Here is a 56,713-nt window from a genome sequence, read left to right as displayed (position 1 = left end):
CGACACCGAGCGGCGTCACCACGCGTTTGATTTTCGGCATCAGCGCTTTGATGGTGGCGTAATCGAGATGATCATAGTGATCGTGGGAGATAATCAGCAGATCGATCTCCGGCATGTTCTCCGCCCGCCAGGGATAGTCACCGGGGAAGGCTTTATTGAGGAAAGAGAACGGTGCGGCATAGTTGCTAAAGACCGGGTCGATCAGGACTCGTTTGCCGGCCAGTTGCAAATACCAGGAAGAGTGGCCGAGCCACACCATCGCATCCTGCCCTACCGGCAGGCTGGCAAGATCGGTTTTCACCAGCGGCAGCGGCTGTGCCGGGCGCGCATTTTCACGCTTAACGACCAGAAACTCCCACCAGGCGGCCAGCATATTTTTCTGTCCGGTAAAGCCTGGCGTGGGCAGCTGATTATGGAACTGGCCGTCACGATAGTTCGGCGACTGTTCCACCAGGCTAAGCTGAGCGCCCTGCGGCGCACGACCAAACCCGGCATTTAACACAAACGGCAAAGCGGTTGCTGAGGCTAATAACATGATGGCGACCACGCTTAGAGTGACACGGTTCATAACCTGACCAGATGAAACCCTCTATCCTGAGGGTTGGGTGATAACACTTGATTATGAGTGAGTAAGCACTCATTATTAGGAAAGCAGCGAAAGTCGTCAAGACGATTTTCAATTTTTGACATACACCGTTGCAGTGGCATGTCCAGACATGCTTAGATCGGGGTTTCATCACATGTGAGGTAAATTGTAGTGGCTCGTCCTAAGAGTGAAGATAAAAAGCAAGCGTTACTGGAGGCCGCAACCGCCGCCTTTGCCCAGTCGGGCATCGCCGCCTCAACCTCCGCCATTGCCCGCAGCGCCGGGGTGGCCGAGGGAACGCTGTTCCGCTATTTCGCCACCAAGGATGAGTTACTCAACGAACTGTACCTCGCGATTAAAAGCGGCTTAGTCCAGTCGATGGTGAGCGGGCTGACGCCAAATGAAAAACGGCCGAAAGAGAACGCCCGCAACATCTGGAACAGCTATATCGACTGGAGTATTCGCCACCCGATGGAGCACAAAGCGATCCGCCGGATGTCGCTGAGCGAGCGCATCACCGACGAAACCCGGGCCCGGGTCAAAGAGATGTTTCCCGAACTCAACGAGATGTGCCAGACCTCCGTTAAACCGGTCTTTCAGAGTGAAACCTTCGGTGCCTTTGGCGATGCGCTGTTCCTTTCTCTGGCGGAAACCACCATCGAATTTGCCAGCCATGACGTGAAACGGGCGCCTGAAATCATTGCCCTCGGGTTTGAAACCATGTGGCTGGCCCTCCACGTGAAAGATGAATAATGGATAATATCTCGCTGCACGCCAGCGCCCATCGTCTGGCCCTGGCCTACCCGTTTACCGAGCACTGCTGGCCGTTTGGCCCGGAGTACGACGTCTTTAAAGTGGGCGGGCGCATTTTTATGATCACCATGACCCTGCGCGGTCGTGCGCTGGTCAATCTGAAAGCCGAACCGCAAAAATCCCTGCTCAATCAACAGATTTACCGCAGCATTGAGCCGGGTTACCACATGAATAAAAAGCACTGGATCACGGTCGTGCCCGGCGAGGATATCAGCGAGGATCTGCTGGCTGAACTGGTTGATGATTCCTGGCATCAGGTGGTAAACAAGCTGGCAAAACGCGATCAGAAACGGCTGCGCCCGGAGCGATTTTCAGGCTAACACGATAAGTGTTATCGCATTTTTGTCTCTTATCATTCCCTCGCCTTCGCTGTACTCTTCTGTCACTAACCGCTCCGTCCGGGAGCACTCAAATTACCTTGAGCATAAGCAGTGAGGAAGAGTTATGGATATTATCTCCGTCGCCTTAAAGCGCCACTCCACGAAAGCCTTTGATGCCTCGAAAAAACTGACTGAGGCGGAAGCCAACGGCCTGAAAACCCTGCTGCAATTCAGCCCGTCGAGCACCAACTCTCAGCCGTGGCACTTTATTGTCGCCAGCACCGACGAAGGGAAAGCGCGGGTCGCGAAAGCCGCCAGCGGCACCTACGTCTTCAACGAACGCAAAATCCTCGATGCCTCTCACGTGGTGGTGTTCTGTGCGAAAACCGCAATGGACGATGCCTGGCTGACCCGCGTGGTTGACCAGGAAGAGGCCGACGGCCGTTTCGCCAGCCCGGAAGCCAAAGCCGCGAACCATAAAGGCCGCGTGTTCTTTGCTGATATGCACCGCAAAGAGCTGCAGGACGACAATCACTGGATGGCGAAACAGGTTTACCTTAACGTCGGTAACTTCCTGCTCGGCGTGGCGGCCCTGGGGCTTGACGCGGTGCCGGTAGAAGGCTTCGATGCCGCAATCCTTGATGCCGAATTTGGCTTAACCGAACAAGGTTTCACCAGCGTGGTCATCGTCCCGGTGGGCCACCACAGCGTCGAAGATTTCAACGCCGCACTGCCGAAATCACGCCTGCCACAGGCGACGACCATCACCGAGATTTAACCCTCCCGCGCACGCCGCTCGCCGGCGTGCCAGATTTTCTCGGCATACCGCCCCAGGATCGCCAGCGATACCGCCAGGATCAGGAAGAACACCACCTTGTGCATACTCTCCCAGAAATATTCGAAAAAACGGGTGTAGAGGTTAATGCCGAGGAACGTCAGGCCAAACCCGCGCAGCATCCCGTCCTCGGTTTTCAGACTGATGTAGATACAGATCCCCGCCGCAATACCAAATAACAGCGCCCACGGCAGCCGCTGCGCCTGAGAAATGCTGTACCAATGGTCGGGGTCGTGATAGCCGAATATCGACAGGATCCACAGGGCGATAAACAGCCAGGTCAACCCCATCGCTTTACTGACGGTCAGCAGGCGACGCTGCTGCAGCCAGTGGCGTAACAGCCAGCACAGCGCCAGCATCACCCCGGAAAACAGCACAAAGCGCAGCGGGTAGCTCATGCCTAACCAGTAAGCTCCCCACCCCGACACATAGCCGGTTTCCGCGCCAAACCAGTTGCCCAACGCCAGCAGGAAAAACAGCCACACCAGCCCGGAGCGGGCGGCGATACCAATGGCGCCATAGATAGCGCAGCCCACCAGAAACAGCGGTGCGATGTGGCCGCTGCCGTTATCCAGCCGCTCGCCGAGTTGCCAAATGGCCACCGCGGTAAAGACCACCCCGACAAACAGAATCGCTTCGGTGCTGTAGTGCCAGTGCAGCTCTCGCCGCTGGCGGCGAAAGCCCCACAGGTAGCAACCGAGCGCAATTGCCGCCGGCAGTACGATCCGCGCCAGCGCCGAATCACGGAACAAAACGGCCAGCCAGGCCAGCAGATCGCTGTCGGCAAACAGACTGCCCAACGCGATCAACAGGCAGGCCAGCGCCGTCCAGAAGGCGTAGCGGCTCAGGCGCTGCCAGTCAAAAGGCGTCACCTCCAGCGTGCCCGCCAGCCGCTGGCGTTCTGCCTCGCTCAACGCCCCTGCGGACTGCCACTCATCCAGCGCCCGGGCAATCACCCGATGTTGTTTCCTGGTTACGTTCATCTGCGTTCCCTGTGGTTATCAGTAGAGTGCATCCTGCTTATCCAGCCATGCCAGCGCCTGTTCGCCAGACTCGTCCATCGGCAGATAAACCAGCAGCCGCGCGCCATTACGCGGGGCGGAATACCAGTACATCTGTTGCAGACTGAAACGCCCGAGCTGCGGATGGTTGAAGTGTTTGACCTGATTCTCCACGCCGCGGACTTCATAACGTTGGTGCCACAGCGTTTCAAACTCGGCGGAGGCGGCAAAGAAGCGCGCCAGTTTATTCTCCCACAGCGGATCGCCCCGATGTTCGGCCATCGCCGCGCGGAAATAGGAGACAAAGGTCGGCAGTACATCACGGTTTTCGATGCGGCTGCGCCAGATGTCGTTGGTCAGATAGAGATAAATACAGTTGCGGTCTTCTTCGGCGAGCTGGGCGAAATCAATCCCCATCAGGCGGCAAAAGCTGTCGTTCCACGCGACAATATCGAAGTTGGGTTTCTGAATGCTCGCCGGCTGCGGCATCAGGCTGTCAATCAGCCGCCGGGTTCCCGGGCTGATGGCATCGCAGACTGCAGCCGACGGCGCCTCCGGTGGCGTCAGGCCGGCCAGCACGAACAGGTGGCGGGTTTCCAGCGGGCTGCACTGCAGGGCGTTCGCCACCCCCACCAGCACCGCTTCCGACGGGTTCACCTCGCGCCCCTGCTCCAGCCAGGTGTACCAGGTGACGCCGACATCCGCCAGCATTGCGACTTCCTCACGGCGTAGACCCGGCGTGCGCCGCCGTCCGACCCGCGGCAGACCAAGCCGTTGCGGATCCAGACTCTCGCGGCGGGCGCGCAGAAATGCCCCCAGTTGCTTACGGCTGTCATCGGGTGCGATTGACAGTGCTTCCCGTTGCGGCATTCCCGTCATATATCCTCCAGCATGGTAGTACCAATACCAGTATAGACAGGAACTGGTACCCGTTTAATTTATCGGTAATGCTACGACCATCCGCTGAATGACGCAATGGAGCGATCCGATGAATTCGTCTGCTGTTTCACCCGGCCGTGCCGGTTTACTGCTGCTGTTGACCGGCCAGATGCTGCCGCTGATCGACACCTCAATTACTAACGTCGCACTGGATTCGATTACCCACTCCCTCGATGCCAGCGCCACCCAACTGGAGCTGATTGTGGCGCTGTACGGCGTCTCGTTTGCGGTGTGCCTGGCGATGGGCAGCAAGCTGGGCGATAACTACGGCCGCCGTCGGCTGTTTATGTGGGGCGTGGTGCTTTTTGGCCTCGCTTCTCTCCTGTGCGGCATGGCGGGTTCCATCGGCGAATTGCTGGCGGCCCGCACGCTGCAGGGCGCAGGGGCGGCGCTGATCGTGCCGCAGGTTCTCGCCACCCTGCACGTCACCCTGAAAGGGACCGCCCATGCCCGCGCCATTAGCCTGTACGGCGGGATCGGCGGGATTGCGTTTATTGTCGGGCAGATGGGCGGCGGCTGGCTGGTATCGGCCGATATCGCCGGGCTGGGCTGGCGTAACGCGTTCTTTATTAATGTCCCGATCTGTCTGCTGGTACTGGCGTTTAGTCAGCGCTTTGTGCCGGAAACCCGGCGTGAGGCCCACGCCGCCATTGACTGGCAGGGTACCTTCAGCCTGGCGCTGATCCTCTGCTGCCTGCTGTTTCCAATGGCGCTGGGCCCGGAGCTGCACTGGCCCTGGACGTTACAGCTGATGCTGCTGGCGGTGCTGCCGCTGCTGGTCTGGATGCGGATAAGCGCGCTGCGTAAACAGCACCGCGGCGAGCAGCCACTGCTGCCCCCACGCTTGTTGAAGCTCACCAGCATCCGTTTCGGTATGGCGATCGCCCTGCTGTTCTTTAGCGCCTGGTCCGGCTTTATGTTCTGCATGGCGCTGACGATGCAGTCCGGACTGGGGATGTCCCCGTGGCAGTCGGGCAACAGCTTTATCGCCCTTGGGATCGCCTATTTTGTCTCTGCGTTATATACACCGAAGCTGATTGCGCGCTACAGCATGGGACGCATTCTGCTGACCGGTCTGGGGATACAGATAGCCGGCCTGCTCCTGCTGATAGCCACCTTTCAACACTTCGGCCAGCACACCGCCGCGCTGGCGATGGTGCCGTCGACCGCGCTTATCGGCTACGGCCAGGCGCTGATCGTTAATAGCTTCTATCGTATCGGAATGCGCGATATTAGCGCCTGCGATGCCGGTGCCGGCAGCGCGATTCTGAGCACCCTGCAGCAGGCAACGCTGGGATTAGGCCCGGCGATCCTCGGTTCGCTGTTTTTAACCCTCGCCCAGTGCAGCGGCGGTAACTATCCCCAGGCGCTGATCGACTTCCTGGCTGTAGAGGTGGTGATGATGCTGCTATTAGGCGCCATTGCCCTGCGAATGCGCCATCATCTGAGCGTTCACCCGGTGGCGGCCGCCTCGTAAACCCGGCGCATCACGTCTGATTTGCATAATATACATCCAGCGGTCATCATAACCGCTGGATGTACAGGAGACGTTATGCAGGAATTAATATCGCAAATTGCCGCATTAGGCATCAAAATCACCGCAACTACTTCACTCGTCATTATCTTCGGCATTATTTTACTGACGGCGATCGTCGTTCATTTCATACTGCACAAAGTGGTGTTGCGCGCCTTCGAAAAACGCGCGCGGGCCAGTAGCCATTTGTGGCTGCAAATCATCACTCAGAATAAACTGTTTCACCGTCTGGCCTTTACCCTGCAAGGGATTATCGTCAATGTTCAGGCGGTCCTGTGGCTACAAAAAGGCAGTGAAGCTGCCGATATCGTCACCACCGCCGCCCAGTTGTGGGTGATGATCTATGCCCTGCTCTCTTTCTTTTCGCTGCTCGATGTGGTGTTCAATTTATCGCAGAAGTTCGCCACCGCCTCGCAGCTTCCGCTCAAAGGGATCTTCCAGGGGATTAAGCTGGTCAGCGCCATTATCATCGGCATTCTGGTGATTTCGCTGCTGATTGGTCAGTCGCCGGCCATTCTGATCAGCGGCCTGGGCGCCATGGCCGCGGTATTGATGCTGGTCTTTAAAGACCCAATCCTCGGCCTGGTAGCCGGGATTCAGCTCTCCGCCAACGACATGCTGAAACTCGGCGACTGGCTGGAGATGCCGAAATACGGCGCCGACGGCGCGGTGATTGATATTGGCCTGACCACCGTGAAGGTGCGTAACTGGGATAACACCATTACCACCATCCCCACCTGGTCGATGGTTTCAGACTCCTTTAAAAACTGGAGCGGCATGTCCGCCTCGGGCGGTCGGCGCATTAAGCGCAGCCTGAATATCGATACCACCAGCATCCATTTCCTTGATGAACAGGAGCAGCAGCGCCTAATTCAGGCAAAACTGCTTAAGCCCTACATGGATTCACGCCATCAGGAAATCAGCGAGTGGAATCAGCAGCACGCCGCCGACAGTTCGATACTAAACCTGAGAAAGATGACCAATATCGGTACTTTTCGTGCCTATTTGCAGGAATATCTCCGCAATCACCCGCGGCTGCGCAAAGATATGACGATGATGGTTCGCCAGCTAGCGCCGGACGCCGACGGCCTGCCGATCGAAATTTACTGCTTCACCAGCACGGTAGTGTGGGCTGAGTATGAGGAAATTCAGGCCGATATTTTCGACCACATCTTCGCCGTGGTTGACGAATTTGGCCTGCGGATCCATCAGTCGCCGACCGGCAACGATATCCGCTCGTTAGCGGCGGTGGGCAGGAGCTAACAATCAGGTACTGGCGCGGTCAATGACGCGCCAGTCCATCATCACCCGCTCGGCAGCGGCATCAGGATTATCGATTTTCTTCAGCAGCAGCGTCACCGCCTCGCGGCCAATCTCGCGGGACGGCTGTTCAACGGTGGTCAGCTGCGGCGAGACCATCTCCGCCAGTTCGGTGCCATCAAAGCCCATTACGGCAATATCTTCCGGCACCCGCAGCCCGGCCAGGGCAATCGCGCGCAACGCTCCCGCCGCCAGCGAATCTGCCACCGCAAACACCGCATCCGGCGGCTCTTTGCCGGCCAGCAGCGTCTCCATGGCGGCTTTACCCGCGGCGGCGCTGAGATCGCTGGCATAGGCCACCTGTTGATAGCCCATTCCCCGGACATGCAGGACGTTTTTATACCCACGTTCGCGCAGGCGAGCATAGCGATAGCTCAGGTCGTGGTTGATCAGGGCGATGCGCTGACGCCCGCGCTCCGCCAGGCGTGAGACCGCCCCTTGCGCCGCGTCAATGTCGTTGATGCCGACGCAGGAAATTGTGCCGCTATCGGCGTATTCGGCACACTGCACCCATGGCGCCTCACCGATCATCATCGTCAGCTCCGGCAGGCTGGCGAGGGCGTTCATAGTAATAATACCGTCAACCACTTTGCCCGACAGCAGCCGCAACCCCGAAGTGGATCGCGCCAGATCGGAACCCGAGTTACACAGCAGGATGCGGTAGCCGTGCTTTTCCGCTTCTTCTTCAATTCCCTTCACCACTTCCGCGCAGAAGGGGTTGGCGATATTCGACACCATCACCAGAATCATGTAGCTCCGCGCCGTGCGCAGTTGACGCGCCAGCAGGTTCGGCTGATAGTTGCTCTCTTTTATCGCCTGCAGCACGCGTTCACGGTTCTTCGGTTTCACGGTATCACTGTTATTCAGCACCCGTGAGACGGTGGCCACCGATACCCCCGCCAGGCGAGCAATCTTCTGAATTGACATAACGGCTGCATTTCCTGCGATAAAAGTAATTGTGCGCAGGCTATCATAAATACGCCGTCGATGGTGGCGTGGCGGGAGAAATCGCGATGTTCACTGCGGCTTGTCGCCAGCCGTGATGGGAAAAACAACAAATAATCGGGGCTATTTTCCGGGCGCGGTCAGCGCGATGATAGCGTCGTAAACCTGAGCGCCGGGACGGTGCTGTTTTTCCGCCTGGCCTGACATAATAAATACGTTAAGGATGATGCCACCATGAAGATTAAAATCACGCTTCTCGCTATCGGCTGTTCACTCATTGCGCTCACCGGCTGTACCTCGTCTAAATCCTCACCGGAGCGTCACGCTTACTATTTCATTGCCCACCGTTCCGATTTTGTCGGCGGCAATTACGCCGTGAACCGCCAGGAGAACTACCGCCTCAATCTCCCGACCTTCACCGAAGCGTATCAGCGCGGACAGAAGGATCGGAGCAGCGGCGTCAGCGAAAGCGCGGCCCGCAGCAACGCCGAGGCGATCAAGCAGCAGATCGCCAAAGGGAGCCAGACGCAGCACGCCTTTACCGGCAACAGCAGCGATAAATGGGAGCATCAGATGGAGAATAAAGACGCCGTGCTGTTCGGTAACGAACTTTCCGGCGCCTATCTGGATGGTTATCTCGGGGTGAAATAACGCCCACTGCGCCACCCCGGTGGCGCAGCGTTTTCCTGCTATCGCGCGACGCGAACCCAGCGCTGCTGCTCGTGACTTTGCAGAATGGCGTCAATGATATACATCACATCCGCCCCTTCATAGAACGAGGCGAAATGCCGCTGCTGTGCCTCCGGCATCTTCCCGGCACGCACGGCCTGATAAAAGCTCAGCATCATATTTTTAAAGGCATCCGGCCAGCCCTCAATATGCCCGCCCGGAAAATGGGCGCTGGCGGCGACATCGTGCTGCATCAGCCCGGGATCGTCGCTGAGCAGCTGGTTTGGCTGCGCGCGCTGACCAATCCACAAACGCTGCGGCACCTCCTGATCCCACGCCAGCGAACACTGGCTGCCGTTTAATTCCACCGCCAGGCGGTTCTTTCTCCCTGCGCTAACCTGCGACACGGTAAAGCAGCCTTTACTGCCGTCTTCAAAGCGAAACAGCACCGACCCCATATCTTCGGTATCCACCTGCCGCGCTTCATACTGCCGATCGTCTCCCGGCTGGCTGAAGGTGGCCTCGCCCGCCACCGCCGCCTGGCGCGTCGGCCAGACGATGGAGAGATCCGCCATCACCTCGGTGATGCGTTTCCCGGTCATAAACTGCACCGTGTCGCACCAGTGGGAGCCGATATCCGCCACCGCCCGCGAGGCTCCGCCCAGCGCCGATTCCACCCGCCAGTTGTAGTCGGTTTGCCACAGCATCCAGTCCTGTAAATAGCTGCCGTGTGCTGAAAACAGCCGTCCGACCTGCCCTTCGCGCACCATGCTGGCGGCCTGCTGAACCATGGCAAACTGGCGGTAGACAAAGCTCACGCCGTGCACCACGCCAGCGCTTTCCGCCAGCGACACCAGCTCACGCGCCTCCTCCGGCAGCATGCACAGCGGCTTTTCTGAGAACAGATTCAGCCCGGCGCGCAGCACCTGACGGTTAATCTCCGCGTGCAGATGATTCGGCGTACAGTTATGCACCACCTGCAATCCCGGATGTGCCAGCAGCGCCTCAACCTGCCCGTAGGCGTGAGCGACATTCAGCTGCTGCGCTTTGCGCTGTGCCTGGGCCAGGTCGCTGTCGCACAGCGCCACGACCTCAATATCCCCCACCCGGCGCAACGCCTCGATATGCGCCGGGCCGATAAACCCGGTGCCAATAATGCCGACCTGAATCATCCTTGCGCCTCCTTGCCGTTGGCAAAATCATCAAATGCCCGCCCGGAGACCGGAATGATGTGGCGGCGAATAAACTCACTGCCTTCACGCGCCCCGGCTTCAGCCTCCTTCAGACAACACTCCCACTCCAGTACCGCCCAACCGTCAAAGTCATACTCGGTGAGCTTGCTGAAAATACCTTTGAAATCAATCTGCCCGTCGCCCGGCGAGCGGAAGCGCCCGGCCCGCTGCAGCCAGTTCTGGTAGCCGCCATAAACCCCACTGCGCCCGTCACGGCGGAACTCGGCATCTTTGACATGAAAGGCTTTGATCCGCTCATGATAGATGTCGATGTAGGCCAGATAGTCCATCTGCTGCAGGTGTAAATGGCTGGGATCGTAGAGCATATTGCAGCGCGGATGGTTATCCACCCGCTGTAGGAAGCGCTCAAAGGTCACGCCGTCATGCAGGTCCTCACCGGGATGGATCTCGTAGCACAGATCGACCCCCTGCTCATCGAAGCTATCGAGCAGCGGCCGCCAGCGGCGCGCCAGTTCATCAAAGGCCTCATCAATGAGCGTCGGGTTGTGCGGTGGCCAGGGATAAAACAGCGGCCACGCCAGCGCGCCGGAGAAGGTCGCGTGGGCCTGCAGGCCTAAGCGCCCCGAAGCGATAGCCGCCTGGCGCACCTTCTCCGCCGCCCACTGTTGCCGCGCCTGCGGCTGACCGCGCAGCGCCGCCGGTGCAAAAGCGTCAAACGCTGCATCATAGGCCGGATGAACCGCCACCAGCTGCCCTTCCAGATGTGTGGACAGTTCGCTGATGGTCAGGCCATGCTCCGCCAGCCGCCCGCGAATATCATCGCAATAGGTCTGGCTCGCCGCCGCTTGCTCAACATCAAAAATCGCCGGATGATTACACGGGATCTGCAGCGCCTGATAACCTAACCCGGCGGCCCAGGCCGCGATCCCGTCCAGGGTGTTAAACGGCGCCTGCGGCCCGATAAACTGCGCCAGGAAAATCCCCGGTCCCTTGATCGTTTTCATACCCCCTCCTTAAAATCAGTGCTGCTCTTTCTCGTTGTACTGGAAAGAGAAAAGGAAAATCAGTGCAATAACCGCAGCCGCCACCGCCGGGATCCACCAGAAGGTGACCCACGCCTGCGGCACGGTCTGCCCGGCCACCAGTTGGTTATACAGCGCGCCGGAAATCTGTGAGCCCAGCAGCATGCCGATACCGTAGGTAAACATAACGATCATGCTTTGCGCCTGGCCTTTGACCTTGTCCCCCGCCACGCGGTCGGTATAGATAAAGCCGACGACAAAAAAGAAGTCATAGCACACGCCGTGCAGCAGGATGCCGAGATAGAGCAGGAAGCGCCCCTCTTCACTCACCCCGAGGGCAAAGAAGGCGTAACGGACAAACCACGCCACCATCCCGACCAGCAGCATGTATTTCACCCCCAGACGACGGAACAGCAGTGGGATCACCAGCATAAAGGCGATTTCCGACATCTGACCAAACGACATCGCGGTGCTGACATCCGCCACGCCCGCATCCGCCAGATACGAAGCGGTATAGGCGTAGTAGGTCCCCAGCGGAATGGAAATCAGCGTGGCGCAGAGCGAAAAAATAAAGAAGTGGCGCGTCTTCAGCAGCGCGAAAGCGTCGGCGCACAGCAGATCGCGAAATTTCACCGGGATGCCTTTGGCCGGTGCAGGCGTATGCGGCAGCGTCAGGCTATAGACCGCCAGCACCACCGAGCACAGCGCCGCCAGATTAAAGATAGTGGTGGTGTCAGAAATCCCGGTAACCCCGATACAGATCCCGGCAATAATCCAGCCGATGGTGCCGAAGACGCGCACCACCGGGAAGGTCTTATCGACGTTGCTGAGGCTGTGGAAGGCGATATTGTTGGTCAGCGCCAGCGTCGGCATATAGCACAGCGTATAGCCAAACAGCAGGCCGATCAGCAGCGCGCCATTCTGCGCCACCAGCGCCTGCGGGACGAACCACAGGATCACCGCACCCGCCAGATGCATCACCGCCATCACCTTCTGCGAGGCAAAGAAGCGGTCGACCAGCATCCCCAGCACAAACGGCGACAGGATCGAGGCAATCGGCCCGGCAGAAAAAGCATCGCCAATCAGCAACGCCATGTCGTAGCGGGTCATTACCAGCCCCAGGGTCACCGACCAGCTTCCCCAGATAAAGAACTGCATAAACATCATTAGCGACAAACGCGGCACCAGAAACCGGTGCTGCACGCAGGCATTTTCACGACCTTCACTTGTGGATACCATGTTTACACCCTCAAAAAGTAATCGATTACAAAACATCCCGACATAGAAAGTAATCGATTACAAAAAGAAGATCCTTAGCGAAATACCTTAAGCGCGAAGACGATCACAATAAAAAGCAGAGTGCCCCGACGGATGCCGGGGCAAGAGATATTACGCCGGACGGCGCAGCAGTTTGAAGACCACAAACAGGAACAGGATCCAGACCGGCAGCAGAATGGCCGACAGGCGCATGCCGTCGATGGTACACATCAGCACCAGGATCAATGCCAGGAAAGCAATGCACAGATAGTTGCCCCCCGGCGCCAGCAGCGCTTTGAACTTCGACTCGCGGCCTTTACGTCGCTGCGCGGCGCGGAATTTCAGGTGCGCCATGCAGATCATGATCCAGTTCAGCAGCAGCGTCGCTACCACCAGCGCCATCAGCAGACCCAGCGCTTTTTGCGGCAGCAGATAGTTCAGCAGGACCACCAGCGAGGTGATCACCCCGGAGAGGATCAGCGAATTCACCGGCACACCGCGCTTGCTGACGCGGGCGAGAAACGTCGGCGCGTTGCCCTGCACCGACAGGCCGAACAGCATCCGGCTGTTGGAGTAGACGCCGCTGTTATACACCGACAGCGATGCCACCAGAATGACAAAGTTCAGCGCAGAAGCCACCACGTTACTGTCAAGATTGTGGAATATCATCACAAACGGGCTGCTGTCAGAAGTGATCTCCACCCACGGGTACAGCGCCAGCAGGACCACCAGCGAACCGATATAAAACAGCAGAATACGGTACACCACCTGGTTTACGGCCTTTGGAATGCTCTTTTCCGGGTTCTGCGCTTCCGCCGCGGTAATACCGATCAGCTCCAGACCGCCGAAGGAGAACATAATCACCGCCAGCGACATCACCAGGCCATGCCAGCCGGTGGCAAAGAAACCGCCGTGGCGCCACAGGTTATCGAAGCCGGCTTTGCTGCCACCGTGGCCACCAAACAGCATCCACAGGCCAAACCCGATCATACCGATAATCGCCAGCACTTTGATCAACGCAAACCAAAACTCCGCCTCGCCGTACAGGCGGACGTTCACGAGGTTAACGGCGTTGATAATCACGAAGAAGGCCGCGGCCCAGACCCAGGTGGGGACATCGGGAAGCCAGTACTGCATATAGATGCCGGCAGCGGTCAGCTCAGCCATGCCCACCAGCACAAACATCACCCAGTAGTTCCAGCCAGAGAGGAAACCGGCAAACGGGCCCCAGTATTTATAGGCAAAGTGGGCGAAGGATCCGGATACTGGCTCTTCCACGACCATTTCACCGAGCTGGCGCATGATCAAAAACGCCACGATCCCGGCGATCGCATAGCCAATTAACACCGCCGGACCGGCCATTTGGATCGCCGGACCAATTCCGAGAAACAGACCGGTACCAATGGCGCCGCCCAGAGCAATTAACTGAATATGTCGGTTCTGTAAACCGCGATGAAGCGCCGGACCGCTTTCTGCTGCGGTATCTGGCTGCGTTGACGCATCTTTCACGTCGATCACCTGTTAGTTTTTATGAAGGGGCACCTTTTTACACTTCTGCTGGCCCTACTTCAAGTTACAGATGCGCTGGCCAGCGTGGTGAAGACGGGAGATCGGCGGGAGAAAACAGCGACAGGCGGGACGAGCCAGCTGCAGCCCGCCCCGGCATGAAGGGTTAGAAATCGTAGCTCATCGAGACCTTAACGGTACGAGGTTCGCCCTGGAACAGATAGGTACCGGTATCATCAATGCCCGACCAGTAGTTCTCGTTGGTGACGTTATCCACCCCGGCACGCAGGACCATCTGGTTTTGGTTCTGATTTAGCGCCAGGCGGTAGCGAACGCCCAGGTCAAGAGTGGTATAGCTGTCGAGTTTTTTGCTGTTCGCTGCATCGGCGTACTGGGAACCGGTATGGTTGACCCGCGCGGTCGCCGTCAGGCCCTCAACCGGCTTGATGTCATACTCTGCCCCCAGAACGGCGTAGAAGCGGGACACCCCCACAGCATCTTTACCGTCATTGGTGCCCTTCGCCGTTTTGGTCTGCTCCGGATCCAGCCACTGCATGCTGCCGTTGAGGCGCAGGCCCAGCGTCGGTTCACCAAAGACGTTCAGCTCTACCCCACGGTTACGCTGTTCGCCATCCAGACCGTAGTAGCCGTTAGCGTCCGAAATTGCGTTTGGCTTTTTAATCTCAAACAGCGCCAGCGAGCCGCCAAGGGTGCCGTAGTCAATCTTCACCCCAACTTCATCCTGCTTCGAGTGGGCGATCCCGGTGCTCTGCCCGGCGTTAGCCGCGGTGCTCGGTGCTACGCTCCCAGGTTGTAATGCTTCGGTGTGGTTGGCGTACAGCGACAACGAGTCCCACGGTTTGTAGACCAGCCCCACCGTCGGCGTCCAGCGGCTCTGGGTATAGCGCGAGGAGGTGTCCTCCAGACCGGTTTTATTGCTGTAGTTGCGCACTACCACTTTCTGATGACGCGCGGCGGCGGTGAGCAGCACCTTGTTATCCAGGAAGCCCAGCGTATCGCTTAACAACCAGCCCTGGGTGCGGCTGCGGGACGTGGTCAGCGGGTCGAAATAGTTACCGCCAAAGTAGGCGTTATCCGGCATCGCCACATCGTGGTTATCGTAGATATTGGTGGTCGGGTTTTTAGCGGACATTCGCCATGCGGTAGCATCGGTTCTGACCTGAGCGGCATAGCCCACATTAACCTGATGCGAGATGGCGCCGGTGGCAAAATCACCGCGCAGGCCGCCCATACCGCTGATGGAGTCAATAATACGGTTGGTATCCAGGCGTCCGACGGTGGCATCGCCCTGCGCGTTCAGCAGTTTCGGGGCGCTGTAGGTGCCCGTTTCATGCGAGTGCTGACCGCCGAGCGCGCCGTACAGCGTCCAGCTATCACTCATGTCATATTCGGCTTTGGCCATGCCGAACTCGCTCTCGATATCGCTGTAGCCCCACTTCTGGCTGTAGTTTTTACTGTTATCCGGCAGCGCAGGGACAAAATCGACGCCGCTGATATTGACCCCCATGGTCCCGCCGTGGAAGGTCTTTTTCTGATAGCCGAAATCGAGCGAGGAGCGGAAGCGGTCGCTGCGGTAGTCCAGTCCCAGAGAGGCCAGGGTCGTGCGCTGTTTGTCATTATCGACCGCCCCTTCCCCTTCACGGTGCACCAGGTTTACCCGAGCGCCAAACTGGTTGTCATCACCAAAACGACGGCCAAGATCAAGGCTGCCACCGACCTGAGAGTCAGAGGTATAGTCCACGCCCACCCGGGCGGTTGGCACATCTTCTGCCCGTTTGGGTTCGAGGTTAATCATCCCGCCGACGCCGCTGCTGGCGACGCCATTGAGCAGACCGTTAGCCCCTTTGAAGACTTCCACCCGCTCCAGCATCTGGGTATCCATCACCTGACGCGGAACCACGCCTGCCAGGCCGCCCATGGTCATGTCGTCGCCATCGAGCTTAAAGCCGCGAATGCGATAAGTCTGAGCAAAGTTACCGTAGCCCTGTACCACCTGGACACCCGCGTCGTTGTTGACCACGTCAGCGATAGTGTGCGCCTGCTGGTCCTGAATCAGTTTCGCGGTATAGCCGATGACGTTGAACGGCACATCCATCGCTTTTTGTTCGCCGAGCATGCCAAGACGGCCGCCGTGGGCAATCTGTCCGTCGAGGAAGGCCGGCACCACCAGATCGCCGCCGGCTTTAAAATCGTCGCCTTCGCTGGCCTGAACGACCATAACCTCTTCGTTTTTCTGGTTGGCAGCGGTGCCATCAGCCGCCATTGCGCCGTGGGTAATGGCGCCGATCGTGAGTGCCAGCAGCGTCTTGCGCAGCGGCAGTGTGGTAAGGGTGGTGTGCATAATGATCCCATCGCATAAAGAAATAAAACAAATGGCCCGCAAGCGGGCCAGAAATCGTTATTTTGCCTGCAGGTCGATGCGGACAACGCTGTCCGGACCTTTGGTCGAATGATCTTTGTTAAACGGCTGTTTGACGGTGACAAACAGCGTCTGGCCGTCGGCGGAGAGCAGCAGGCTGTTCGGGTTCGCCGGGATCTCCCACGTGTGCTTCAACGCATAGCTGGTGCCATCGAGACTGATAACCTTGCCGGATTCGCGCTGGGAGATATAAATCTCATTGCGTGCCGGGTTGAACTGCACCGCCAGCGAGTCGCCCACGTCCAGCTGCTTAATCACCTTACCGCTATGAATGTCCAGCACCAGGGTGGTTTTGGCCTGCGAGTTGTCGGTGACGAACAGGCGACCAGTTTTGCTATCTTCAGCAAGGTTCAGCAGCAACGCTGGCTTGTCGCCGAGCGGTTTCCAACGCTGTTCAATCCGGTTGTTACGCGGGTTGATCACCAGAATTTCCCCGCTGCCGTTGGCGGCATACAGACGCCCGGTTGATGCGGAATAGTGCAGGCCCGTCATCCATTTTCCGGTGTTTTTAATCCGCGTTTTCAGCTTCAGCGTGGTGGCATCCACCACCCAGATTTGCGCAGGATCGGCAACGGCGCCGACATAAAGGGTGTTATCCAGCAGCAGGATCTGGCGCGCGCCGTACGGCATATCTTTGTCATTGCGCTCGCTAAACAGCAGGCGTTTTTTCACTTTACCGGTAGCGGTGTCGATGGCGCTGATGCCGCCATCCAGCGAGTTCGTGACGAACAGCGTGCTGCCGTCTGGCGTTATCTGGACCGCAAAGTTTTTCAGGTCGGTGTGGCTCAGGCCGATCGTCTTAAGGGTTTTCGGGTCGAGCTTATACACCGCCCCGCCCTGCACATCTTTAAACCCTTCCGCGCTGGCAACATACAGAGCATCGCCCTTCGGGCTGAGCGCCATTTCATACAGCCCCTCCGCCAGCTCGCGTTTGAGCGGCTGTGCGGTGGCGGTGGTGGTTTTCTCTACCGCAGGCGGGTTGACAGGGGCAGCGCGGTTGGCAGCGCAGCCGCTTAAGACAGCAGAAATCGCCAGAGCTAATACCGGTATGGTGTATTTCATTGTGGAGATCCTTAACAAAATCAATGAACCGGTGGTAGCTCCGCGCCGATATTATGGTTTTCCGGCCTGACGAGAGTGAGCCCCACCCTGTGCCTTCGCTGTTTCCGTGTGAGCAAGTCACTGGCGCAGGTCAGTCCATGCTTAGCCTGCAAACAAAAAGAAGAATGAGAACTATACGCATTATCTTGTAGCGCACAAGCCGAATTATGCCGCCGGAAGGTAAAAGCGATAATCTGCTGATAACCGGACCTTTAGTACGAGGCTGCCGCTAAGTCAGAGGGGTCGCCAGAACAGCGAAGAGGAAAAGAAACAGGCCGCACCAGCGACATGTGCGGCCTGAAGATCATCGGAGTAACGTCAGGGATAACTTAATAGCGCACCATCACCGATTTCAATTCAGTGTAATCATCGATAAACGCGCTACCGAATTCACGCCCCGTTCCCGATCCTTTCATGCCGCCAAACGGTACCGCCGGGTCGAGAAAAGTGTGCATGTTCACCCAGACGATCCCGGCGTTAATCGCCTCGGAGTAGCGCAGCGCCTTGCGGATGTTATCCGACCAGACGCTGGCGGCGAGGCCAAACGGCGAGGCGTTGATGCGGGACAGCGCATCCGCTTCGCTCTGGTAGCCAATAAAGCTACACACCGGGCCGAATGTCTCCTCCTGCATCAGGGTGCTGTTTTCACTACGCACCTTCACCGCCGTCGGCAGGACGAAATAGCCGTCACCGGGCAGCGCTTCGCCGCCGCAGACGATGGTGTCGCCCTCTTCCCGCGCGATCTCAATCAGCTGCAGGACTTTCTCAAACTGCTGCCGGTTGGCCAGCGGCCCCATTGGCGTCTGCTCGTCGAGCGGTGAGCCGGGACGCAGCGCAGCGAGCCGTTGCTTCAGCAGCTCAAGCACCGCATCCAGCTTGCCTTGCGGCAAGTAAAATCGCTCGGCGGCAGCACAGATTTGCCCCTGATTGAGATAGCCCGCTTCGATAATGCCGTCGGCCATCGCTTCGGGAGTCAGATCGTCGAGGAACAAGGCGGCGTTTTTGCCCCCCAGTTCCAGAGTGACGCGTTTCCCGGCCCCGGTCGCCGACTGCTGAACTTTACCGCCGGTGACCACCGAACCGGTAAAACTGACCTTCGCACAGGCAGGGTCGGTAATCAGCCGCTGGGCGATGTCACCGCCGGCGCCGTTCACCACATTAATCACGCCGTCGGGGATCCCCGCCGCTTTAGCCAGCTCCGCCACCCGCAGCAGGGTCAACGGCGTATATTCGCTCGGTTTAAGCACGATGGTGCAGCCGCACACCAGCGCCGCCGCCAGCTTCCAGATAGCGATCATAATCGAAAAATTCCACGGCACGATCCCCACCACCACGCCCAGCGGCTGGCGACGGGTAAACGCCGTGTACTTCTCGCCGGCCATCGACGGAAGCGACACATCCAGGGTTTCCCCCGTGACTTTCCCGGCCCAGCCGGCAAAGTAGCGCAGGAACGCCACCGATTGATCCAGCTCGAGCATCCGTGCCAGAGAGATGGTTTTCCCGGAGCACAGGCTCTCCAGCTGCGCCAGCTCCTCGCGATGCGTTGCCAGCCGATCCGCCAGATTCAGCAGCAGCGTACCGCGCTGCAGCGCAGGCATTTCACGCCAGGATACAAACGCCTGGCTGGCGCTGGCCATCGCCTGGGCCGCCTGATCCGCGTCCGCGGATGTGACGTTCGCTATCGCTTTACCGGTGGCGGGATTGACGACCGTCAGCGTCGGTCCGTTGCCCGGCAAGGCTTCCCCGGCAATAAACTGGCCGTGGGGTTGGCGTAAAAACGCGGTTACTTCAGCAAGCAAGGTTACGTCGCTCATCGGTGGCACCCGTGGTTTCAGAAAATGTTCCCCATCCCACCACATCCGGTTCGCGCAGCCTATCGTTCTAAAGAACGTCATTCTTTCGGACGATATTCAGCCCCCCGCCGCCATGCTGTGATGGGTGCCTTAGCCAGGCGAGACAGGGTAACGCTATGAATATCAAAATCGATGCGCTGAACTACTATGGCGCCACCAAAAAATACCAGCTGCATTTTCCGGCGCTGCAGGACGATATCGAAGCCGACGTGGTGATCATTGGCGGCGGCTTTTCCGGGATCAACACCGCGCTGGAGCTGGCGGAACAGGGCATTACCAACGTGGTGGTGCTGGAAGCCCGTCATTTAGGCTACGGCGGCACCGGGCGCAACGGCGGTCAGGTGATGGCCGGTATTGGTCACGACATTGAAGCGGTGAAAAAACACGTGGGGAAAGAGGGGCTGGAGACGCTGTTTAAAATCTCTAACCTTGGCGCGGGGATCATTCGCGAGCGCATTAAAAAATACAATATCGATGCCGATTTCGTCCCCGGCTACGGCTATCTGGCCTACAACCAACGTCAGTTGAAGACGCTGCGCCAGTGGGAGAAAGAGTTCAAGGCCGCCACCCCGGACGAAGATATCGCCCTCTATACCGGCAGCGAAGTACAGCAGGTGGTCGGCTCTGACGTGTACTGCGGCGCGCTCAAGCACATGGGCGGCGGGCAGATCCACTCGCTGAATATGCTGCTGGGGTCGGCGCAGGCGGCACACTCGCTGGGGGTGAAGATTTTCGAATCCTCGCCGGTGGTTGAGGTGGATTACGGTAAAACGGTCCGCGTCCGCACGGCGATGGGCAGTGTGAAGGCAGCCAAACTACTGTGGGCCTGCGACAGCTTCCTCAACAATATGGAACCGGAAATCTACAACAAGACCCTGGTGACTTACTCTTATCAGGTGTCGACAGAGCCGCTGTCCGATGCGCTGATCGAACGCATCAGCCCGCTGCGCGGTGCCTTCAGCGATATTCGCCCGGTGATCAACTACTACCGCATTACCCGGGAAAACCGCCTGCTGTTTGGCAGCGCCACCCGTTATCTTGAGTATACCCCCAACGATTTCGCCGCCTGGAACCGCACCCTGCTGGCGGAGGTCTTCCCCTATCTGAAGGATGTCAAAATCGACTTCGCCTGGGGCGGCCCGATGGCCTGCAGCGCTAACCTGTTCCCGCAGATCGGCACCCTGCGCGAGCACAATAACGTCTTCTACGTTCAGGGTTACTCCGGCTTCGGCGTTACCCCCTCGCACATCGTGTGCAAAATTCTCGCCGAAGGAATTAATGGCGGCTCCGATCGTTACCGCCTGATGAGCAGCATTCCCCACGCGACAATCCACGGTCGTGACAGCCTGCGCATGCTGCTGGTCACCGCCGGAAAACTCATGCATCAAACCGCCGGCTACTGGAAAGGCCGGAGTTAACCAGGAGAACATCATGCACGCATTTAAACTCGATCAACCGGTTCCCGAACTACAGCCTATCGGCAGCGTCAGCCTGCTGGGCGCGACGCCAACCGCCGGCGATCCGCAGGTAGCGGGTGCCATGATTTACGGTGAACCGCAGGACGCCTTTACCTGCGGTCTGTTTTCCTCCACCCAGGGGAGCTTTACCATGACCTATCCGTTTACCGAACATGCCACCGTACTGGAAGGCGAAGTGGAGCTGACCGTCGCCGGTGGCCAGCCGCAGCGCTTTGTTGCGGGCGACAGCTGGTTTGTTAAACAGGGTACCGAAGTGGAGTGGAAAATCCTGACGCCGCGTTTCGTTAAGCACTACCTGGCCAACGTCGAAAGCCGCTAATCTCCCCAGCCACTCCCCGGCGCACGGCGGCGGGGAGTGTCATCTGCTCTGCGTCACAGAATCAACCGCCGTTCTCCACCTTCAGGACGATATTCATTGAGCCGGATGCCAACCTAAATTATGACTATCCGGAATGGCGCTTCGCTTGGTGCCACTCCCTGCCCTTCCCTATTTTGTGCAGAGGTTGACTATGTTCAGTAAAAGACTCGCCAGCCATCTCGAACGCGGCGTCGTCGGCTTTCCCACTACCCTCGCCAGCTCCGTCGGGCTGATTATGGCCAGCCCGGTGATCCTCACCGTGACCAGCGGTTTTGGCATGGGCGGCGACACCTTCGCACTGGCGGTGCTGCTGGCGTTTATCATGATGCAGGCACAGGTCACCACCTTTGCCGAAGCAGCTACCCTGATCCCCACCACCGGTTCGGTCTATGACTATATCGCCTGTGGAATGGGACGTTTTTTCGCAATCACCGGCGCGCTGTGCGCCTATCTGATCGTCCATATTTTCGCCGGGACCGCAGAAACCATTCTTGCCGGGGTCATGGCACTGGTGAACTTCGAATCCATCAGCAGCCAGATGGCGATGCACCAGAACACCTGGATGGTGGGGGTCGGGATGGTAGTAGTGTTCGGCCTGCTGAACGCCATTGGCGTGGAGATCTTCGGCAAGGTTGAAGTGGTGCTGACCTTCGGGATGTGGAGCACCCTGACCATCTTCGGCCTGTGCGGTATTTTGATGGCGCCGGTGACCCACCTTTCTGGTTGGTTCGGGACGCCGCTGAACGTCAGCGACCTCTCCGGCCTGTTCGGCTATATCGGCATGGCGATGTTTATGTTCGTCGGCTGCGAGCTGGTCACGCCGATGGCCCCGGAAATAAAACAGGCCCACCGCACCATTCCGCGCGCTATGGCGCTCGGTCTGTTCGGCGTCGCCAGCTGCATGTTTATCTACGGCGCGGCGATTAACCGCCAGGTCGAAAACGTGGTGCTGGATGCGGCGACCAACGTCCATCTGCTGGATACGCCGATGGCGATCCCGGCCTTTGCCGAGCGGGTGATGGGCCATGCGGGTCAGTACTGGCTCGGCGTCGGGTTGCTGCTGGCGGGCTGCGCCACCATCAATACCCTGATGGCCGCCGTGCCGCGCATTATCTACGGAATGGCGCTGGACGGCGCTCTGCCGCGTTTCCTCACCTGGCTGCACCCGCGCTTTAAGACGCCGGTTATCGCCATTGCCATCGGCGTGGCAATCCCCTGCCTGCACGCCTGGTATCTGAACGGTGACATCGACCGTATCGTGCCGCTGATCCTCGCCGCCGTTTGCGCCTGGGGCGTGGCCTATCTGCTGGTAACCCTGTCGGTAGTGCTGCTGCGAATCCGTCGCCCGGATCTGCCGCGGGCCTACCGCTCACCGTGGTTTCCGCTGCCGCAGATTATCTCCAGCGTCGGGATTATTATCGCCATCATCAACATCACCCCGCCGGGTATGGACAGCCGCGACGTGCTGGTACCGTTCGGCATCATGCTCGGGCTGACCGCCGCCTACGCGCTGTTCTGGACGGTGTGCATACAGCGGGTCAATCCGTTCAGCCCGGTCCCCGTCGAAGAGGTGGTGGAACGCGCTATTGGCAACTATGAGAAACAAAACCATGGGGAGATGACGCCTGATGTCCTCCGTCCCCTCATTTAGCACACCGTTGATGAATGCAGTACAGCGCGATCTCGCCGGCTGGCCCGGCGAAAAGCTCAACGAGCGCAGCGCGGTACTGCACCTTAACGCCAGCACCGATGTCACCGTCAGCGTTCGCCAGAAACGGCTGTTTATGGCGAGCATTCACAGCTGCGAATTTGTCGTAGAGGGGCCGGTTTCCCGGCCCGCTGAGGGCAAGATTCGCGCCCATCAATCCGGCTGGCTGAAACGCCAGCCGGTCACCTTTCGCGGCAGCAAAACCGCCGCTGAACTCGCCCGCTATCTCAACGGCTTTCCTCGTTTGCAGCAGACGCTCAGCGAACTGGACTATCGTCGCTTCACGTTTACCCTCGACGACCAGCGCTGGCGCTGCTGCATTGAGCCGTGGGCCGCCAGTGAAGTGGTGTGCAAAATGCCGCCGCTGCGCCGCTATCTGCGCCTCGAAAAGCAGCAGCGCATGCTGCTATTGAGCGTCATGAACATGATGCATCAGGCGGTCAATCAGTGGATGCAGCAGACGGTAACAACAGAAGAGTAGTTCACAAGAGAACGCTTCTCCGCGCTGATGGCGGAGAAGCGTGGGGCGTTAGTTCAGGCCAAACTGACGCGCCAGGGTATCAAGCGCCTGGCGCTGGAAAGTACGAAATGCTTCACGCGGTTGCTGCTGTTGAATAAATTCCAGCAACGGATCCTCCACCGCCGTTCTCACGCCGCTTAACGCTTCCATCACCGCCAGCCCGCAGAACGGCACGTAGGATTCGGCATAGCCACCTTCGTGAACCATCACCAGCTTACCACCGCACAGACGATCCGCCGCCGCCTGCACCTGTTCGGTCATCGCGCGGAAGCTGTCGCTGTGCAGCTGCATCCGCGCCAGCGGGTCCATGGCGTTCGCATCGTAGCCGCAGGCCACGATAATCAGCTCGGGTTCAAAGCGGGTCAGCGCCGGGATCACGATGGTCTCCAGCGCATAGCGCCAGCTGTCGTCTCCCGCCCCGGCCATCAGCGGAACATTGATGTTATAGCCTTCGCCCGCGCCGCTACCGCGATCCTCTTCCCCGGCGTAACCCGGCGGGAAGCAGCCGTCCTGGTGCAGCGAAATGGTCAGGACATCGTCACGTTGCAGATAGATATGCTGCGTCCCGTTGCCGTGGTGCACATCCCAGTCGAGGATCGCCACCTTGCCCAGACCGTGCAACGCCTTCGCCCGCTCAACGGCAATGGGGATATTGGCCAGGAAACAGAAGCCCATCGACTGGTCAGGCAGGCAGTGGTGTCCCGGCGGTCGTGATAGCGCGTAGGCATTATCCAGTTCACCGCGCAATACCGCCTCTACCGCGGCGCTGGCCAGCCCGGCAGACAGCGATGCTATCTCGTAGCTGCCCGGCCCCAATGGCGCCTCTTTACCCAACATGCCGCCGCCGTTATCGCTGATCGCCTTAAAGCGCTCAAGATAATGGGCCGGATGGATGCGCCGCAGGTCTTCCTCACTCGCGGCAGCCGCGCTGTACAGCTTCAGCTGCGCGGTCAGCCCCGAAACATCCATCAGATTTTTCATTCGCCGTTTAGTCTCAGGCGATTCGGCATGACCACCCCCTGCCGGCGGCTGTACCCAGCCCCCGACCGGTAAAGTCACCGCATGCAGGCCGGTGCTGTGCCAGAAACAACGCTCATCAAAGAAGAAACCGGTATTTCTTTTCACTCTATCCTCCTGTTAGATCATCCTTTCCAGCGGGCGATGCCGCCAGAATCAATCCTGCCGAGAGCAAGGCGCAGCCGCCTGCTGCACCCAGCAGCGCGTCGGCGCTGGAAAAATGTTGCAGCAGCGTCCCGGCCAGCGCCGGACCGGCGGCCATACCGCCGCCGATCACCAAATTGATGCTGTTCATCAGACGGCCGCTGTTATCCAGCCCGGCGACGCGGGCGAGAATAAACGGCAGGACAAAGGTCCAGGTGAATTTGAACAGCACCGCCGCCAGCGCGAAGCGCAGCAGCAGCGGGTGGCTGATGAGCAGAGCAATACTGAGGATCAGCAGTCCGTAACCCAGCCACACCGCCATACGGTCCGGGCGTTGCGTACCGCGTAAGGCCGCACCACCGGCGCCAAGAATGCCAAACACCGTCGCCACCGCCAGCACCAGGCCAATCTGCGACGCCGTCAGCCCTGCCGCGCTACCGATAGTGCCGATAAAGGTCCATACCGCGCTGAGGCTGATATAAAAAGTCAGGACCGCCAGCACCGCGAGGAGCTTACGCAGCGGCGCGACGGCAGGCTGCCGGCGGGTTGCCGACATCGGCTGAAAGCGTGATGGAAATGCCGATACCAGCGGCAGGCAGCAGAGCATGATGGCGGCGAGGATCAGATACACCACCTTCAGGCCGAAACTGGCAAACAGACCGGGGAGGATCAACAGCCCTACCATCCCCAGTAGCAACTGGCCCAGCACCCAGAAGGCATAAACCCGCGAAGGATTAGCGGTGCCCGCCGCGCAGCTGATGCACAGGATCATCAGCGTGCCGCCGGCCAGCGACGCGATAAAGCGGGCCAACAGCAGCGTTTCATAGTGGCTCGCCGCCGCCGAAGCCAGGTTCGCCAGCAGAAACACCACCCCGGCCCCCAGCGCCACGCGGCGCCAGTTGAGACGGCTCATCCACCACCATGCCGGCAGCGTCGCCAGGCTCATCGCCCCCAGTTCAGCGGAGAACAGATAGCCAATCTGCCCGGGAGCCAGCCGCCACTCGCTGGCTAGCTGAGCGGCAACCGCCGGGGCGGTCATCAAGATCCCCGGCGCGATCGCGGCAAAAATCACGATGGCGCACAGCAGACGTGCGGTAAACACCAGGCCGGTAGGCCGGGATAAGCTGTTTTCAGTAACGGGTGTACTCGACATCGTAATGCGTGCTCCAGTCAAAAAAACTGCCCCCCGGACAAAAGCCCAGGGAGTGATACCTTCTGGTATCAGGAAAACGCCGCCGTCGGCGGCGCGCGGGATGTGATGAGTCAGATTACAGATGCAGCGTGCGCTGAGCGGATGGCATCCAGGTTCGGGAAACGAGCTCGGTACGATTGACCACGTCGGTCTTGGCGAAAATATTGCGTAAGTGGGTTTTCACGGTGGAGAGCGAAATATCCATCTGGCGGGCGATCAGCTTATTACTGGCCCCTTCGCGCACCATGCCGACCACTTCCCGCTCTTTGGCGGTCAGCATCATTGGCAGGTCATCCTCCTGCTCGAGACAGTCATGAATAGCCAGCTCCACCAGCGGCAGTACCGCCTGGGCGCGCAGGCGTTCTTCACTGGAGAACGGCGCATCGCGCATTAAGGAGATGCCGGCAATAATGCGCCGGTCGCGACGGATAAAGACTTCCGTCATATCGCGGACGTTATTCGGCAGCATAAACTCGTGATAATAATGACGGTGACGATCGCATACCCCCGGCGTCATCGCCGCCATGGTAATCGTCTGGTGGCTAAAACGGGACGGCAACAGCGGATCCAGCGGCTGAAAACATTCCAGATATTGTTGATGCGTATTGGCCGAAATATTATGCAAAATATAGTCTTCGGGTTTTAAACGCTGATTAACTCGATAAAAAACCGCCGATGACAGTGGAATTAACTGTGAAATAGTCTGTAAACAACGGGCAATTATCGCATCATTACGACTGGCTTTTAATAAAGCAGACATGATTCCCCTCCCGTCGAGGTGAAAGTGCGTTAAACGCGGATGAAGACCGATAGATGAAGCATACATTTCACATTTAAGTAACACAATCATTAACATATTAACAATGTGATATGGGTTACAAAAAATTATTCAATACACTGTTAAATAAAGAATTAATAATCAATATACCCAGCCGTTATCGCCATAACATTAAAACATAAACAAAAGTTATTAACCTCATGGCCGGTCACCGCGTCAGGGTTTTGCTCCCGCCGTTTTTTATCGGTTACTCGTCCTTTAGAACGAGTGATTTTTTTAAGCGCTACTCTATACCTAATAAATATTGTGCAGGACTTGCTTATCAGGCGCTTAACCATTCCCGGAAGCGCAGCTTTTGTGCTGCCTAAATAATAGCGTTCGCCGGGAAAATAAATACGGAGCCATCGATGCTGAATATCGCCGCGCTACGCCAGCAGCAAATTCCGCTGGTGATTGAACCCCGGGCAACAGTGCCCTTTCATATTCTGATCAAACCTATTGGCCCGGCCTGCAATCTCGCCTGTCGCTACTGTTACTACCCACAGGGCGATACCCCGGTGCAGAAAATGGATGACACGATGCTGGCATCGTTCATTCGCCGCTATATTGCCGCTCAGCCCCCCGGCGTGCGGGAGATCAATTTTGTCTGGCAGGGCGGCGAACCGCTGCTGGCCGGGCTGAGCTTTTATAAAAAAGCGCTGGCGTTACAGCAGCAGTATGCCCCACCGGGAGTGACGATCAGTAACAGCCTGCAAACCAACGCGACGCTTATCAATGATGCGTGGTGCCGTCTGTTTCATGAGCATCGCTTTACGATTGGCGTCAGCCTCGAGGGCAGCGAAACGCTGCAAAACCAGCACCGCCCGGATAAACGCGGCCAGGCCAGCTATCCGGCGGCGCTGCGCGGCATCGCCCTGCTGCATCAACATCAGGTGGAATTCAATTTACTGGTGGTGGTGCATGACGCGATGACCCGCCATGCGGCCGCCATTTACGACCACGTTGTCAGCCTTGGCGCCCGCTATCTGCAATTTCAGCCGCTGATGAGCGAAGGCGATGCCCTGCAGCAGGGCTATCAGCTGAGCGCCGACAACTGGGGACGGTTTATGGTGGCTATCTGGCATCAGTGGCGCAAACGCTGCGATATGAGGCGGGTGTTCGTGATGAATATCGAGCACGCATGGGGGCAATATTTTACCCATACCAGCGCCACCTGCGTCCACGCGGCCCGCTGCGGCAGCAACCTGGTGATGGAGTCAGACGGTCAGCTGTACGCCTGCGATCATCTGATTAACGACCGTCATCACCTCGGCGCGCTCGCGGAACAGACGCTGGCCCAGGCGGTCGATAGCGCCACGCACCTGCCCTTCGGCCGCGAAAAAAGCCGCCGCCGGGAGTGCCAGCACTGCCCGGTAAATATGGTCTGCCAGGGCGGCTGTCCCGCCCATCTTAACGACGCCGGTTACAACCGGTTGTGTGCCGGCTACTTCCGCTTTTTTAACGCAATCCTCGCCCCGCTGCGCCCGTATTCCCGGGACATGAACGGCCTGCGCGCCTGGCGATCCGCCTTTGTCGACAGCCAACAGTTTGCTGGTTAGCCGATACCACTCCCGTGTCGCGCCGTCTGCTTTGCGGGCGCGCCACCTTCCGAGCCAGTACAGGAGAATACGCAGTGAATAAAACAGCCGTGGCCGCCACCCTGGGGATGATCCTCTCCGGGGCTGCGCACAGTGCGCAGACCGATCGCCCGAACGTGATCGTCATTATCGCCGACGATATGGGCTATTCCGATATCAGCCCCTTTGGCGGCGAAATCCCGACGCCCAATCTGCAGGCGATGGCCGAACAGGGCGTGCGCATGAGCCAGTACTACACCTCGCCGATGTCCGCCCCGGCGCGTTCGATGTTGTTAACCGGCAATACCAATCAGCAGGCGGGAATGGGCGGTATGTGGTGGTACGACAGCACCATCGGTAAAGAGGGCTACGAGCTACGCCTCACCGACCGCGTCACCACCATGGCAGAACGCTTTAAAGATGCCGGCTATAACACCCTGATGGCCGGGAAATGGCACCTCGGTTTCGTGCCAGGCGCCACGCCGAAAGACCGCGGGTTTAGCCACTCGTTCGCCTTTATGGGCGGCGGCACCAGCCATTTTAACGATGCGGTACCGCTGGGTACGGTCGAAGCGTTCCACACCTACTACACCCGCGATGGCCAGCGCGTTTCGCTCCCCGACAACTTTTACTCCAGCGAAGCCTACGCCAGCCAGATGAATGCGTGGATCAAACAGACGCCGTCGGAACAACCGGTGTTCGCCTGGCTGGCCTTTACCGCGCCCCATGACCCGCTGCAGGCGCCGGATGAGTGGATCGCGCGCTTTAAAGGTCAGTATGAGCAAGGCTATGCCGAGGTCTATCGCCAGCGCATTGCCCGCCTGAAGGCGCTGGGGATCCTCCATGACGACACGCCGCTTCCTGGCCTCGATCTCGACAAAGAGTGGGAAGCGTTAACGCCGGAACAGCAAAAATACACCGCCAAAGTGATGCAGGTGTACGCGGCGATGATCGCCAATATGGACGCGCAGATAGGCTCGGTAATGGCGACGCTGAAGCAGACCGGGCGTGATAAAAACACCGTGCTGCTCTTTTTAACCGATAACGGCGCCAACCCGGCGGAAGGCTTTTACTACGAATCGGAACCGTCGTTCTGGAAACAGTTCGACAACAGCTACCAGAACATCGGGCGCAAAGGTTCGTTCGTCTCCTACGGTCCGCACTGGGCCAACGTCAGCAACGCCCCTTACGCCCGTTACCACAAAACCACCAGCGGTCAGGGGGGGATCAACACCGACTTTATGATCTCCGCTCCCGGAATTGTGCATAACGGAAAGATCGACACCTCCACCATGGCGGTGTACGACGTCGCCCCGACTTTATACGAGTTCGCGGGTATCGATGCGACTAAACCGCTGGCGAAAAAGCCGGGGCTGCCGATGGTCGGCGTCAGCTTTAAGCGCTATCTGACCGGCGAAACCCAGCAGCCGCCACGCTCGTCTTACGGCGTCGAACTGCATAATCAGGCGGCCTGGGTTGACGGCGACTGGAAGCTGCGGCGGCTGGTAAAAACCTTCCCGCAGGCTGGCGATGCGCCATGGGGGCTGTTCAATCTTAAGCGCGACCCGCTGGAGACCCACGATGTCGCGGCGCAATATCCGCAGCGGGTGCAGGCGATGAGCGAGGCCTATGCGGCGTTTGCCAAACGTACCATGGTGGTCCACGCCGACGGCAAGCTCATTGACTACGCCGGTATTGACAGTAAAACCGGCCGCTACCTCGCCGTCGATCCCCAGACCATGGAGTCAGTTCCGGCCCCGCAGGCGATTCCTGTGAGCCAGGGCAACTGATCGGCCCCGGCTCTCGTTCTTCCGGGCGATAGCCGGGATCTGGCCCCCTTTTTAAGGTAGGAAAAACGCAGGTAACGGGAGAAGCTGGATGAGTAAAGTGGTGGTGATCACAGGCGGTGGAACCGGCATCGGCGCCGCCTGCGCGCGGCAGATGTCGGCGGCGGGCGATACGGTATTTATTATTGGCCGCCGCCTCGCCCCTCTGCAGGCTCTGGCGCAAGAGACCGGCGCGCTGGCATTGACCGGCGATGCCGCCAGCGGTAGCGACTGGCAGAACCATCTGCTGCCGGCCATCCTCGCGCAAGCGGGCGGTATCGACGTCTTACTGTGCTGCGCCGGCGGGATGGGCAACAGCGCGGCGGCGCAGACCAGCGACCAGCAGTGGCGTCAGGCGCTGGAGAGCAATCTCGACAGCGCTTTCGCCAGCGTCCGCGCCTGCCTGCCATCGCTGATTGCCCGCCGTGGTAACGTGCTGTTTGTCGCCTCGATCGCCTCTCTCGCCGCCGGGCCTGAGGCCTGCGGCTATGTCACGGCCAAACATGCACTGATCGGCCTGATGCGTTCAGTTGCCCGGGATTATGGCCCGCAGGGCGTACGCGCCAACGCTATCTGCCCCGGCTGGGTCACCACGCCGATGGCCGACGAGGAGATGCAGCCGCTGATGGCCGCCCAGGGCATCAGCCTTGAGCAGGCCTACCGCCAGGTGTGTCGCGATGTGCCGCTGCGCCGCCCGGCCAGCGCCCAGGAGATAGCCCTCGCCTGTCAGTTTCTCTGCTCTGAACATGCATCGATCATCAGCGGTGCCACCCTGGTTGCCGACGGCGGCGCCAGCGCGGTGGATGTCCCGACCCTGGCGTTCTCTTCCCCTTCGTCAATAAACAAAAAGGAACTCACATGACCGCAGAAGCCGTATTTATTCAGGTCGGCGCCCTGGCCGATGGTTTTGCCCCGCACGGCAACGTATTGCCCGTCGCCACGTTACCCGCCGGGGAATCCCTGACCTTTTATCTGCCGGACGGCACCCGCCATCAGCTGCAAATTGCCGATGCGCACAGCGTTATCTGGAACGGGCAGCCGGTTGCCGGGCGCATCACCGCCCTGCGCCCCGACGTGCTGTTTATCGACTTTCTCGATCCTGACCAACGGAATGCCAGCATCAGCGCGGTGTGCAATCTGACGCAACAGAACGCCACTCTGGTTTACGGCGCGCTGCCCACCGAGCAGGCTGCGCGCCTGGATGCCTTCAGCCGTGTCGAGCAGGGTCTGCCGCTGACGGCGGTTGAGGTGAACTTCCATTTTGCCCGCCTGAACCACGAACCAGGGCCGCTGCCGGACTTTACCGGGGCGTTAGTGGGGATGCGCAATCAGTACACCTACAGCCCGACCGAGCGCTACGAACATATTTATCTCAACGATAATTTTTATGCCTGGCAGTGTCTGGATGGGGTGGAAAAAGGGCTGGCAGATGTCGATCGCTGTCATTACGTGGCAGTTGCCGACGATCTTTATCTGTTCGTCTGGCGCGAAAAAATTATACCGACGCTGGGGGTGATCCTTATCGATCTACAACAAATGCGCACCGACGGTAAAATTCTGGGCTATCAGGGAAGCGATTTTGCCGCTCTGAGCAATTTCCCGGTCGGAGCCAGCGCGCAGATTTTGAATGTGACGGATCATTCGGCCTGAGAAAAATACCGGAGCCCGGCGGCTCCGGTACGCGGCCATCAGGCGCTGGCAATTTCCAGACGCGCCAGCTGCGCGGCGTTGAGCGTCAGCTGCGCCGCACGAGCAAAGCTTTCCACCTGAGCCACGCTGGTCGCACTGGCGATCGGCGCGCTCACCCCTTCACGATGCATCAGCCAGGCCAGCGCGACTTCAGCGGGTTTCGCCTTGTGCTGGGCGGCTACCTCATCCAGGGTATCGAGAATCCGCATACCGCGCGGGTTGAGATATTTGCCAATGCCGCCACCGCGCTGGCTTTGCGTCAGATCGGACTGCTGGCGGTATTTACCGGTTAAAAAGCCGGAAGCCAGGCTGTAGTAGGTGACGACGCCAATATCGCGCGTGGTGCACAGGTCACACAGCGCGCCTTCAAACGCCGAACGGTGATAAAGATTGTACTCCGGTTGCAGTACCTGCCAGGCCGGCAGCCCCTCTTTACGAGCCACCTCCAGCGCGGCGGAAAGCTGCAGTGCATCAAGATTGGACGCGCCGGTAGCGCGGATTTTCCCGCTCTGCTGCAGGGCATGGAACGCCTCTAACGTCTCAGCAACCGGCGTTTCCGGGTCCGGCCAGTGGGCAAAATAGAGATCGATATAATCGGTATTCAGACGACGCAGCGATGCTTCCACAGCCTGTTGGATCCAGGCTTTCTTCAACCCTTTTTGCCCCGGGAGCCCTAAATCAGCCCCCACTTTGGTGAAGATTTTCACCTTATCGCGCATGCCGGGACGCGCCTGCAGCCAGCGGCCGATAATAGTTTCAGATTCGCCGCCCTGATTGCCATCCACCCAGCGGGAGTAGACATCGGCGGTATCAATGGCGTCAAAGCCGTGATCAACGAAAGCATCAAGAATGGCAAAACTGGTTTTCTCATCGCAGGTCCAACCAAAAACGTTGCCGCCAAAGACCAGCGGGGCGATGGAAAATCCGGTTTTGCCCAAGGGACGTGTATTCATGCCGTTCACTCCTTATCGCTTATATTCTGCATCCTTCGGTACACCACAAGGGCTGGTAAAGGACAATCCTGGGATACTAAGAAAAGGAATCTTGAGGCGGGCTAATCCGTGCCCGCCTGACGCATTACCACATTATGTTCCGGAATAGACGTCAAAGCTAAAATATTTACCCGACAGTTTTTTATAGGTCCCGTCGGCAAGAATGGCGGCAATCGCGCCGTTAATTTCCTGACGCAGGGCGTCGTCTTCTTTGCGCAAGCCGATCGCCGCGCCGGCACCGAACAGCGTATTATCCTGCAGACTTCCGCCGACGAAGGCGAAATCTTTGCCCTGAGGCTGCTGCAGGAAACTATAGTCCGCCATCATCCCGGACAGCACCGCGCCATCGATACGCCCGGATTCCAGATCCCGCACCACGCTGTCAGCCCCCTGATAGGCCACGATATTGATGCCCGCCGGGCGCCAGTGCTGGTTAACGTAGGTTTCCTGCGCCGACCCTTGCTCGACGCCGATGGTCTTGCCTTTTAGCTGCTCCGGCGTATTGCCCGTCAGGGTGTTTTTGCGCGCCACGAGGAACACCGGGCCGTTATACAGCTTGTCGGTAAAGCCAATCTGTTCTTTACGCTTTTCGGTCATATACATGCCGGAGAGAATGGCGTCGAATTTGCGCGCCTTCAGCGCCGGGATAATGCCGTCGAAATTGCTTTCGACCCACACGCATTTCGCCTTGAGCTGCGCGCAGATCGCATTGCCTAAATCAATATCGAACCCCGCCAGCTTGCCCTGCGGGTCTTTCCATTCAAAGGGCGCGAAAGTGGGATCGACGCCAAAGCGAATTTCCTTTTGCCCTGCGGCCAGCACCGATGTTGACGCCATCAGCGCAACCCACAGCAGAAGAGATTTTTTCATTTTTTATAAGCTCCAGAGATCAACGGCAGTGTGTTTCAACTAACCGGGCGAAGAATGACGCGCCGGTGGTAATAATGTCATCGTTAAAGTCATAGCCAGGGTTATGCACCATGCAGCTCCCTTTACCGCCCTTCTCACCGTTGCCCAGCAGGAAGTAGCAGCCGGGACGCGCCTGCAGCATAAAAGCAAAATCTTCGCTGGCGTTCATCGGGGCCACCGAAGGCAGCACCTGCTCGGGGCCAAAGACCTCCAGCGCCAGCGATTTGGCGAACGCCGTCTCCGCGTCGCTATTGGTCAGCACCGGATAAGAGTCGTAGACCGCAACCTCGCTGGTTGCGCCATAGCTTTTAGCGGTGAAGTCAGCGATCTCGTGGATGCGTTTAATCAGCAGATCGCGCACTTCCGGCTTCATCGCGCGCACGGTCAGCTCCATCACAGCGCTTTCCGGGATGACGTTGGAAGCAATACCGGCCTGGAAGGTCCCAACGGTGACGACCGCGGTTTCACCCGGCGGCACGTTGCGGGCAACAATGCTTTGCAGCGACATCACCAGCGCCGAGCCAGCGACAATCGGGTCGATGGCACGTTCCGGATGGGCGCCGTGGCCGCCGTAGCCGTGAATGGTTATCTTCACCGTATCCGCCGAGGCCATAAAGTTACCGGCATAGAAGCCCAGCTTGCCGACCGGCAGTCCCGGCATATTGTGCAGCGCGAACACGCTGTCACAGGGGAAACGTTCAAACAGACCGTCTTTAATCATCAGGTCCGCGCCACCGATGGCCTCTTCCGCCGGCTGGAAAATCAGGTGCACGGTGCCGTTAAACTGGCAGGCTGGCGACGCAATATACTTCGCTGCCGCCAGCAGGATTGTGGTGTGCCCGTCATGGCCACAGGCGTGCATTTTCCCAGGAACAGTGCTGGCCCACGGCAGTTCGGTGGTTTCAAAGATCGGCAGCGCGTCCATATCAGCGCGCAGACCAATCGTGCGCCCCGGCTGGCCTTTTGTTAATGAACCCACCACGCCGGTTTTACCCAATTCACGAGTGACCGCGTAGCCCCATTCAGCCAGTTTTTCCGCCACCAGCTCGCTGGTATTAAACTCCTCCAGACTTAATTCCGGGTTGGCATGTAAATAATGACGGATCGCAATCATTTCATCTTCAGCGGCTTTAATTTCTGGAATCACAAAATCGGTCATGCCGGTCTCCGGGAATAAGGAATACATATCCTGAATAAATCAGGCTTAAGCGAAAAAGTCGGAAGCAGTAGAGTCAACGAACAGGTTCAGACTAATTAACTTATCTGGATAACTATTTAATGCAAGTAGGATTTCTGATTTCTGCAGCCGACCTCATCGCATTTACTCATGATTATTCAGCATCTTATCTTTGCGCCTTGTCAAAAACAGGGCAGCCATAATGCCGCTCATCAACACGAATCATCCACGCCATAAATTCGGTAACTTTCAGTCAAAAAGACCAGGGTTAAGCCTAAGTTTAAATATAAACTTTTAATACTTGGATTATTAACGCGTTTTTACTCTACGATCATCGGTCTTAAATCAGCGCATCATTAGCAGGGATGAATTCAGATAGCGTCATGGTTGCAGGACACACAGACGTGCTCACCACGTGGCGTTATGCAGGCCCCGTGAGGGAGAGAGATAATGACAGCGCTTTATGAATGACCTGCCGAATACAGTAGAACTCAATAATGAAATATCAGGCTCTTATCCTTGCATCAGCACTGGCGATGGCCGGCTGTAGCGCACAGGGCGACACTGCCAGTCAGCAACGCGCCAGTATCCAGAAAATACGTAATGACACGCTGAGCAAACTCTATACGCTGCACCCGGAAGCACGCAGCGATATTCAGCACTCCGACGGCTATGCGGTATTTTCCAGCAACAGCAGCAAAATTTTCGTCTTCGGATTTGGTAGCGGCTATGGCGTGGTAAAAAATACCCACACCGGCAAAGATACCTATATGAAAATGGCCCAGGGTGGCGCGGGCCTTGGAATAGGCGTGAAGCAGCAGCGGACCGTACTGGTATTTCATGATAAAGAGGCGCTGAATCACTTTATCACCAAGGGTTACGTGGTCGGAGCCGATGCCAACGCGGCCGCAAAATATGACGATAAAGGCGTTGCCCCGGTCGCCGCGTCGGCCAACGGCGTGGCGAAAGACACCGCTTCGCTGCCGTCGAAGGTAAATGTTTACGAAATCACCGAGAAAGGCTTAGCCGCGCAGGCGATGCTCAATGGCTATAAATACTGGCCAGATGACGAGCTAAACAAGTAATCATCATTATGGTCAGCGCAAGGGGGTGTCACACAGCCGCTTGTGCAATATCACAAAAGAGTGGCTTAGAGCGGGATAACAACGCAACCGGCCTGAAAAAAATAAGGGCAGCTTTGTCAAATAACACAAGGCTGCCCTGGGGGATGGTGTGAAATACTGGCTGACTATCGCTTAGTGCGACAATAGTCCGTTAACCAGAATCGAGGTGATGATGCCGCTTGCCGCCGCAATCAGCACATAGTTGCCGTCGATATAGGACCAGTGCTGACCCTGCGGAGGGGCTGGCAGGCCGCGAGCGTTCCAGTCATTCACTCGATAACCATTGCCGCGATAGCGTTCCGGCGCCGGCTGCCCCTTACGGAAATCATGGCCATTCCACGCAAAGTGGTCTTGCTCATGACGATCCTGATGCGGCTTACTTTGTCCACGATTATTGGCGTGCTGGTCACGATCCGGGCCACGATTATCGCCGCCCTGACGATGGCTGTCGCCGTTGCCCTGAGGACCATTATTACCGGGCCCCTGTTGGCGATTAGCATCCTGGCCACCACGATTGTCGCCCTTCTGCCACTCTTGCTGTTGGCCGGGTTTGTAGTTGTCATTCGGGCCATCGGCGTAGGCCAGTGAACTGAATGCACACGCTAACATGACGGCCAGAGAAATCATCTTTTTCATAGTACACCTCCTGATATGGCTTTATTTTTACCGCCAGAATGTGGAGGAATAGTGAGCATCAGGATATCCAGGAGGATTCCTGGCTGATTTGAACCGCGTGAAACCAGCCGCCGCAGCGTACCGGAGAAAACTATCACCAATAAGAAAGGCCGCTTTCGCGGCCTTTATCAGGAATAGTGCTGGTTCGGTGATGCTGATTATTCAGTGACTTTATTTTTTAAGTCTTCAGCGCCCTTTTTGGTATCGTCCCAGCCTTTAGCTGCGCCATCTTTGGTGGCATCCCACCCTTTTTCAGTGGCGGCTTTGGTTTTATTCCAGCCTTTTTCCGTGCCTTCTTTGGTTTTATCCCAGCCCTTTTCCGTCCCTTCCTTGGTCTTATTCCAGGTTTTTTGTGCGCCTTCGCTCACCTGGCTGCCGACGCTATCGCTTTTGCCTTGCGCCGCATGTTCGGATTTCAGCTTCAGCTCATCGCCCTCGTTCTGGGCCTGATGCAGTTTTTCCTTGGCGGTATTAGCCTGTTCATGAGCCGTCGCGACGGTATCATCAGTTGCGTGTGTTGTCGCAGCAAAAACCGGTGCTGCTACCAGAATCGCAGATAATGCAATCATTGCTTTTTTCATCATGTCCTCTCTAACGTTCTTAATGTTATGAGTCACCTACAGCATGGCATAACATTCCGGTCATGACTTTAGGGATAGTTCTTAAAACTATTTAATGCGACTTTCGCCCGTTTTCAGGCTGAAACCCCTGCGCTTCCGGTACGGGCGTATATCTTCCAGTAAGTTTGTAACATTCCATTAAAATCCATTTTCATATACCTGCCGTTTATTTTCATACGCGAATAATTATCAAAATCATTCTATTATAAATTGGCAACGGTACTCATTTATGGCAATAAAATCAGTAAGATCGCTCATGTTTTTCACCGCACTCATCGGCACGCCTTTGCTTGGCTATGCCAGCCAGTACCCGCTTACCGTCACCGACCTCGACGGCAGAACCATTACCCTCCAGCATGAACCACAACGCATTATTTTGCAGGACGGACGGGATCTGATGGCGCTGGCGCTGCTGGACCGCGACAACCCGTTTAAACGAGTGGTGGCGTGGAATAATCTCGCGAAAAAACAGGATATTGCCACCTGGGAGATGCTCAAGCAGAAGTGGCCGCAGTCGGCCACGATTCTGGATATGGGGTTTAGCGACAAAGGCAATGTCGACCTGGAAAGCGTGCTCTCCCGCCAGCCCGACCTGATGATTGCCCAGTTGCGTGCGAAGCCAGCGCTGACGGAAAGCGGCATTATCAGCAAACTGGCGGCGTTGAACATACCGGTGCTGTTTGTCGATTATGAGATCAATCCAGCCAGGGACACCGCACCCAGCATCGACCTGTTAGGTCAGGTCCTCAACCGCGAAAGCAACGCCAAAGCCTATACCGACTACTACCGCCAGCATCTGCAGGCCATTGTGCAGAAAACGGCGGCTATCACCCCGAAAGCAACGGTGTTTGTTGAAGCACTGGCCGGGAATAGCGACGCCTGCTGCTTCACCCATGGTCATAGCGGCTGGGGAGGTCTGGTCGAGGCGGTGGGCGCCAATAATATTGGCTCACAGGTGCTGCCCGGTGCCTCCGGCTTTGTGTCGCTGGAAAAAATTATCAGCATGAAGCCCGACGCTTACATCATGACCGGTTCCAAACGCGGCAACAGCCAGGTCCTGCCGCTGGGTTATCAGGTCAGCCCGCAGGCGGTTAATGACCAGGCTCAGGTACTGCTGTCACGCACCGGCGTCAGCACTATCCCGGCGGTAAAAGCCCAGCACGCTTACGGGGTTTATCATCATTTCTACAACCACCCGTGGAATATCGTCGGGATGGAATATCTGGCGAAAGATATCTATCCGCAGCCCTTTAGCACCCTCGATCCGAATGAGACCTACCACTACATCGTGCGCCATTTCACCACGCTGCCCGATCTGCCGTTCGTCTTTTCCTGGAAACAAGGTGAGTAACCCCGCATGAGTTCAGCCACCGAACCCGACATCCGCACGGCGACCGCCGACGCGGATGACGTCATGACGCACTACCGCCGCATCCTGCGCCGCCGCATCGGCCTGATGCTGGTCCTGTTACTGTTGATTGTCGCGTCCCTGGTGCTCGACTTCGTCCTCGGGCCGTCCGGACTATCGCTGCATACCCTGTGGCAAACCCTGACCGCCCCCGGCAGTACCGGCGCCGGAACCCAGGTGATTGTCTGGGATATCCGCCTGCCTTACGCGCTGATGGCAGTGGTAGTCGGCCTCGCGCTAGGGCTTGCCGGGGCCGAGATGCAGACCATCCTCAATAATCCCCTCGCCAGCCCTTTCACTCTCGGGGTCTCCTCAGCGGCGGCATTTGGCGCGGCGCTGGCCATCGTGCTGGGGATCGGTATTCCCGGCATCCCCACCCAGTGGTTTGTCTCAGCCAACGCCTTTATCTTCGCCCTGCTGGCGGCGCTGCTGTTGGACGGCATCACCCGCTGGACCCAGGTCGCCACCTCGGGAGTGATTCTGTTTGGTATCGCGCTGGTCTTTACCTTCAACGCGCTGGTGTCGATGCTGCAGTTTGTCGCTAACGAAGATACCCTTCAGGGCCTGGTGTTCTGGACCATGGGCAGTATCGATCGCGCCTCGTGGCAAAAAGTCGGGATTTTGCTGGCGGTGCTGGCGGTGGTGATGCCCCTGTCGATGCTCAACGCCTGGAAACTGACCGCACTGCGCCTCGGTGAAGACCGGGCCATCAGCTTTGGTATTCACGTCCGCCGCCTGCGTCTGACCACGCTGCTGCGCATCAGTATTCTGTCGGCGCTGTCGGTAGCCTTCGTTGGGCCGATTGGCTTTATCGGGCTGGTGGCACCCCATATCGCGCGCCTGATGTTTGGCGAGGATCACCGGTTTTATCTCCCCGCCAGCGCCTGCATCGGGGCACTGGTGCTTTCGCTGGCGTCGGTGGCCTCAAAAAATCTGCTCCCCGGCGCCATTATTCCGGTCGGCATCGTGACCTCGCTGGTCGGCGTCCCCTTCTTCCTGAGCATTATTTTGCGCCATCGGGGGAACGTATGAGCCAACACGACTCAGAACAAACCGGGCTGACGATCGGCCATTTCAATGCCGGTTATCCAAAACGCCAGGTGATCCGCGACCTCACGGTTCCCCACCTGCCGCGCGGCAAAATCACCGCCCTGCTCGGCCCTAACGGCAGCGGGAAATCGACCCTGATGCGCGCCATTGCTGGTCTTGGCCCCTCCACGGGAGAGCTGTCGCTGGCCGGGGAAAACCTGCTGACGCTGCCGTTCTCCCGGCGGGCGGAAAAAGTGGTCTACCTGCCGCAAACCTTGCCGGCCGGGGTGCATCTGCATGTACTGGAGTCGATTATCGTCGCTCAGCGTGCGGCCGGCGGCCTTCGCCAGGCAGATAACCCGACAGAAGTGATGTCTCTGCTGCGCCTGCTGGGCATTGAGCACCTGGCACTCAGATACCTCGATCAGCTTTCCGGCGGGCAAAAACAGCTCGTCGGTCTGGCCCAGTCGCTGATCCGCCAGCCGGCATTACTGCTGCTCGATGAACCTCTTAGCGCACTGGATTTAAATTATCAGTTCCACGTGATGGACCTGGTGCGTAAGGAGACGCGCCGTCGGCATATCACCACCCTGGTGGTGGTGCATGATATTAATATTGCCCTGCGGCATGCCGATCATGTGGTGATGTTAAAAGAGGGGCGACTGCTGGCCGACGGCCCGCCGTCGCAGGTGATTACGCCGGAGATTTTAGCGGAGGTGTACGGCGTTCGCGGCCGCGTAGAACCCTGCTCACAGGGGATCATGCAGGTGATTATTGACGGTCTGGCAATCCCGGCGGGATAAGCAAACGGCCCGGGTTTTGTCGCCCGGGCCGTTCGTCGTCTGCCAATTAATGGTCGAGATAGAGATAGTTTTCCCAGCTCTTCATGCGGATCAGGATCTTTCTGATCAGCAGCAGTTCTTTCATATGGTCGGAGTAGACCGCCGCTTCAACCGTCGCCCCTTGCGGTAGCTTGTAGTTTTTGAAGCGATCGTCGGTGACTTTCATCACCACCAGCGCACGCCCCTGGGTGTTTAACGCCGCGGTCGTCAGCAGTTTTCCCTGCCCCTGGAACTGGCTTTCACCAATTGCCGGCAGTACAGCGGCCACTTCGCCCTGGAAAACGGTACCCGGGATCGCCGGGAACATCAGCTCAGCCGTTTCACCTTTTTCCAGACGCTGCAGCGAGTTCTGACGGAAGGCGGCCACGTACAGTCGGTCTGCAGGTGCCACCATCGGCACAAACGTCATCACCGGCGCCAGTCCAAGCGCGGTAGACATGGTGCCTGGACGCAGGCCAACGGTGCTGACATAACCGTCGGATGGTGCACGCACCACGGTGTTGTCGAGTTTAAACTGAGCCTTTCGCAACTGCGCCAGCAGCGAGGCGACGGTGGTATTCTCCCCGTTAACAACCGAGTTCAAATCGTTCTTCGAGCGCACCACTTCAGCCTGTGCTGCCTTGACGCTGGCCTCATCCGCTTTCCAGGTTTGAAGGCGGGTATCCACCATCTGATCGGAAAAGGCGCCTTTGTTGTGCCCTTCCTGATAACGCGCATATTCCCGCTGCGCCTGGTCGCGTTCGGCCACCGCTTTATTGAGGTTGGCCTGTGCGCTGTTCAGTGCAGAATTCAGCGACAGCGCGTTCTGGCTGGCCTGTTTCACCTGCGCTTCCAGATCGTCCACTTTCGACTGATATGGCGTCGGGTCGATGGTAAACAGGATGTCATCTTTATGCAGCATCTGATTGGCTTTCACCGGCACCGTTAAGACACGACCGCGCACCTGCGAAACAATCGGGACGGTACGAAAAACCTGATTCCCCACTTCGGTAAACGGTGCGTTATAGTTCATGCCAAAAATCACGCCGCCAATCAGGATAACTCCGCCCAATACCGCGGTCGGCACCGTCCATTTATTTAACGGAATGCGAAATATTTTAAATATCGCAATACACAGCGCGGCATAGGTCAGAAGCATTAACGTTTCCATTATTTTGCCTCCTTCTCTTTCAGCAGCGTTAATTCCTGCTGGACCCCGTCAAGGCGGGCCAGTACCGTTTCAAGACGCTGATGCAGATCATCCTGGTTATCTTCGATTCTTTTCATGCCCCAGCCTCGGTCATCGCGCCACAGGGTGGCCCAAATCCACAGCAGCGGCCACAGCACGTGCAGGGTGAATAAGCTCACCCACCCGGCGTAATGGATCGCATCCTGATGCGGGTGGTTTCTTTTTTTCGCAATTTCATAAGGGATATCGTGAATAACAATGATCCCGTAAAACAGGATCAGGACTACCGCAACCAGGATAGCCAATGCTACGTAATCCAGGGTCATAGAATAACTCCAGAGTAAATTTAAAATAAAATAGAAAGCTGAATTAAGATGTAGCGATCCCAGGAAATAATTAATTGTTATTTCCTGCCCAGCTATTAATCAGAATTTTTCAGGGATTTTCCGGTCAATAGAAATAAGCTGCCCTTTTTTCACCGTAATATATCCCCCCGATTTTAACGCCGCTAGTACCTGATAAACATAGCTTCTTGAAAGGTTCGTTCGTTTAATAATAAACGCGGACAAGCTTTCGCGTTTTCCGGTATCAATTTCGTTACGATACAGATAACGAAACAGCATCGACCTGATGGTCTGGAACCCCGATAAGTTGCCTCTTTCATTGCTGGCATCCAGCACAAAGATGCCCATATAAATCAGAATCGTGGCCAGCTCTTTCATATACCGCGGCGACGAGTGATAGAAAATGCGTTCAAAATCGCTAGCGGTGATTTTGCTAAAGCGGCAATGTTCCTGGCACTGGTAGACGAATTCAACCGGCGGGCAATAGTGCTCCAGCAGGCCCAGCGGCATATTTTCGATAACAATGCCCAGCAGGTTTTGCTCATCGTCAACGGCGAGGGTCATTTGCCCTTCCAGCACAAAGTAGATAAACCCCTCTGCGGGCTGGAAACGGTCACCGGCGGCCAGCTCCACAGACTCGCCACAGGCGATAACCTCAGGCAAGTGGGTCGTGAGCTCCAGCGTCTGGTAAAAAGAGTGGATATTGCCAAAACGACTCGTCATCTTATCGTGCGCTCTCCTTTACCAACCGGTAGCGGGCAAATTATTGCTGCACAAAATATACAGAAGAACCTCAGGCAGTAAAAGTCCACAGCTGGAGTTCTGCCGCTACCGTCTTGTTTTATCGCCCTCACAGGCTCGTTTCTTGCCCTGCCTCGCACTTTATCAGCCACGGCATTCCGATCGCTGGCAGGCTATGCTTTAATTAGCTAAACCGTTTTAATTAAGTTTAGCAAGAAGGTGGAATGAACATGAAAACAAACGTATGGGTACTTGGCGACGCCGTGGTGGATCTGCTGCCGGAATCGGAAGGTCGCCTGCTGCAATGCCCCGGCGGCGCCCCGGCCAATGTAGCCGTCGGGATCGCCCGCCTCGGCGGCCATAGCGGGTTTATCGGCCGCGTCGGCAACGACCCTTTTGGCCGCTTTATGCGTCACACCCTGCAGCAGGAGCAGGTCAACGTCAGCTATATGCGGCTCGACGAGCATCATCGTACCTCTACCGTGGTGGTTGAGCTTGATTCAAGGGGCGAGCGGAGCTTCACCTTTATGGTACGCCCCAGCGCCGACCTGTTCCTGCAGCCGGACGACCTGCCGACCTTTGCCGCCAACGAGTGGCTGCACATCTGCTCTATCGCCCTCAGCGCCGAGCCCAGCCGCAGCACCACCTTCGCGGCAATGGAGCAGATCAAACAGGCCGGCGGAAGGGTTAGTTTTGACCCCAATATCCGCCCGGATCTGTGGCAGGATCCGACGCAGCTGCACGCCTGCCTCGACCGCGCCCTACGCCTGGCGAATGTGGTAAAGCTCTCCGAAGAAGAGCTGGAATTGATCAGCGGCAGCCCTGATTTAGCCAAGGGCATCGCGATTCTGAGCCAGCGTTATCAGCACGATTTACTGCTGGTCACCCAAGGAAAAGCCGGCGTACAGGCAGTGTTCCAGCAGCAACGGGTTCACTTCAGCGCCAAGCCGGTGGTCAGCGTCGATACCACCGGAGCTGGAGACGCGTTTGTCGCCGGGCTGCTCGCCAGCCTTGCCGCCCACGGGATGCCGGAGACACTTGAGGCGCTGGAACCTACCATCGCCCTCGCACAAACCTGCGGGGCGCTCGCTACCACCGCCAAAGGGGCGATGACCGCCTTGCCTTATCAGCACGATCTTCAGCGCCAGTTTTGATCCCCCGGGCCGCCCGTTGCGGCCCACTTTGTTGCATCCATCACAATTATTAAACCGGTTTAGCAAATTATATTCCCAGCGCGTAATTATCGCGTTTAACATAGCACCTAAACCGGTTTAGCAAAAAACACACAATCTTCATTTTCACTTTTGGGATGCGACCAGAATGTTCAAAAAAAGCACACTCGCAGTTCTTATCGCTTTGCTAACCGGCGCCGGATCAGCCCATGCGCAAACCGACCTCAGCAGCATCGAAGCGCGTTTAATCGCGCTGGAAAAACGGTTGCAGGATGCAGAAAACCGGGCACAAACGGCGGAAAACCGCGCCGAGTCGGCAGAGAAAAAAGTCCAGCAGCTGACCACCCAACAGCAACAAACCCAGAACACTACTCAGGAGGTCGCACAGCGCACCGCAACGCTTGAGAAAAAATCCGCCGAGACCAGCGGCTTTGAGTTCCACGGCTATGCTCGTTCTGGGGTGATCATGAACGACTCCGGCGCCAGCACGCAGTCCGGGGCCTACATGACGCCGGCAGGGGAAACCGGCGGAGCCATCGGCCGTCTGGGCAACCAGGCCGACACCTACGTTGAAATGAACCTCGAGCATAAACAGACTCTGGAGAACGGCGCGACAACCCGCTTCAAAGTGATGGTGGCTGACGGACAAAGCAGCTACAACGACTGGACGGCCAGCACCAGCGATCTCAACGTCCGCCAGGCGTTTGTCGAACTGGGTAACCTGCCCACTTTTGAAGGCCCGTTCAAAGGATCCACCCTGTGGGCCGGGAAACGCTTCGACCGCGACAACTTCGATATTCACTGGATCGATTCCGACGTGGTCTTCCTCGCCGGGACCGGCGGCGGGATTTATGACGTGAAGTGGAACGACAGCCTGCGCAGTAACTTCTCGCTTTACGGGCGCAACTTCGGCGATATCGATGAGGCCAGTAACAGCGTCCAGAACTACATCGTCACCATGAACAACTTCGCCGGGCCGGTGCAGATGATGGTCAGCGGCTTGCGAGCGAAAGACAATGACGATCGTAAAGATACCAACGGTAATCTGGTGAAAGGGGACGCGGCAAATACCGGGGTGCATGCGGTGCTCGGTTTGCACAACGACAGTTTCTACGGCCTGCGTGAAGGCACCAGCAAAACCGCCCTGCTCTACGGACATGGGCTGGGTGCTGAAGTCAAAAGCATCGGTTCCGACGGCGCCCTGCGCCCGGGGGCCAATACCTGGCGCTTCGCCAGCTACGGCACTACGCCGCTCAGCAAAAACTGGGCTATCGCTCCGGCAATCCTCGCTCAGAGCAGCAAGGACCGCTATGTCGACGGCGACAGCTACCAGTGGGCAACCGTCAACATGCGCCTGATTCAGGAGATCAACCCGAACTTCGCCCTTGCTTACGAAGGCACCTATCAGTACATGGATCTCAAACCGGAAGGCTATAACGACCGCAATGCGGTGAACGGCAGCTTCTATAAACTCACCTTCGCCCCGACCTTCAAGGTCGGTAACATCGGTGACTTCTTCACCCGCCCGGAGATTCGTTTCTATACCTCGTGGATGGACTGGAGCAAAAAACTGGATAATTACGCCAGCGACGACTCGCTGGGCAGCAGCGGCTTTAAATCCGGCGGAGAATGGTCGTTCGGTATGCAGATGGAAACCTGGTTCTGATGAACCACGCCTGACACCAGAGAAACCCGGGGCCGCACGCACCTTGTGCCGCCCCGGAACAATAATGACGCAGACACTGCGCCCCCGTGAAGACGGGATCAATAGCTAAGAGCCTATCCCAGTAGGCGTACATTCAGAGGGTACTATGGATTTTGAACAGATTTCCCGCTCGCTGCTTCCCCTGTTGGGAGGTAAGGAAAACATCGCCAGCGCCGCGCACTGCGCCACGCGCCTGCGTCTGGTACTGGTCGATGACTCACTCGCCGACCAGCAGGCCATCGGCAAAATCGAAGGGGTAAAAGGTTGTTTTCGTAACGCCGGACAGATGCAGATTATTTTCGGCACCGGAGTGGTGAATAAGGTTTACGCCGCCTTTATCCAGGTGGCTGGGGTGGGCGAATCCAGTAAATCGGAAGCTGCCGACATGGCGGCGAAAAAACTGAATCCGTTCCAGCGTATCGCCCGCCTGCTGTCGAACATCTTCGTGCCGATCATTCCGGCGATCGTCGCCTCCGGCCTGCTGATGGGCCTTCTGGGGATGGTCAAAACCTACGGCTGGGTCGACCCGAGCAACGCTATCTACATCATTCTCGATATGTGCAGCTCGGCGGCGTTTATTATTCTGCCGATATTGATTGGTTTTACCGCCGCCCGGGAGTTTGGCGGTAACCCCTATCTGGGAGCAACGCTCGGCGGCATTCTGACCCACCCGGCGCTGACCAACGCCTGGGGCGTCGCGGCGGGCTTCCATACCATGAACTTTTTTGGTCTGGAAGTGGCGATGATCGGCTACCAGGGGACCGTGTTCCCGGTACTGCTGGCGGTGTGGTTTATGAGCATCGTCGAGAAGCAGCTGCGCCGGGTGATCCCAGACGCGCTGGATCTCATCCTGACACCATTCCTGACGGTGATCATTTCGGGCTTTATTGCCCTGCTGATTATCGGCCCGGCAGGACGCGCGCTGGGTGACGGCATTTCGTTTGTCCTCAGCACGCTGATTACCCATGCTGGCTGGCTGGCTGGACTGCTGTTTGGCGGCCTCTATTCGGTGATCGTCATTACCGGGATCCACCACAGCTTCCACGCCATCGAGGCCGGGCTGTTGGGCAACCCCGCCATTGGCGTGAACTTCCTGCTGCCGATTTGGGCCATGGCTAACGTCGCTCAAGGGGGCGCCTGCCTGGCGGTATGGTTTAAAACCAAAGATGCCAAAATCAAAGCCATTACCCTGCCGTCGGCATTTTCTGCGATGCTAGGGATCACCGAGGCGGCGATTTTCGGGATTAACCTGCGCTTTGTGAAACCGTTTATCGCCGCGTTAATCGGCGGCGCGGCGGGCGGTGCCTGGGTGGTATCGATGCATGTCTATATGACGGCGGTCGGCCTGACGGCGATCCCCGGCATGGCGATCGTGCAGGCCAGTTCGCTGCTGAACTACATTATTGGGATGGTTATCGCCTTCGGCGTTGCCTTTACCGTCTCTCTGCTGCTGAAATACAAAACGGACGCTGAATAATGTCACTTCCCTCACGGCTGCCTGCGATTTTGCAGGCCGTTATGCAAGGCCAGCCACGCGCGCTGGCCGACGAGCACTATCCTCGCTGGCACCATGCGCCGGTGACCGGACTGATGAACGATCCCAACGGCTTTGTAGCCTTCGACGGTCGCTACCACCTGTTTTATCAGTGGAACCCGCTCGCCTGCGATCATAAATTCAAGTGCTGGGCGCACTGGAGTTCTGCCGATCTGCTGCAATGGCAGCATGAACCTATCGCCCTGATGCCCGATGAAGAGTATGACCGCAACGGTTGCTACTCCGGTAGCGCGGTGGATAACAACGGAACGCTGACCCTGTGCTACACCGGTAACGTCAAATTCAGCGACGGCAGCAGGACCGCATGGCAGTGCCTGGCGACGGAAAATGCCGACGGCACCTTCAGCAAACTTGGTCCGGTGCTGCCGCTGCCGGAGGGCTATACCGGGCACGTGCGCGACCCTAAAGTGTGGCAGCATGAGGGGCGCTGGTACATGGTGTTGGGCGCCCAGGATCGGCAAAAGCACGGCAAAGTGCTGCTGTTCAGCTCCCCCGACCTGCACCAGTGGACCCACGAAGGTGAAATCGCGGGCTACGGGATCAACCATCTCGACGACGCAGGCTATATGTGGGAATGCCCGGACCTGTTCCCTCTCGGCGACCAGCAGCTCCTGATTTGCTGCCCGCAGGGCGTGACCCGCGAGGCGGAACGTTTTCTCAATAGCTACCCGGCAGTGTGGATAGCCGGCGATTTCGACTATGCCAGCGCCCGCTTCAATCACGGTGAACTGCACGAGCTGGATGCCGGGTTCGAGTTTTACGCCCCGCAAACCATGCAGACTCCCGACGGCCGTCGGGTGCTGGTTGGCTGGATGGGCGTTCCGGATGGCGAAGAGATGCACCAGCCGACGCTGGCCAACGGCTGGATCCATCAGATGACCTGCCTGCGCGAGCTGGAGTGGCACAACGGCACGCTGTATCAACGCCCGCTGCGCGAGCTGACCGCCCTGCGCGGCGAGGCCCACGGCTGGCAGCCGCAGCCTCTACCACTGGAACCGATGGAAATCGAACTGGCAACCGCCGGCGACGCGGCGTTCAGCATCGATTTCGGCGGCGCGTTAACGCTGGAGCGCGATGCCCACGGCATTCGTCTCGCGCGGCGCAGCCTCGTCAGCGACGAGATGCTCTATCGCTACTGGCGCGGTGATATTCAGACGCTGCGGATTTTCATCGACCGTTCAAGCGTGGAAATCTTCATTAATGACGGTGCGGGGGTGATGAGCAGCCGCTTCTTCCCACGCTATCCAGGGGAAGTCGTGTTCAGCGGTGCGACGCCGGCGACATTCTGCTACTGGTCGCTGAGGTCATGCATGGTAGTATAAGCGTTTTACTTTCAGGCGCATGTTGTCGTGATGAAAACCAAACGCGTTACTATTAAAGATATCGCCGAGCTGGCGGGTGTCTCAAAGGCGACCGCCAGCCTGGTGCTGAACGGTCGCGGTAAAGAGCTCCGCGTGGCGCAGGAAACCCGCGACCGCGTGCTGGCGATCGCCCGCGAACAACATTACCAGCCCAGTATTCACGCCCGCTCGCTGCGGGATAACCGTAGCCATACCATCGGCCTGGTGGTCCCTGAAATCACTAACTACGGGTTTGCCGTCTTCTCCCACGAACTGGAAATGCTCTGTCGTGAGGCTGGCGTTCAGCTGCTCATCTCCTGCACCGATGAAAATCCGGCCCAGGAGAGCATGGTGGTCAATAACATGATTGCCCGCCAGGTTGACGGGCTGATTGTCGCCTCGTGCATGCACAACGATGCCGATTACCTCAAGCTCAGCGAGCAGCTGCCGGTGGTGCTGTTCGACCGCTGCCCCAGCGAGAGCACGCTGCCGCTAGTGATGACCGACTCCGTCAGCCCAACGGCTGAGCTGATTTCCCGCATTGCGCCGCAGCATCGCGACGAATTCTGGTTCCTCGGCGGGCAGCCGCGGCTGTCGCCATCGCGCGATCGTCTGGCCGGTTTTACCCAAGGGCTGGCGAACGCCGGGGTGGAGCTACGCCCCGAGTGGGTGATTAACGGCAACTATCATCCCAGCTCCGGCTACGAGATGTTTGCCGCGCTCTGCGCGCGGCTCGGACGACCGCCAAAGGCATTGTTCACTGCGGCCTGCGGCCTGCTGGAAGGGGTACTGCGCTATATGAGCCAGCACCATTTACTGGATTCCGGGATCCATCTGGCGAGCTTCGACGACCACTATCTGTACGATTCGCTGTCGCTGCGTATCGATACCGTGCAGCAGGATAACCGCCAGCTGGCCTGGCACTGCTATGACCTGATAAGCCAACTGATTGAGGGCAACACGCCCGAGCCGCTACAGCGCTACCTGCCGGCGACGCTGCAAATTCGCCATCGTTGATTTACCCGCGCGATGTGAGTGATGGCATTGAAAAACGTCAGCTGACTCTTTAGCAGATAATTGACTTTGCCGCGTTAAACTGACGCGGCATCGAATGCGTCGAGTACGCTACTGGCGTAGTGCCATCATCGCTTCCGGCGCACCTTCAAAAATGAACGGATTGAGGAACATCCTTCCCCAAAATAGTTTTCTATCTACTTCACTTAGTTCTACCTCATCACAAATGGCTTTCCAGTTCATACGGACCGTTTCGAGATAATACGAAATAAGCTCAGTGGCTTCACGTTCACTCAGCAAAAATCGGGAGGCTGCCGACAGGCATACGGCAAGATTACTCATACGATTTTCACCGACGATCAGCATCGCCTGCGTGGCTTCATTGCCTGCGCGTCCTTGCGGACAAATATCATATGCAGGCGTCAGGCTAAGCGCTTTACCATCCCAGAATGCCGCATGATTTCTGGCATGATCGTCGGTGTTGCCGCAAATAACGTTGAAGACGAGACGACCAAACAGTTCCCGTAGCGTTTCTTTAGGTGCGCTAAAACGCTGGCGTATGATATCCGTCAGCTCCTCGTAGCTTGCATACCTTGCCATCATCTCATCAAGGCCCAAAATGGTCAGCGCAGAAACCATCAGGCGACGCTGCCATCCGGTCTGGCTTCGCAGGCGATCGAAACGCTCAATAAGCAGAACATCTTTACCGGCTGTATGACGAAAGAGAACAGGTGCAACATTTAACCCAACGCTGGCAGCCAGGCGCATGGCGATATATTCACCTTTAACAACGTTATAGGTGTCCGTTGAAGAAGAGAATTTGGCAATAAATTTACGCTCCCCGAATTCAATCATCGCTTTTGGCCGCGCGCCACCGAGTGAAGTACCATGAAATAACGCCTGTTCAAGATCGACGGTTAACGGTATACCGTTTTCCACCATCGACGCGGCCTGCATAAGTTCTTCAAGCGATGCCCCTCGCGGCGAACGTGGAACGTACTCCGTCGATGAACGCTGGAAATCAAGGCCACCAATCCGGTCAGAGCCGGACTCAAGCAGGTAGGTCATTTCATCCAGCGTGTTGGGATCGCTATTTCTCCCTTGTGCCCCCATCAGCCGGTTCAGAATCACTCTCCGCCCCCAGGCGTCAGGTGCAGCGTCACGTAACGCACTCGCCTGCTGTAAGCCTGGCGCAGGGAAAATCGCGCCTCTGACCAACGGAAGTTCCGGCGCATAAACCGCTATCGCCTCTTTTCGCTCCAGATAACTGCGACCGTAGTTGAAGATAAAACGATGGTTACCCCTGCTTAATACGCCTGCGACAACCGGCTCCGTAGCGCCGGGCAACCAGATCCAGACATACACCTGTGCAATATGATTATCAGAAATCATCATTTATCTCTTTCCTTGAGTGATGGACTGCGCGTGGCATCAGCGACAGCGTTTTCTCGGCGTTTGCGAGATGCAATGACATAGCCGATCTGTCGGGTGTAAACAACGGCACTCCCACGATAGTCGCCAGTTCAAACACGGCACCAATCGCACATCCCATATCCCCTTCTTCAGCACGATAGACGAGCCCTCGCGATACGCCAGCACGTTCCGCCAGCTCTTCAATGGTGAGTTTGGATTCGATGCGTGCGGTACGGATCATCATACCCAGCAGTCGGGCAGCATCGCGACTGTAACGGGAGTAGGTTCGAGCTGAAGGCTTTGCCATGGTGAATCTCTTGTCTTATTAATAGCGCATATCTTGCAAGTATATCCTGTTTATAGAACATCACAATTCAACCGACTGAAGCAGGCACAATGTAATGATGTCCTATAAATGACTCAAAAGTTAATAATACGCACTATTAATAGAACAAGTTCATGCATCAAGGCCGGTGATCCGCACCAGATGGACGGTAAGCCACAGCAGCTCGTTCCCGCCGAGGGTTATATCGAGCTGGGCCTTGACGTAATCGCGGATCCGCAGCGCGCAGCGGTAGGCTTCCGGGTACTCCTTAATCACCTGCACCAGCAGGAAACTGTCCCGCGCACCGTCCAGTTCCCCCTCCTGTAAACGCTGCAGGAAGAACTGCATATGGACCAGAAAGCGCGAGTAGTTAATCGATTCGGTGTCTATCTCCTGCTTAAAGTGATACTGCACGAGATTAAAAATATCCTTCAGCATTTTCACCGACTGCATGGTCTGCGCCACGTCATCGCCCTCGCTCTGGCCGTTGACCAGATGAAAAGCGATATTGCCGGCTTCCTCTTCCGGCAGTTCAATGGCGTACTGCTGGCGAATAATTGTCACCGCTTCGCTGGCGACGCGGAACTGCTGCGGGTAAAAGCGCCTGACTTCCGGCAGCAGGCGGTTTTGAATAGCGATCCCCTTGCGGCTACGCTCGATGGCAAACGTCAGGTGATCGGCGAGGGTAAAGAAAATCTGCTCGCGAACCTTGTTGGCCAACTGCATATTGGCGCGGGAAATAATCATCGCCGCCATTTCGATAACCTCATCCGGGATCGCGGAAAGCGCCTCCAGATAACCGCTGCGTGTGCCCAGCGTTTGGGTCACGAACAGCTTCTCGATCTTCTCCGCCGCTATCTCATCTCCCGGCCGGCTGTTAAAACCAATGCCTTTTCCCATGACGATAACCTCCCGGTTATCGTCGTCGGAAGAGAGCACCAGGCTATTATTAAGCACCTTCTGAACAATCATGGTTGAGACTCGTGGTGGTTGCCGTTTTGACGAATGACATCCTTATACCACCAGAAGCTGCGCTTGCGGATCCTTTGCAGACTCTTCAGCGACTCCTCGCCGCGGTCGACATAAATAAAACCGTAGCGCTTGGCGTAGCCCTGGTGCGTGCTGACGACATCAATCGCCGCCCACGGGCAGTAGCCCATCAGCTCGACCCCGTCGGCGATCGCCAGACGCATTTGCTCGATATGCGCCGCCAGGAAAGCGATGCGGTAATCATCATTCACCGTTCCATCGTGCTCCAGCTTATCCGGCGCTCCCATGCCGTTTTCGCTGATCAGAATCGGCAGACCGTAGCGCTCACACACTTTGCGTAGCGTCAGGCGCAGGCCGACCGGGTCCACCACCCAGCCGTATGGCGTTTTATCGACCCACGGATTTTCCGCCGGACGATACACCCCGGTTTCCCCCAGCATAATTTGCTGATCGCCGGCGCGGGGCGCGACATCATTGCCGTCTCCCCGGCTGGCCACGATAGTGGCCGTCGAGTAGTAGTTGATGGCGATAAAATCAGGGCGCCCCTGCTGTAAAATCAAAGCATCTTCCGGCAGCATTTCCGGCGCGAGGCCGCGATCCTCAAGATAGGCCCACGCCAGGGCGTTGTAGCGCCCGTGCACCGCGACATCGAGAAAGCCCCAGCAACGCAACGTTTCCCAGTTATGCGCGGCGATGGCATCTTCCGGTTTACAGCTGCCGGCGTACATCGAGGTGGTATTGATCGCCGGGCCGATGCGCAGCCCAGGAAACTCACGGTGGCACAGGGCAAAGATCTGCGCCTGGGCCAGCATCATATGGTGGTTGTGTTGGTACAGCGCCTTTTTGTCCGGCAGCGCCCGATCGGCGGGCACGCCAATTGCACCAGGGTGGAGGATCATGGTGTTCTGTTCGTTGATCGTCAGCCACAGCGATACTTTATCGGCAAACTCGTTGAACAGCAGCCGGGCATAGCGGACAAATGCTTCGCCGGTCTCGCGGCGCATCCAGCCCCCTTTGAGTTCCAGCGCCCACGGCAGGTCAAAGTGATACAGCGTGACGATCGGTGTGATCTGGTGGCGGACCAGTGCCTCAATCAGACGGTGGTAAAACGCCAGCCCGGCAGGATTTACCGGGCCGTCGCCGTCCGGGATCACCCGCGACCAGGCCACCGAGAAGCGATAGGCCTTCAGACCCATCTGCGCCATCAGAGCAACATCCTCTTCCACGCGATGATAGTGGTCGCTGGCGACACGAAAATCTGCCGTTCCCGGCGGGTGGCTGAGCATATCGACAACCGACGGCCCTTTACCGTCTTCGTTCCACGCCCCTTCGACCTGATAGGCCGAAGTCGATGCTCCCCACAAAAAACCGTCCGGGAACCTGGCCTGCTGTTGATAGATCATGCCTGAGCCTCCTTCGCGGATTGCACCATCAGTGGCTCGCCATAATTCACCTGCGCGGCGGCGGTCACGCTGAGCTGGCAATGTTCGTCACCATTGACCACCACCACCGGGGTAATCACATCGTATCCGGCACGCTCGATGGCGGCGATATCAAAGCGGATCAGCTCCTGCCCGGCTTCCACCACATCCCCGACCTTCAGCGAAGAGCTGAAGTGCTGGCCGTTGAGGTTGACGGTATCAATCCCGATATGCACCAGCAGTTCAAGTCCACTTTCATGTTGTAAACCAACCGCATGGCATGACGGCAGGAACATCATCACCTTGCCATTAAACGGCGCTTTCAGGCACCCCTCTTGCGGACGAATCGCCACCCCTTGCCCCAGCAGACCGCTGGCGAAGACATCATCATTCACCTCGCTTAACGGCACGACCTGACCACGCAGCGGGCTGAGCACCTCAATGTCACTTTCGCCTTTCGGGCTGACGGCAGGCGGTGGCGTCACGTCAGCCACTTCTTGCTCCTCGGGCGCATCTTTAAAGGCGATAAACCAGGTCAGGGTAAAGGTCACCACAATGGAGATCGCGCAGGTTACCAGCGCATGGACGATGTTCATCGGATTTTCACCGATAAACGCCGGCAGCGCCGCCAGACCTGGAGAAACAAAGGCATAGCGCACCAGACCGCTAAAGCCCGCGTACATCCCGGCGCAACCGCCGCCGATCATCGCCGCGATCATCACACGGCGGAACTTGAGCAAGACCCCGTACAGCGCCGGTTCGGTGATGCCCAGCAGCGCGGTAAAGCCCGATGAAGAGGCCAGCTGGCGCAGGTTGCTATTTTTGGTTTTCAGCGCCACGCACAGCGTCGCAGCGCCCATCGCCACGTTTGACGCCAGCATCCCCGGGCCGTTAATCATTTCGAAGCCATTTTTGCTGAGCTGCCCGGTGGCAATCGGCGTCATCGCCCAGGCGGTGCCGGTAATAATCAGGAACGGTTGCAGGGTGCCCATCAGCATCGGGATTAACCAGCTGGCGTGGCGGTCGATAGCGCCTGCTCCGGCAGCCACCAGATCGTTAAGCAAAATGCCCGCCGGCCCCACCACCACCAGCGCCAGCGGCGCGGTGATCAACAGGATCAGCATCGGCTTAATGAAAAACTTGATAATCGAGGGCGACACTTTTTCGGCAAAGCGCTCCACCCACGACATCAACCACACCGTCAGGATGATCGGCAGCACCGACCCGGCGTAATCGGAAAGCAGCACGTTGATGCCGACAAAATCGACCGCTTTACCGGCCGCCAGCATCTGGCCGATGCCCGGATGCAGCAGCACGCCGGCGAGGGTCATCGCCAGAATCGGGTTGCATTCAAACTTCAGCGACGCCCCGTAGGCCAGCAGCACCGGCAGGAAGAAGAAGGCGGCATCGGCAATAATATTCAGCAGCTGCCAGGTCGAGCTGGTTTCGCTAATCACTCCCGTCAGTTTGAGGATCGCCAGCAGCGCTTTAATCATCCCCGCGCCGGTAATCGCCGGGATAACCGGGGTGAAGGTGGTGGAAATGACGCTGATAACCCGCGCGACGATACCGGCCGGTTTGGCGTTTTTATCGCCGCCTGCCGGGTTTTTCTTTTCCGGTAGCGCTTTATTGAGCAGGCGGTACACCTGCTGCACTTCATTGCCGATAACAATCTGGAACTGGCCGCCCTTCTCCACCACGCTGATCACGCCGGGAATGGTGCCAATCTGCGCGTCGTTGACCTGTGCGCGGTCGTTGAACTCCATGCGCAACCGGGTTGCACAGTGGGTGAGCATACGGATATTCTCCGCGCCGCCCACCGCGTGGAGGATTTTTTCTGCTGTTTCGTTATAGTTCATAGTGTTCCCTGGTGTTGGGGCAAAAAAAAAGACCAAAACAGAGACGCTCCCCACTGTACGGGAGAGCATTCCTATTTTGGTCTTGCCTGCTTTCGCAGTAGCACGCCATCATAAAAATGGGTTATTTCGGCGGATTATCTAAGCGGCCTTTGCCGATTTCAATGATGACCGAACAAAAGTGTGAACTGGATTAAGTAAATTCTTAAGCGAATACATCTTCCAGCAAGGAGGCTAATCAATGAAAAAATACAGCTACCCATGGTTAATATCCGTCACCGTCGTGACCCTGCTGGTGATTTTTTTCAGCGTGACATGGCGAGTCGAAATCGATCGGGTCACGTTTCTCTATCCGGCCATGATCCGCGATATGCTGTATGTTGCCCTGGGACTGGCGCTGTTGGGCAGCGCGTTGTTTATCTGGTTTATCATCCGTAAGGGCAACACGCGCAACACCTCTCTTCGCCAGTGGTTGACCGTCGTGGGCGGCAGTGTGTTGTTGGCCTTTGGCCTGGCGATGCTGATCCAACATGTGATACTGACCACCCTGACCTGGCTGCTGCCCGGCGAGGAGTCCACCTATACCGCGCCCTACCAGTATACCTCCGGCGGATCGCGCAGTTGCTCCGGAGCCTACGTTGAAGATCCGCAGCTGCAAAAAGAGATCCGCATCTGCTATCCCTTTGGCTACTATCCCGATGACAACCGGATTACGGTTATAAAACGCAGCAACGCGCTGGGCATCGTTATCCTCTATGCGCAAACCTTCACGCTGGATGAGTAGCCAGCTACCCCAGGGCCTGCTGGCGTAACCAGTTCTGCAAGAGTTTCGCGTTCGCCGTCATATCGCTGTCCTGGCGTACGCAAAGGTAGTAATCCCGGCCATCGTCGATGGTGGCATCGATGATTTTCACCAGCTCGCCGCTGTTCAGATAGGGGGCGATCAGCGGTTCGCGCATCAGGGCGCAGCCGAGGCCCGCCTGAACGCCCGCCAGAGTCAGCAGGCCATCTTCAAACAGCGGCCCCGTCGAACGCGGCGGGCGTTTTACCCCTTGCTGAACAAACCACTGGTTCCACGTCGTGCGCTCCTCGTCATGGAGCAACGGCATCTGCAGCAGCTGTTCCGGGGTATCAATATGCCCGTGCAGGCGAATAAACGCCCGGCTGCATACCGGCACCATTCTGCCGGATATCAACTTTTCGCTCTGATATCCGGCCCACTGCCCGTCGCCA

The 56,713-nt window shown here is 57.7% G+C and carries 52 protein-coding genes (2 of these 52 only partly in view); 24 read left to right on the top strand and 28 right to left on the bottom strand.

What is annotated here, in order from left to right; translation table 11 throughout:
- Positions 1–568: the 5' portion of an MBL fold metallo-hydrolase gene (locus ACMYSO_RS20415; protein ID WP_434667335.1), read on the bottom strand. It extends 533 nt beyond the left edge of the window; only the first 568 of its 1,101 coding nucleotides appear in the window; it begins with the start codon at positions 566–568; its stop codon lies off the left edge, out of view.
- Positions 569–757: 189 nt separating this feature from the next.
- On the opposite strand from ACMYSO_RS20415, the gene ACMYSO_RS20410 reads away from it, so the two are divergent.
- From ACMYSO_RS20410 to nfsB, 3 genes are all read left to right on the top strand, one after another.
- Positions 758–1,339, top strand: coding sequence for a TetR/AcrR family transcriptional regulator (locus tag ACMYSO_RS20410; protein WP_434667332.1), 582 nt, complete (start codon positions 758–760; stop codon positions 1,337–1,339).
- Entirely contained in the window at positions 1,339–1,719 is a 381-nt protein-coding gene (locus tag ACMYSO_RS20405) for an MmcQ/YjbR family DNA-binding protein (protein ID WP_434586001.1), read from the top strand. Before ACMYSO_RS20410 ends, ACMYSO_RS20405 begins: the two co-directional genes overlap by 1 nt.
- 124 nt (positions 1,720–1,843) lie before the next feature.
- Positions 1,844–2,497 carry an oxygen-insensitive NAD(P)H nitroreductase gene (gene nfsB / locus ACMYSO_RS20400; RefSeq protein ID WP_434667329.1) on the top strand — a complete coding sequence of 218 codons (654 nt, stop codon included), beginning with the start codon at positions 1,844–1,846 and terminating at the stop codon, positions 2,495–2,497.
- Here nfsB and ACMYSO_RS20395 read toward each other — a convergent pair.
- Together ACMYSO_RS20395 and ACMYSO_RS20390 are read right to left on the bottom strand one after the other, a co-directional pair.
- Positions 2,494–3,537 (bottom strand): DUF2157 domain-containing protein, encoded by a 1,044-nt coding sequence (locus ACMYSO_RS20395; RefSeq protein ID WP_434667326.1) that lies wholly within the window; start codon positions 3,535–3,537, stop codon positions 2,494–2,496. The two genes, nfsB and ACMYSO_RS20395, sit on opposite strands and share 4 nt — an antisense overlap.
- 18 nt (positions 3,538–3,555) lie before the next feature.
- Entirely contained in the window at positions 3,556–4,434 is an 879-nt protein-coding gene (locus tag ACMYSO_RS20390) for a helix-turn-helix transcriptional regulator (protein WP_434586004.1), read from the bottom strand.
- Between the two features lie 109 nt (positions 4,435–4,543).
- Between ACMYSO_RS20390 and ACMYSO_RS20385 the strand changes: the two genes are divergently transcribed.
- Both ACMYSO_RS20385 and ACMYSO_RS20380 read left to right on the top strand, forming a co-directional pair.
- A complete protein-coding gene (locus ACMYSO_RS20385; protein WP_434667323.1) occupies positions 4,544–5,971 on the top strand; it encodes an MFS transporter in 1,428 nt (475 codons plus the stop codon).
- A 75-nt stretch (positions 5,972–6,046) separates the two neighbouring features.
- A complete protein-coding gene (locus ACMYSO_RS20380) occupies positions 6,047–7,291 on the top strand; it encodes a mechanosensitive ion channel family protein (RefSeq protein WP_434667320.1) in 1,245 nt (414 codons plus the stop codon).
- A 3-nt stretch (positions 7,292–7,294) separates the two neighbouring features.
- On the opposite strand, the gene ACMYSO_RS20375 is transcribed toward ACMYSO_RS20380, so the two are convergent.
- Positions 7,295–8,275, bottom strand: a complete 981-nt coding sequence (locus ACMYSO_RS20375) for a LacI family DNA-binding transcriptional regulator (RefSeq protein ID WP_434667317.1) — start codon at positions 8,273–8,275, stop codon at positions 7,295–7,297.
- A 252-nt stretch (positions 8,276–8,527) separates the two neighbouring features.
- Between ACMYSO_RS20375 and ACMYSO_RS20370 the strand changes: the two genes are divergently transcribed.
- Complete coding sequence (locus tag ACMYSO_RS20370) at positions 8,528–8,944, top strand: Exc2 family lipoprotein (RefSeq protein WP_434667314.1); 417 nt, start codon at positions 8,528–8,530, stop codon at positions 8,942–8,944.
- A gap of 38 nt (positions 8,945–8,982) precedes the next feature.
- Here ACMYSO_RS20370 and ACMYSO_RS20365 read toward each other — a convergent pair whose 3' ends face one another.
- From ACMYSO_RS20365 to ACMYSO_RS20335, 7 genes are all read right to left on the bottom strand, one after another.
- Entirely contained in the window at positions 8,983–10,134 is a 1,152-nt protein-coding gene (locus ACMYSO_RS20365; protein ID WP_434667311.1) for a Gfo/Idh/MocA family protein, read from the bottom strand.
- Complete coding sequence (locus tag ACMYSO_RS20360) at positions 10,131–11,159, bottom strand: sugar phosphate isomerase/epimerase family protein (protein ID WP_434667309.1); 1,029 nt, start codon at positions 11,157–11,159, stop codon at positions 10,131–10,133. The genes ACMYSO_RS20365 and ACMYSO_RS20360 overlap by 4 nt, the downstream gene beginning before the upstream one ends.
- A gap of 15 nt (positions 11,160–11,174) precedes the next feature.
- A complete protein-coding gene (locus ACMYSO_RS20355; protein WP_434670849.1) occupies positions 11,175–12,380 on the bottom strand; it encodes an MFS transporter in 1,206 nt (401 codons plus the stop codon).
- A gap of 186 nt (positions 12,381–12,566) precedes the next feature.
- On the bottom strand, positions 12,567–13,943 hold the full coding sequence (gene pheP / locus ACMYSO_RS20350) for a phenylalanine transporter (RefSeq protein WP_434667306.1): 1,377 nt from the start codon (positions 13,941–13,943) through the stop codon (positions 12,567–12,569).
- Between the two features lie 163 nt (positions 13,944–14,106).
- Positions 14,107–16,302: a TonB-dependent receptor gene (locus tag ACMYSO_RS20345; protein ID WP_434667303.1), complete on the bottom strand. Its 2,196-nt coding sequence runs from the start codon at positions 16,300–16,302 to the stop codon at positions 14,107–14,109.
- 57 nt (positions 16,303–16,359) lie between these two features.
- Positions 16,360–17,442, bottom strand: coding sequence for a YncE family protein (locus ACMYSO_RS20340; RefSeq protein WP_434667300.1), 1,083 nt, complete (start codon positions 17,440–17,442; stop codon positions 16,360–16,362).
- A 368-nt stretch (positions 17,443–17,810) separates the two neighbouring features.
- The gene (locus ACMYSO_RS20335) at positions 17,811–19,295 is read right to left on the bottom strand and encodes an aldehyde dehydrogenase family protein (protein ID WP_434667297.1); all 1,485 of its coding nucleotides are present in this window, start codon (positions 19,293–19,295) and stop codon (positions 17,811–17,813) included.
- Between the two features lie 155 nt (positions 19,296–19,450).
- Here ACMYSO_RS20335 and ACMYSO_RS20330 point away from each other — a divergent pair, with 155 nt between their 5' ends.
- The 4 genes from ACMYSO_RS20330 (at position 19,451) to ACMYSO_RS20315 (ending at position 23,359) form a co-directional block, all read left to right on the top strand.
- Positions 19,451–20,752: an NAD(P)/FAD-dependent oxidoreductase gene (locus tag ACMYSO_RS20330; protein WP_434667294.1), complete on the top strand. Its 1,302-nt coding sequence runs from the start codon at positions 19,451–19,453 to the stop codon at positions 20,750–20,752.
- A 13-nt stretch (positions 20,753–20,765) separates the two neighbouring features.
- Positions 20,766–21,131: a cupin domain-containing protein gene (locus ACMYSO_RS20325; protein WP_434586016.1), complete on the top strand. Its 366-nt coding sequence runs from the start codon at positions 20,766–20,768 to the stop codon at positions 21,129–21,131.
- Positions 21,132–21,321: 190 nt separating this feature from the next.
- Positions 21,322–22,821, top strand: a complete 1,500-nt coding sequence (locus tag ACMYSO_RS20320; protein ID WP_434667290.1) for an APC family permease — start codon at positions 21,322–21,324, stop codon at positions 22,819–22,821.
- Positions 22,799–23,359 carry a DUF3156 family protein gene (locus ACMYSO_RS20315; protein ID WP_434667287.1) on the top strand — a complete coding sequence of 187 codons (561 nt, stop codon included), beginning with the start codon at positions 22,799–22,801 and terminating at the stop codon, positions 23,357–23,359. Before ACMYSO_RS20320 ends, ACMYSO_RS20315 begins: the two co-directional genes overlap by 23 nt.
- Positions 23,360–23,407: 48 nt before the next feature.
- Here the strand turns inward: ACMYSO_RS20315 and ACMYSO_RS20310 are convergent, their stop codons facing one another.
- The 3 genes from ACMYSO_RS20310 to ACMYSO_RS20300 all read right to left on the bottom strand — a co-directional run bounded on the left by ACMYSO_RS20310 (position 23,408) and on the right by ACMYSO_RS20300 (position 26,511).
- Positions 23,408–24,523 carry a class II histone deacetylase gene (locus ACMYSO_RS20310; RefSeq protein ID WP_434667284.1) on the bottom strand — a complete coding sequence of 372 codons (1,116 nt, stop codon included), beginning with the start codon at positions 24,521–24,523 and terminating at the stop codon, positions 23,408–23,410.
- Between the two features lies 1 nt (position 24,524).
- Entirely contained in the window at positions 24,525–25,712 is a 1,188-nt protein-coding gene (locus ACMYSO_RS20305; protein ID WP_434667282.1) for an MFS transporter, read from the bottom strand.
- A gap of 115 nt (positions 25,713–25,827) precedes the next feature.
- Entirely contained in the window at positions 25,828–26,511 is a 684-nt protein-coding gene (locus ACMYSO_RS20300) for a helix-turn-helix transcriptional regulator (protein ID WP_434667279.1), read from the bottom strand.
- A 425-nt stretch (positions 26,512–26,936) separates the two neighbouring features.
- Between ACMYSO_RS20300 and ACMYSO_RS20295 the strand changes: the two genes are divergently transcribed.
- The 4 genes from ACMYSO_RS20295 to ACMYSO_RS20280 all read left to right on the top strand — a co-directional run bounded on the left by ACMYSO_RS20295 (position 26,937) and on the right by ACMYSO_RS20280 (position 31,621).
- On the top strand, positions 26,937–28,127 hold the full coding sequence (locus ACMYSO_RS20295) for an anaerobic sulfatase maturase (protein ID WP_434667276.1): 1,191 nt from the start codon (positions 26,937–26,939) through the stop codon (positions 28,125–28,127).
- Positions 28,128–28,201: 74 nt separating this feature from the next.
- Positions 28,202–29,935, top strand: coding sequence for an arylsulfatase (locus ACMYSO_RS20290; protein ID WP_434667273.1), 1,734 nt, complete (start codon positions 28,202–28,204; stop codon positions 29,933–29,935).
- Between the two features lie 88 nt (positions 29,936–30,023).
- Complete coding sequence (locus ACMYSO_RS20285) at positions 30,024–30,833, top strand: SDR family NAD(P)-dependent oxidoreductase (protein ID WP_434667270.1); 810 nt, start codon at positions 30,024–30,026, stop codon at positions 30,831–30,833.
- Complete coding sequence (locus ACMYSO_RS20280; protein ID WP_434667267.1) at positions 30,830–31,621, top strand: MoaF C-terminal domain-containing protein; 792 nt, start codon at positions 30,830–30,832, stop codon at positions 31,619–31,621. The genes ACMYSO_RS20285 and ACMYSO_RS20280 overlap by 4 nt, the downstream gene beginning before the upstream one ends.
- A 38-nt stretch (positions 31,622–31,659) precedes the next feature.
- On the opposite strand, the gene ACMYSO_RS20275 is transcribed toward ACMYSO_RS20280, so the two are convergent.
- The 3 genes from ACMYSO_RS20275 to ACMYSO_RS20265 form a co-directional block, all read right to left on the bottom strand.
- Positions 31,660–32,613, bottom strand: a complete 954-nt coding sequence (locus tag ACMYSO_RS20275; protein WP_434667264.1) for an aldo/keto reductase — start codon at positions 32,611–32,613, stop codon at positions 31,660–31,662.
- 132 nt (positions 32,614–32,745) lie between these two features.
- Positions 32,746–33,522, bottom strand: a complete 777-nt coding sequence (locus ACMYSO_RS20270) for an ABC transporter substrate-binding protein (protein ID WP_434586027.1) — start codon at positions 33,520–33,522, stop codon at positions 32,746–32,748.
- Between the two features lie 19 nt (positions 33,523–33,541).
- Positions 33,542–34,720 carry a M20 aminoacylase family protein gene (locus tag ACMYSO_RS20265; RefSeq protein WP_434667262.1) on the bottom strand — a complete coding sequence of 393 codons (1,179 nt, stop codon included), beginning with the start codon at positions 34,718–34,720 and terminating at the stop codon, positions 33,542–33,544.
- Between the two features lie 515 nt (positions 34,721–35,235).
- Here ACMYSO_RS20265 and ACMYSO_RS20260 point away from each other — a divergent pair.
- Complete coding sequence (locus ACMYSO_RS20260) at positions 35,236–35,823, top strand: YSC84-related protein (protein WP_434667259.1); 588 nt, start codon at positions 35,236–35,238, stop codon at positions 35,821–35,823.
- Positions 35,824–35,994: 171 nt separating this feature from the next.
- On the opposite strand, the gene ACMYSO_RS20255 is transcribed toward ACMYSO_RS20260, so the two are convergent.
- Positions 35,995–36,498, bottom strand: a complete 504-nt coding sequence (locus ACMYSO_RS20255; protein WP_434667256.1) for an RcnB family protein — start codon at positions 36,496–36,498, stop codon at positions 35,995–35,997.
- Between the two features lie 197 nt (positions 36,499–36,695).
- Positions 36,696–37,118 (bottom strand): hypothetical protein, encoded by a 423-nt coding sequence (locus tag ACMYSO_RS20250; RefSeq protein WP_434670848.1) that lies wholly within the window; start codon positions 37,116–37,118, stop codon positions 36,696–36,698.
- A gap of 268 nt (positions 37,119–37,386) precedes the next feature.
- Here ACMYSO_RS20250 and ACMYSO_RS20245 point away from each other — a divergent pair, with 268 nt between their 5' ends.
- From ACMYSO_RS20245 to ACMYSO_RS20235, 3 genes are read left to right on the top strand one after another with little or no spacing between them, the layout of a single operon-like run.
- On the top strand, positions 37,387–38,508 hold the full coding sequence (locus ACMYSO_RS20245; protein ID WP_434667253.1) for an ABC transporter substrate-binding protein: 1,122 nt from the start codon (positions 37,387–37,389) through the stop codon (positions 38,506–38,508).
- 6 nt (positions 38,509–38,514) lie between these two features.
- The gene (locus tag ACMYSO_RS20240; protein ID WP_434667250.1) at positions 38,515–39,597 is read left to right on the top strand and encodes a FecCD family ABC transporter permease; all 1,083 of its coding nucleotides are present in this window, start codon (positions 38,515–38,517) and stop codon (positions 39,595–39,597) included.
- Entirely contained in the window at positions 39,594–40,397 is an 804-nt protein-coding gene (locus ACMYSO_RS20235) for an ABC transporter ATP-binding protein (protein ID WP_434667247.1), read from the top strand. The genes ACMYSO_RS20240 and ACMYSO_RS20235 overlap by 4 nt, the downstream gene beginning before the upstream one ends.
- A 46-nt stretch (positions 40,398–40,443) precedes the next feature.
- Here ACMYSO_RS20235 and ACMYSO_RS20230 read toward each other — a convergent pair whose 3' ends face one another.
- The 3 genes from ACMYSO_RS20230 to ACMYSO_RS20220 form a co-directional block, all read right to left on the bottom strand.
- A complete protein-coding gene (locus ACMYSO_RS20230; RefSeq protein WP_434667244.1) occupies positions 40,444–41,586 on the bottom strand; it encodes an HlyD family secretion protein in 1,143 nt (380 codons plus the stop codon).
- Positions 41,586–41,930: a DUF3302 domain-containing protein gene (locus tag ACMYSO_RS20225; RefSeq protein WP_434586036.1), complete on the bottom strand. Its 345-nt coding sequence runs from the start codon at positions 41,928–41,930 to the stop codon at positions 41,586–41,588. The genes ACMYSO_RS20230 and ACMYSO_RS20225 overlap by 1 nt, the downstream gene beginning before the upstream one ends.
- Before the next feature lie 99 nt (positions 41,931–42,029).
- Positions 42,030–42,671: a helix-turn-helix domain-containing protein gene (locus ACMYSO_RS20220; protein ID WP_434667242.1), complete on the bottom strand. Its 642-nt coding sequence runs from the start codon at positions 42,669–42,671 to the stop codon at positions 42,030–42,032.
- Between the two features lie 248 nt (positions 42,672–42,919).
- Here ACMYSO_RS20220 and ACMYSO_RS20215 point away from each other — a divergent pair, with 248 nt between their 5' ends.
- The 5 genes from ACMYSO_RS20215 to ACMYSO_RS20195 all read left to right on the top strand — a co-directional run bounded on the left by ACMYSO_RS20215 (position 42,920) and on the right by ACMYSO_RS20195 (position 49,478).
- Positions 42,920–43,843 (top strand): aminoimidazole riboside kinase, encoded by a 924-nt coding sequence (locus tag ACMYSO_RS20215; protein ID WP_434667239.1) that lies wholly within the window; start codon positions 42,920–42,922, stop codon positions 43,841–43,843.
- 166 nt (positions 43,844–44,009) lie between these two features.
- Positions 44,010–45,527, top strand: a complete 1,518-nt coding sequence (locus tag ACMYSO_RS20210) for a carbohydrate porin (RefSeq protein ID WP_434667236.1) — start codon at positions 44,010–44,012, stop codon at positions 45,525–45,527.
- Between the two features lie 145 nt (positions 45,528–45,672).
- On the top strand, positions 45,673–47,043 hold the full coding sequence (locus ACMYSO_RS20205) for a sucrose-specific PTS transporter subunit IIBC (RefSeq protein ID WP_434667233.1): 1,371 nt from the start codon (positions 45,673–45,675) through the stop codon (positions 47,041–47,043).
- Positions 47,043–48,443: a sucrose-6-phosphate hydrolase gene (locus tag ACMYSO_RS20200; RefSeq protein ID WP_434667231.1), complete on the top strand. Its 1,401-nt coding sequence runs from the start codon at positions 47,043–47,045 to the stop codon at positions 48,441–48,443. Before ACMYSO_RS20205 ends, ACMYSO_RS20200 begins: the two co-directional genes overlap by 1 nt.
- A gap of 30 nt (positions 48,444–48,473) precedes the next feature.
- Positions 48,474–49,478, top strand: coding sequence for a LacI family DNA-binding transcriptional regulator (locus ACMYSO_RS20195; RefSeq protein WP_123755811.1), 1,005 nt, complete (start codon positions 48,474–48,476; stop codon positions 49,476–49,478).
- A 108-nt stretch (positions 49,479–49,586) separates the two neighbouring features.
- Here ACMYSO_RS20195 and ACMYSO_RS20190 read toward each other — a convergent pair whose 3' ends face one another.
- The 5 genes from ACMYSO_RS20190 to ACMYSO_RS20170 all read right to left on the bottom strand — a co-directional run bounded on the left by ACMYSO_RS20190 (position 49,587) and on the right by ACMYSO_RS20170 (position 55,483).
- Positions 49,587–50,867, bottom strand: coding sequence for a type II toxin-antitoxin system HipA family toxin (locus tag ACMYSO_RS20190; protein ID WP_434670847.1), 1,281 nt, complete (start codon positions 50,865–50,867; stop codon positions 49,587–49,589).
- The gene (locus tag ACMYSO_RS20185; RefSeq protein WP_123755809.1) at positions 50,857–51,195 is read right to left on the bottom strand and encodes a helix-turn-helix domain-containing protein; all 339 of its coding nucleotides are present in this window, start codon (positions 51,193–51,195) and stop codon (positions 50,857–50,859) included. Before ACMYSO_RS20185 ends, ACMYSO_RS20190 begins: the two co-directional genes overlap by 11 nt.
- Before the next feature lie 150 nt (positions 51,196–51,345).
- On the bottom strand, positions 51,346–52,185 hold the full coding sequence (gene licT / locus ACMYSO_RS20180) for a BglG family transcription antiterminator LicT (RefSeq protein WP_434667228.1): 840 nt from the start codon (positions 52,183–52,185) through the stop codon (positions 51,346–51,348).
- Complete coding sequence (locus tag ACMYSO_RS20175; RefSeq protein ID WP_434667225.1) at positions 52,182–53,606, bottom strand: glycoside hydrolase family 1 protein; 1,425 nt, start codon at positions 53,604–53,606, stop codon at positions 52,182–52,184. Before ACMYSO_RS20175 ends, licT begins: the two co-directional genes overlap by 4 nt.
- A complete protein-coding gene (locus ACMYSO_RS20170) occupies positions 53,603–55,483 on the bottom strand; it encodes a beta-glucoside-specific PTS transporter subunit IIABC (protein WP_434667222.1) in 1,881 nt (626 codons plus the stop codon). The genes ACMYSO_RS20175 and ACMYSO_RS20170 overlap by 4 nt, the downstream gene beginning before the upstream one ends.
- A 238-nt stretch (positions 55,484–55,721) precedes the next feature.
- Here ACMYSO_RS20170 and ACMYSO_RS20165 point away from each other — a divergent pair, with 238 nt between their 5' ends.
- Positions 55,722–56,264, top strand: a complete 543-nt coding sequence (locus tag ACMYSO_RS20165) for a hypothetical protein (RefSeq protein WP_434667219.1) — start codon at positions 55,722–55,724, stop codon at positions 56,262–56,264.
- Positions 56,265–56,268: 4 nt separating this feature from the next.
- On the opposite strand, the gene ACMYSO_RS20160 is transcribed toward ACMYSO_RS20165, so the two are convergent.
- Positions 56,269–56,713 carry the end of a LysR substrate-binding domain-containing protein gene (locus tag ACMYSO_RS20160; RefSeq protein WP_434667217.1) on the bottom strand. It continues 485 nt past the right edge of the window, so 445 of the gene's 930 nt are visible here — the last part of the coding sequence; its start codon lies off the right edge, out of view; the stop codon is at positions 56,269–56,271.

The sequence above is a fragment of the Klebsiella sp. B345 genome (assembly GCF_051131735.1).
Classification (GTDB): Bacteria; Pseudomonadota; Gammaproteobacteria; order Enterobacterales; family Enterobacteriaceae; genus Klebsiella.
Note: the sequence above shows the minus strand (reverse complement) of the source record. Positions and strands in the feature narration are given on the sequence as shown.

What these genes read in the sequence shown, in the direction of transcription:
- ACMYSO_RS20405 (WP_434586001.1), top strand. Translation starts at nt 1,339, where the DNA reads ATGGATAATATCTCGCTGCACGCCAGCGCCCATCGTCTGGCCCTGGCC.
- nfsB (WP_434667329.1), top strand. Translation starts at nt 1,844, where the DNA reads ATGGATATTATCTCCGTCGCCTTAAAGCGCCACTCCACGAAAGCCTTT.
- ACMYSO_RS20395 (WP_434667326.1), bottom strand. Translation starts at nt 3,537, where the DNA reads ATGAACGTAACCAGGAAACAACATCGGGTGATTGCCCGGGCGCTGGAT.
- ACMYSO_RS20390 (WP_434586004.1), bottom strand. Translation starts at nt 4,434, where the DNA reads ATGACGGGAATGCCGCAACGGGAAGCACTGTCAATCGCACCCGATGAC.
- ACMYSO_RS20385 (WP_434667323.1), top strand. Translation starts at nt 4,544, where the DNA reads ATGAATTCGTCTGCTGTTTCACCCGGCCGTGCCGGTTTACTGCTGCTG.
- ACMYSO_RS20380 (WP_434667320.1), top strand. Translation starts at nt 6,047, where the DNA reads ATGCAGGAATTAATATCGCAAATTGCCGCATTAGGCATCAAAATCACC.
- ACMYSO_RS20375 (WP_434667317.1), bottom strand. Translation starts at nt 8,275, where the DNA reads ATGTCAATTCAGAAGATTGCTCGCCTGGCGGGGGTATCGGTGGCCACC.
- ACMYSO_RS20370 (WP_434667314.1), top strand. Translation starts at nt 8,528, where the DNA reads ATGAAGATTAAAATCACGCTTCTCGCTATCGGCTGTTCACTCATTGCG.
- ACMYSO_RS20365 (WP_434667311.1), bottom strand. Translation starts at nt 10,134, where the DNA reads ATGATTCAGGTCGGCATTATTGGCACCGGGTTTATCGGCCCGGCGCAT.
- ACMYSO_RS20360 (WP_434667309.1), bottom strand. Translation starts at nt 11,159, where the DNA reads ATGAAAACGATCAAGGGACCGGGGATTTTCCTGGCGCAGTTTATCGGG.
- ACMYSO_RS20345 (WP_434667303.1), bottom strand. Translation starts at nt 16,302, where the DNA reads ATGCACACCACCCTTACCACACTGCCGCTGCGCAAGACGCTGCTGGCA.
- ACMYSO_RS20340 (WP_434667300.1), bottom strand. Translation starts at nt 17,442, where the DNA reads ATGAAATACACCATACCGGTATTAGCTCTGGCGATTTCTGCTGTCTTA.
- ACMYSO_RS20335 (WP_434667297.1), bottom strand. Translation starts at nt 19,295, where the DNA reads ATGAGCGACGTAACCTTGCTTGCTGAAGTAACCGCGTTTTTACGCCAA.
- ACMYSO_RS20330 (WP_434667294.1), top strand. Translation starts at nt 19,451, where the DNA reads ATGAATATCAAAATCGATGCGCTGAACTACTATGGCGCCACCAAAAAA.
- ACMYSO_RS20325 (WP_434586016.1), top strand. Translation starts at nt 20,766, where the DNA reads ATGCACGCATTTAAACTCGATCAACCGGTTCCCGAACTACAGCCTATC.
- ACMYSO_RS20320 (WP_434667290.1), top strand. Translation starts at nt 21,322, where the DNA reads ATGTTCAGTAAAAGACTCGCCAGCCATCTCGAACGCGGCGTCGTCGGC.
- ACMYSO_RS20315 (WP_434667287.1), top strand. Translation starts at nt 22,799, where the DNA reads ATGTCCTCCGTCCCCTCATTTAGCACACCGTTGATGAATGCAGTACAG.
- ACMYSO_RS20305 (WP_434667282.1), bottom strand. Translation starts at nt 25,712, where the DNA reads ATGTCGAGTACACCCGTTACTGAAAACAGCTTATCCCGGCCTACCGGC.
- ACMYSO_RS20300 (WP_434667279.1), bottom strand. Translation starts at nt 26,511, where the DNA reads ATGTCTGCTTTATTAAAAGCCAGTCGTAATGATGCGATAATTGCCCGT.
- ACMYSO_RS20295 (WP_434667276.1), top strand. Translation starts at nt 26,937, where the DNA reads ATGCTGAATATCGCCGCGCTACGCCAGCAGCAAATTCCGCTGGTGATT.
- ACMYSO_RS20285 (WP_434667270.1), top strand. Translation starts at nt 30,024, where the DNA reads ATGAGTAAAGTGGTGGTGATCACAGGCGGTGGAACCGGCATCGGCGCC.
- ACMYSO_RS20280 (WP_434667267.1), top strand. Translation starts at nt 30,830, where the DNA reads ATGACCGCAGAAGCCGTATTTATTCAGGTCGGCGCCCTGGCCGATGGT.
- ACMYSO_RS20275 (WP_434667264.1), bottom strand. Translation starts at nt 32,613, where the DNA reads ATGAATACACGTCCCTTGGGCAAAACCGGATTTTCCATCGCCCCGCTG.
- ACMYSO_RS20270 (WP_434586027.1), bottom strand. Translation starts at nt 33,522, where the DNA reads ATGAAAAAATCTCTTCTGCTGTGGGTTGCGCTGATGGCGTCAACATCG.
- ACMYSO_RS20265 (WP_434667262.1), bottom strand. Translation starts at nt 34,720, where the DNA reads ATGACCGATTTTGTGATTCCAGAAATTAAAGCCGCTGAAGATGAAATG.
- ACMYSO_RS20260 (WP_434667259.1), top strand. Translation starts at nt 35,236, where the DNA reads ATGAAATATCAGGCTCTTATCCTTGCATCAGCACTGGCGATGGCCGGC.
- ACMYSO_RS20255 (WP_434667256.1), bottom strand. Translation starts at nt 36,498, where the DNA reads ATGAAAAAGATGATTTCTCTGGCCGTCATGTTAGCGTGTGCATTCAGT.
- ACMYSO_RS20250 (WP_434670848.1), bottom strand. Translation starts at nt 37,118, where the DNA reads ATGAAAAAAGCAATGATTGCATTATCTGCGATTCTGGTAGCAGCACCG.
- ACMYSO_RS20245 (WP_434667253.1), top strand. Translation starts at nt 37,387, where the DNA reads ATGGCAATAAAATCAGTAAGATCGCTCATGTTTTTCACCGCACTCATC.
- ACMYSO_RS20240 (WP_434667250.1), top strand. Translation starts at nt 38,515, where the DNA reads ATGAGTTCAGCCACCGAACCCGACATCCGCACGGCGACCGCCGACGCG.
- ACMYSO_RS20235 (WP_434667247.1), top strand. Translation starts at nt 39,594, where the DNA reads ATGAGCCAACACGACTCAGAACAAACCGGGCTGACGATCGGCCATTTC.
- ACMYSO_RS20230 (WP_434667244.1), bottom strand. Translation starts at nt 41,586, where the DNA reads ATGGAAACGTTAATGCTTCTGACCTATGCCGCGCTGTGTATTGCGATA.
- ACMYSO_RS20225 (WP_434586036.1), bottom strand. Translation starts at nt 41,930, where the DNA reads ATGACCCTGGATTACGTAGCATTGGCTATCCTGGTTGCGGTAGTCCTG.
- ACMYSO_RS20220 (WP_434667242.1), bottom strand. Translation starts at nt 42,671, where the DNA reads ATGACGAGTCGTTTTGGCAATATCCACTCTTTTTACCAGACGCTGGAG.
- ACMYSO_RS20215 (WP_434667239.1), top strand. Translation starts at nt 42,920, where the DNA reads ATGAAAACAAACGTATGGGTACTTGGCGACGCCGTGGTGGATCTGCTG.
- ACMYSO_RS20210 (WP_434667236.1), top strand. Translation starts at nt 44,010, where the DNA reads ATGTTCAAAAAAAGCACACTCGCAGTTCTTATCGCTTTGCTAACCGGC.
- ACMYSO_RS20205 (WP_434667233.1), top strand. Translation starts at nt 45,673, where the DNA reads ATGGATTTTGAACAGATTTCCCGCTCGCTGCTTCCCCTGTTGGGAGGT.
- ACMYSO_RS20200 (WP_434667231.1), top strand. Translation starts at nt 47,043, where the DNA reads ATGTCACTTCCCTCACGGCTGCCTGCGATTTTGCAGGCCGTTATGCAA.
- ACMYSO_RS20195 (WP_123755811.1), top strand. Translation starts at nt 48,474, where the DNA reads ATGAAAACCAAACGCGTTACTATTAAAGATATCGCCGAGCTGGCGGGT.
- ACMYSO_RS20190 (WP_434670847.1), bottom strand. Translation starts at nt 50,867, where the DNA reads ATGATTTCTGATAATCATATTGCACAGGTGTATGTCTGGATCTGGTTG.
- ACMYSO_RS20185 (WP_123755809.1), bottom strand. Translation starts at nt 51,195, where the DNA reads ATGGCAAAGCCTTCAGCTCGAACCTACTCCCGTTACAGTCGCGATGCT.
- licT (WP_434667228.1), bottom strand. Translation starts at nt 52,185, where the DNA reads ATGATTGTTCAGAAGGTGCTTAATAATAGCCTGGTGCTCTCTTCCGAC.
- ACMYSO_RS20175 (WP_434667225.1), bottom strand. Translation starts at nt 53,606, where the DNA reads ATGATCTATCAACAGCAGGCCAGGTTCCCGGACGGTTTTTTGTGGGGA.
- ACMYSO_RS20170 (WP_434667222.1), bottom strand. Translation starts at nt 55,483, where the DNA reads ATGAACTATAACGAAACAGCAGAAAAAATCCTCCACGCGGTGGGCGGC.
- ACMYSO_RS20165 (WP_434667219.1), top strand. Translation starts at nt 55,722, where the DNA reads ATGAAAAAATACAGCTACCCATGGTTAATATCCGTCACCGTCGTGACC.